Origin of the sequence: Anaerostipes sp. (assembly GCF_018381315.1) — a bacterium.
Lineage (GTDB): Bacteria > Bacillota > Clostridia > Lachnospirales > Lachnospiraceae > Anaerostipes.
Genome location: NZ_JAGZSD010000010.1, coordinates 1 through 57,671 on the forward strand (window position 1 = coordinate 1; position 57,671 = coordinate 57,671).

The following is a 57,671-nucleotide window of genomic DNA, read 5'->3' on the forward strand; positions in this document are numbered from 1 at the left end:
GCACACCGCCTGCGAGTCTTTGCTGAAAGAAGAAAAACTAACATCCCTTCGAATGCAAGGCCTCCGAACTGGTCAAAATGGACGTAATGTCTGCTGGAGAAGGATACCCCTAAAACAATAGGTACCTTCTCTTTTATGGCTGCCTTTCTCCAGCAGAGCGACTCCTCTATAGTCTCTGAGAGTGGGTTTTTGAGGCATAAAACTTTCTTCCTGCATCTTACTGGAAGTATATTATAAATATTTCAGGCAAAAATTTAGAAATTTAATGAAAATTGGGGTTGACAAGCCGTGACGGATGAGGTAAAATTGCTATTGTTGTCGGGTAAGACAGCTTCAATATGTGGGCGTAGCTCAGCTGGATAGAGCGTCTGGCTACGGACCAGAAGGCCGGGAGTTCGAATCTTCTCGCCCACGTAAAATGAATCCCTGCAGATTTTTAATCTGCAGGGATTTTTTCATTTCATAGAAAAGTGCATCCTATGAAATAAAAAACGCTCCGCAAGGATCGTATTGTGGTGATAAGGAAATTCTTTTAGTGGTGAAAAGAAAAAATGACGGAAATCTGCATATTTTGTAAGGTGAAAGGTTTACTTTACAGAATTGTTGTGGTATAATTCATAACTGTGAATGAAATGTAACAATACCGTAATAATCATAAAATTAATATAAAATATTGAAGTAGGAAGGTAACATCTTTATGAAGTCAATAATAAAAAAGACAGTGGTATGTCTGCTGATTTTTTCTATGATAGTAACATCGGGATTGGCAATTCCAAAGAAAGAAGTAAACGCGGCGCAGAATACATACAGCGGCCGGATCTGGAAATCATGGGTGAAACTTAGAAAGTCTAAATCCAAAAAGTCCAAGATTATCCGCAAAATCTCTAAAGGAGAACCTGTGCAGGTACATTACACAAGCGGGAAGTGGAGAAAGGTTACATACAAAGGCAAGACAGGATTTGTCCTAAAGAAATATGTTTATATTAATACAAACGCTCCTGAATTAAGCGGGAGTGAAGAGCAAAAAGGCCAGACAGTGGCAGCTTTTGCACAGCGTTTTGTCGGAAACCCATATGTATGGGGAGGAACAAACTTAAACAGCGGGGCTGACTGTTCCGGTTTTGTCGGCGGAGTCTACCGCTCATTTGGATATAAGCTTCCGAGAACATCTTCTGATCTCAGGAGAGCAGGAAGAAAGGTTGCGTACAAAGACAAGCAGCCGGGCGATTTAATCTGTTACAGCGGTCATGTAGCCATGTACATAGGGAACGGCAAAATTGTCCATGCCAGCACAAGAAAAACAGGAATCAAGATTTCTCCAAGAGCCAATTACAGAAAAGTAGTTGCTGTACGGAGAATCGTAACAGAATAGATGATCAAAAATGTGCAAGAGAGATCCTGCACATTTTTTTGTTACATGGGAAAGTTCTCTGAACCTCCCTGTGTAATAAAAAAGCCCCGGGCCAGGATGCGCACAAAGCATATGAGATGCAAACACAGTCTTGTTGTATCTAAACATATAGGAGGAGAGTATGAAATCATTATTATTTATCAACGGATGTATCAGGGAAGAGGAATCCAGGACTTTGGTGCTGGCAAGAAAGTTCCTCGACTGTCTGAAAGAAAAATATGAAATATCAGAGGTGAGCGGTCTTAGCCTTCCTTTGGACCTGGCAGCCTTAAAAAAGAGAGACCGGCTGGCAGCTTCTGCTGAATGGGAGGATCCGGTTTTTGATCAGGCAAGGGAATTTAAAAAGGCAGACATCATCGTTCTGGCAGCCCCGTTTTGGGAAGGGACCTTTCCGGCGGCTGTACACGCTTACCTGGAACAGATATGTGTTACAGGATTTACCTTTGGCTACAGAGCGGACGGGAGAGCAGAAGGATACTGTAAAGCCGACAGAGCCGTGTTTTTTTCAACAAGGGGCGGCATTTATTCTGAGGGAGAAAACAAAAAAGATGATCATGCCGAAAAGTTCCTTACATCGGTCTTTCGCATGTTGGGAATACCAAAGACAGATACATTGACAGCAGAAGGGCTTGATATTATAGGAAATGATGTGGACTCTATCATGAAACAGGCGGCAACGCAGGCACAGATTCTGGCGGCAGACTTTTAGAAAAAATATCTGAATCTTTTCCAAAACATGGACAAATTAGCTTGAAAAAGGGCTCGAAATGCGGTTATATAAATATATAAAATTCAAAAGACAAGAAGAGAGGCGGCAGTCATGTTAAACGTAGAACATTTATCTTATCATATCACAGAAAATGGCGCGGATACCCAGATACTTAAAGATGTCAATTTCTCCGTCAACGATGGGGAGATGCTGGTCATTACCGGGCCCAACGGCGGAGGGAAGTCCACAATAGCCAAAATTCTCATGGGAATTGAAAAGGCCAGTTCCGGAAGTATCTCTTTGGACGGGGAAGATATTACAGAGTATTCTATAGATCAGAGGGCTGATGCGGGAATAGGATTTGCATTCCAGCAGCCGCCCAGATTCAAGGGGCTGACTGCGTCCAGGCTGCTTTCCCTTGCTGCCGGAGAGACACTGCCGGATGAGCGGTGCTGTGAACTGCTGAGCAGTGTGGGACTGTGCGGAATGGAATACAAAGACAGGGAAGTGGATGCCACATTGTCAGGCGGTGAAATGAAAAGGATTGAGATTGCCACAGTATTTGCAAAAGACCATAAGATCTGTATTTTTGACGAGCCTGAGGCAGGGATTGACCTGTGGAGTTTTGCCATGCTGATCAAGGAATTTGAAAAGATTCACAAAGAAAATAAAGCCAGCCTGATATTGATCTCACATCAGGAGAGGATTATCCGTATGGCAGACCGTATCATGATTATCCGTGACGGTCAGGTACAGGAGATCGGGCCAAAGGAAGAAGTATATCCGCATCTTATGGCGGAAGAGTCAGAAGAGCAGTGTGCCTGCATGCATGAATAGGGAGGAACGGACATGGAATTAGATCAGATAACAGCAGGAGTGCTTGAGGCGATTGACGGTCAGGGATTCGTACAGAAGGGAGCCTATAACTTAAGGCAGAACGGGCAGGCTGTGTGTCATGGAGACAGTGAGAACATACGGATCGTAAGAAAAGAAGACAAGCCGGGAATTGATATTTTTATCAGCGGGCAGACAAAGGGGGAGTCTGTGCATATTCCGGTGGTTGTGTCCGCTTCCGGCATTACAGATGTGGTATACAATGATTTTTATATTGAAGACGGGGCAGATGTGGTGATTGTCGCTGGATGCGGTATTCACAATGACGGAGACCTGGAGAGCAGGCATGACGGAATTCATGCATTTCATGTGGGAAGCCATGCGAATGTACGTTATGAAGAACGGCATTATGGAGAAGGAAATGGAACCGGAGGCAGGGTGCTCAATCCCGTGACTAAGATTTATGTGGAGGAAGACTCTGTTTTTACTCTGGATACTACCCAGATCAAGGGAGTTGATTCTACCATACGGGAGACTCATGTGGAGATGGGGGCAGGCTCTAAGCTCTATGTGCTTGAAAAGCTTATGACCCACGGGAATCAGCAGGCAGTTTCCAATATGGATATTCTGTTAAACGGCACGGAGAGTTCCGCACAGATCATATCCAGATCTGTTGCTAAAGGAAGTTCCACTCAGATTTTCCATCCGAAAGCGATCGGAAATGCATTGTGCCATGCCCATGTACAGTGTGATTCTATTATAATGGATGAGGCAAAGATCAGTTCCATACCAGAGATCAATGCCAACCACCTGGATGCCCAGATTGTTCATGAGGCAGCCATTGGACGGATCAACAGCGACCAGCTTGTAAAGCTGCGTACCTTTGGAATGACAGAGGAAGAGGCGGAAGCAGTGATTATTGAAGACTTTTTAAAATAAGAGGAGTAACAGTTAAGGGGGAGTATCAGGATGCTGGAATCAAGAGAAAATTATCTCGAAGCAATTTTGATGTTAAAGCAAGAAATAGGGCAGGTGCGTTCCATTGATATTGCCAGAAAGTTAAATTACAGCAAGGCCAGTGTAAGCCGTGCTGTAGGAATTTTAAAGCAGGGGGGATATATCACTGTGGATGGAAAGGGATATATCTCTCTTACATCCGAAGGTTTGGAAAAGGCAGAGGCCATTTATGAGAGGCACAAGACTCTGACATCATTTTTTATGCACACGGCAGGGGTGCCGGAGCATGTGGCGGAGGAGGACGCCTGCCGGTGTGAACATGTATTGAGCAAACAGACCTTTCACGGCATTAAAATGTTCCTAAGTGAAAATAGCCGATGCTGAAAAAAAGGTGTATAATGAATATAGATAAACATATCAGTTATACAGGGAGGTTTTGACATGGAATTGACAGCAGGAATCAAAGGCAGTCAGGAAATGACTGCAGAGACAGAACATTCTGCACAGAATGTGGGAGACGGTATGCTGGACGTATTTTCAACTCCGTCCATGATCGCGCTGATGGAGAAGACTGCATGGGCCAGCATAGAACCTTATTTGGATGAGGGATTTGGTACTGTCGGCACACAGATGAATGTAAAACATCAGGCAGCCACCCCTATCGGCAGGAAGATCCGTTGTGAGAGTGAACTCATACAGGCAGACGGAAGAAGGCTTGTATTTACAATAAAAGCATTTGATGAGGCAGGACAGATCGGAGAGGGGGAGCATGAGCGCTTCATCGTGCAGAAGGACAAGTTTCAGGAGAAGGCACTGCGCAGATAAGGAGGAGCATTATGGGCAGACTGGAAGGGAAAGTAGCAATCATCACCGGAGGGAATTCCGGAGTCGGCGAACAGACAGCTAAACGGTTCGCAAAAGAAGGAGCTAAGGTCATTATTACTGCCAGAAGAAAGGAAAAGCTTGAGGCTGTAGCAGCAGATATTAAGGCAGACGGCGGTACAGTTCTGGCCCTGCAGGGAGACATATCCGATCCCGAGGACGGTAAAAAGGTGACGGATGCAGCCATAGAGCATTTCGGAACTTTGGATATTCTTGTGAATAATGCCGGAGTGCTGGATGAAGGCCTGCTTCCTATTGACAGAGTGGCAGACAGTGAAATTGACAGGATTGTAGATATCAATACAAAAGGAACCATGTATTTTATCCGTGCAGCTCTTGAAGTTATGCTGAAAAACAAGAGCGGATCCATTGTGAATGTGGCAAGTATCGCAGGAGTAAATGGAGGCGGAGGGGCTGCCTATGTGGCGTCAAAAGCGGCTGTTCTGGGGATTACAAAGCATACGGCTATGCGCTGTGCAAAGGACGGCATCCGGTGCAACGCTCTTTGCCCCGGAATGATTAAAACTCCAATGACAGCAGGACAGACCATGGAGACCATGGACCCGGATATGATGGGAGCCATGGCGGCCCACTCAGATCTGCGGAGTCCGGCATGTTCTGCAGAGGATATAGCAAATTCCGTTCTGTTTTTGGCCAGTGATGAGGCTGCACCAATTACAGGCCAGTGTATTGTAATGGATTACGGCGCAAACCTTTAATAAAAAGCTTTCGGGACCTTCTTTTTTAGAAGATCCCGAAAGCTTTTTTTATATAGGAATGTTCTTTGAACCTCCTTATGTACGCCCATGTTCTTCTATACCGGGTAACTCTGAACAATAACAGATGTGGTTCTTTCCTTTCCTTTTTGCAAAATAAAGTGCCCTGTCGGCATTGGACCAGAGGGAATGAAAATCATTTCCGTGTTCCGGATAAAAGCCGATGCCAACAGATACGTAGATGTGATTTTGGAGCTTAAATTTTTTTTGATATTCAGTCCAATTTTGAAAAAACTGCTCCAGAGACTCTGACAGTTTATTTTTATGTATGGATGAACAGGGGATATATGTGACAAATTCATCCCCGCCGATCCTTCCATTGATCTCCTTCGGAAAGGTTTTCAGGAGGCTTTTGGCAATGGAGATCAGAATCTGGTCGCCGAAGGGATGACCGTATTTGTCGTTATAGGTTTTAAAATTATCAATGTCCATAGTGATCAAGATGCCTGCGGCCTTCTGCAGCATCAGCCGGCTGATGTTTTCTTCCATGCAGCGCCGGCTCATAAGGTCTGTCAAATAATCAAACTGAGAATAGTAGATATTTTTTTTGTCCTTTTGACGGAAATCCGGTACGGACTGGTGAAGATGAAGAAGTTTCCATGAGCCTTCTCTAAGTTCCGTAATCATACTGAAGCGCAGATGGCGGGCGGGGAGACTTGTACTGATGGAACGAAGGCTCAGTTTGATCTCACCTGAAACAAGAAAAAGATTCTCTCCCAGAACAGACATCTCATACCATTCTTTCTCAATTACATACCCGGATTCAGAAGGATACTCCGGACAGCTGAGAAATTCTTCTGAGTTTTGGCAGTACTGTCCCAGTCCTGTGCCAATTTCTGTCATGCAGCTGTCCAAAAATTCGTCCATTCCTTCTTTATTGTTTTTTATAAGATAATTGTGCCAGAGAAAACGGCAAAACGCCTCTGCAGATTTGAAGTTTTTCATCCATCCCGACCTTCCATACATTACCAAGCTAGAAATGGGCAGAAATGTAGACTTTTTTCGTCGTTAATGATAGTATTTTATATAAAGAAGCTGAAATAGTAAATTCAGCAGAATCACGGGATTTCCCAAAATGTGTTTTTAGTGGAAGTGTCTATATGCCATAAAAAACTAGTGGGTAAAAAAGTCTACTTTTTTTACCACATTTTCTTAGATCACAGGCGGCCTTCTTCTGCCAGACGGACCCATTTAAAAAATGTATTGTGGGTGGTTCCGAGCTGTTTGGCAGATTCACGGCCGCTTATTTTTTCTTCTTTCCAAAGAGCATAGATATGCTCGAACTCTTTTGGGATTTTCTTCGGAGGACGTCCGAAATTCACCCCTCTTGCTTTGGCCACGGCAATTCCTTCTGCCTGCCTCTTCTTGATATGTTCCCTCTCTGTCTGTGCCACATAAGAAAGAATCTGCAGTACCAGATCAGAGATGAAGACACCGGTCAGGTCCATGGAATGTTTTCCTCTGGTATCCAGCAGCGGAAGATCGGTGACAACAATATCTGCTTTTTTCTGTTTTGTAATGGTGCGCCACTGCTCAATGATCTCTTCATAATTTCTGCCCAGACGGTCAATGGACGTCACAAAAAGAGTGTCCTCCGGCTTGAGCTTTCTGAGCAGTTTCTTATACTGGGGACGGTTAAAATCTTTTCCCGACTGCCGGTCCACATAAATGCATTCTTTGGGGATTTTCAGCTTTTTCATCTCTGCAAGCTGCCGTCCCACATTTTGGTCTTTAGATGATACTCTGACATATCCATAATCCATTTCTCTCCCTCCTTCTACAAAATGTGACTGAAATATTATCCCATAAGAACCAGATAAAATCGAAAGGAAAATAATGGAATGGCTGTTTTTCGTGCTGTAACATTTCCAGGCTGTATGATAAGATGAGGATATATATAATCAGAGAAGGGAGAATGGGAGATGATTGAATTACCGGAAGCTTTGGCGAGGGCAGATGAATTGGGGAAGATACTTTCAGGGAAGAAAGCGTTGAAGGTGTATCCGCCGTCATCGCCCCATAAGTTCTGCTGGTTTAACGGGGATGCGGCACTATATAATAAGATGCTGAAGGGAAAAGCAGTCATGGGCACTGAAGGTTTTGGAATCTTTGCGGAGATTAAATTTGACGGAGGGATAAGGCTCTGTATAAATGACGGAGTAAACCCCAGAATCTTTCGTACAGATGATCAAGTGCCGGAAAAGTACCAGCTGAGGATTGATTTTACAGACGGATATGTCTTGATATTTACAGTGGCTATGTACGGCGCAATTTCCTGCTTTGACGGGAATTATGACAATGAATATTATGAAATCAGCAGAAAAGGGATATCACCTCTTTCAACTGAATTTAATTATCCGTTCTTTCGAGAACTTTTTGACTCTGTAAAACCTAATTCCAGTGTCAAAGCTCTTCTTGCCACAAAACAGAGAATCCCGGGTCTTGGAAATGGTGTGCTGCAGGATATATTATTTGAGGCAGGGATACATCCAAAAAGAAAGATCGGAACGCTGCCGGAACGTGAGAAAGAGAGAATCTTTGCAAGTATAAAGGAAGTACTTTCTGAGATGGTGCGTCTGGGAGGCAGGGATACAGAAAAAGATATATGGGGAAATTCCGGGGGTTATAAGACGAAGTTATCTAAAAATACATACAAAAAAGGCTGCCCAAAGTGCGGAGGGGAAATTATAAAAGCGACCTACCTTGGAGGAACCGTTTATTTCTGTCCGGTATGCCAGCCTCTTGATGTTTGATGAAAGAAATCCTTATGAATAAAATAAAACTTGAATTATACTTGAATGGTGATTTGGACATGTTTTCTGCAAGTTACAAAAATCCCTGAGTCTCCAGCTGAATCCGGAGTCTCAGGGAAGAAAGGTTACACAGTGCGTTCATCGCCTTCAAAGAACAGAGCAACAGTGCCAGGTCCGGTGTGTGCACCGATGACAGTTCCCACACTGTTGATTACCACTTTGCCGTTTAATTTCGGAAAGGAAGCTTCTATTAAATCTGCCACTTGCCGGGCATCTTCATAGCAGGCAGAATTGGAAAGAAAGCACTTTCCGCTGTATTCTTTGCCGCCTTTTGCATGCTCCTCCATTTTTTTGACGATTTCTTTGATGGCTCTCTTTTTGGTCCGGATCTTGGCCCGCGGAATCAAATGGCCTTCATTATCCATGTTCAGCAGAGGACAGATGCCAAGCATCGTGCCGATAAAGCCGGATGTCTTGGAGATTCTTCCGCCGCGGATGTATGATGTCAGATCTGTGGAAAAGAACCAGTGATGGATGTTCAGCCGGTTTGAAACTGTCCACTGATAGACATCATCAATAGTTTTTCCCTGGTCCCTCAGATCTGCGGCCAGATCTACAAGAAGCCCGTAACCGGATGAAGCACCGAGAGAATCCACGAGGAGGATTTTGCGGTCAGGGTATTTCTCCATCAGTTCGTCTTTTGCAATGTTGGCGGAATTAAAGGTTCCGGAAATGCCGGAAGACAAGCTGATATGCAGGATATCCATCCCTTCTTTTAAAAACGGTTCAAAAAATTCTATGTATTCTTCCACGTTTACCTGGGCGGTGTTTGCTAAAGCACCGTCCTGTATTTTTTTGTAGAAATCTTCAAATGGAATGCTCTGGCCCAGATCATCCATATATTCCTTTCCGTCCAGTGTTACATGGAAACATACGTAAGGAATGTTCCGGCGTTCAAAATACTCTTTTTTCATATCTGCTGTTGAACAGCAGCTCAATACAAATTGTCCCATAGTAATCCTTTTCTCTTTCTGAAAGTCTATTATCTGTTATTTCCTATTATATAAGAAATTCCAGGAATTATCAAATAAGCGTTCGGTATAGGGGGCTGTACAAGCTTGTTAATAAAATGTGAATAAATATTACGAAAATATTACAAAAGTCTTTACAATATTATTACGTCATGCTATAATTCATAAATGTAAACGAAATGTAATAATTGTGTAATAAATCGCAGGAGATTCAGTGAGGGAATAATGAAAGCAATCGCAAAAAAGACAGCAATTTTTGCAGTTGCATGTTTAATAACAGCAGGTACGGCAGCAGGATCGCTTCCGGAAAAAGAAGTGAAGGCGGCCTCGGGATATACTGGATATATTAAAGGTGCAACTACAAGCTTAAAACGAAGTAAATCAAACAGATCAAAGACATTAGCCAGAATCAAGAAGGGAAAGAAGGTTACCGTATACTATACAAGCGGCAGCTGGAGAAAGATTTCCTATAAAGGAAAGACCGGATTTGTCCCTAAGAAGCGTGTCAAGATCAGTACAAAGGCACCCAAACTCAGAGGCAGTAAAAAGTCAAAAGGAAAGACAGTAGCAAGTTTTGCCCAGAGGTTCGTAGGAAATCCATACCGCTGGGGAGGAACAAATTTAAATACAGGAGCAGACTGTTCAGGATTTACAAGAGCAGTTTACCGTTCTTTCGGATACAGCATTCCAAGAACTTCCTCATCTCAGAGAAGGGCGGGGAAAAAGGTATCCTATAAAAACAAACAGCCAGGAGATCTGATCTGTTACAGCGGGCACGTAGCCATCTATATCGGAGGCGGAAAAATCGTACACGCAAGTTCCAGAAAGACAGGAATCAAGATCTCACCAAAAGCGAATTACAGGAAAGTCGTATCCGTACGACGGATTGTAAGATAAATACCGGCAGATTTTTATCATACCGGCTATAGAAAAAAAGCCCATGGAATCATTACCCCCTATCCTAAACCTATGATTCCAGGGCTTTTTTTCCATGTTCAGAAAGGCCTTCACATAGTAAAATAGAGAATCAAGACAATTAATTTTAAAATTTATACTAATTGTACTGATCTAAGTGCAAAAACTGATTTTATGAGATATATACAAAACCGGTGAAGAAGATTATGATTAATACATAAGCAAGATGCTTGCTTAACTTCATCGGTTTTTATTCATTGAAGGAGGCCTACAAGATGAATAATCTACAGGAAAAAGTAATACGTAGAATGATTGATACGTATGGTTTTTTCACCACTGATGAACTTTCCGAAATGACAGGAATTTCTGTCAGCAGCATCAAACACTCTTTAAGCGACATCAGCAGGGAGATAGAAAAGTATGAAGCAAAGCTATTGACCGCACCGCGCAAAGGACTGTGTTTGGTTGCCACGGAAGAACAAAGGGAGATGATCCTGGATGACCTTAACGAATATGCCAACAAAGATCCGGAATCGTTTTACTACCGAAAGAATTACATATTAGATACATTGTTTTTTTACCCGGCAAAATACACAATCCAGCTTTTCTCAGAGGAGTTGTGTGTGAGCAGGAACATTATCCAAAAAGATCTGAAGAACATAGAGGACTACTTAAGCGAGTTTAATTTAAAGCTGACGAAGGTGAGAAATCAGGGGATTCAGATTAAAGGTGATGAGTTTGATTTAAGGCAGGCAATTGTAGATTCCGTAAATAAGAAATACTGGAAGCATGCTTATATTGAAAAGCTGCCTCAAAGTCTGGACTACCGCATCAGCAAACGGGCCTACACCTTTTTTACCGACCATTATCCGGAAGAACATATTATGAAGGTGCAGGACAGTCTCCAGAAGGCGGAAGAGTTTTTAAATTTGATTTTTGTAGATATCTCTTTCTGCCGGCTGACGGAATATTTATTATTGACAATCAACCGCATCGGGGAAGGGAAAATCCTCCAAAACGCGGGCAGCCGAAAGATGACCAAGTTAGATACTTCATTTCTCGATGCGGCACGATTGATATTAGATGAAATTGTTCCTCAGGACGGAGATATGGCGTTTGAATATCAGTTTCTGGCGGCCAAGCTGATGGTTGCCAAGACCTGCGGACATGGAAAAAGACCAGGGGATAAAAAGTTTGAAGACATTACCATGGATTACCTGTCCATTGTGCTGGCTGTGATGAAGAAGGAAAATGTATTAAAAGATGAGATTCTAATCAGTGACATCAGTTCATTTTTGGAAAAGATCACGATAAAACGGGATTACAAGTTGGTGGAATGGGATGACCTGCACAGAGATGTGCAGCATCAGCTGCAGGATGTATATGCAGCGTGTATGACTTATATTTTTGACATTGAAGGAAAACTTTCTGTGATACTGACCCAGGACGAGATTGCATGGATCGCACTGCTGATCCACAATGCTATGATGGACAGCAGAGAGGGACATCAGGCGGTGCTGCTCACTGCCACAGACGCCCACACTGCAAGGTATCAGAAGGTTAAGATTGAAAATGCAGTTGAGGGGCTGGAGATTACAGACAGTATTCATATACGGGACTTTCACCCGGAAACAATGAAAGATCAGTTAGTGATTTCTACGGTTCCCCTAAAGGAGCCGAGAGAAAATACAATCGAAGTTACAAAGCATATCGATCAGGCAGACACTAATAAAATTGCCGTAAGTCTTGATGAATTGGATCATGACCAGAAAATGACGCATGCATTGGAAACGACAAAGAAGACATTTAGGGAATCTTTGATCCTTACGGATGTAAACGTTATGGAAAAGCAGGAAGTGATTCAGCTTGCAAGCGATCTTTTATATGAACAGGGATTCATAGAAAAAGGATTCAGCCAGGAGGTGTGGAAACGGGAATTAAAGAGGCCGTCCACCGTAGGGAGGGGCATCGTAATGCCGCATATTTACAAAGACTATGTAAAAACAAGCGGGGTTGCGGTGATCAGGCTTAAGTATCCGATTTCATGGACACCCAATGAAAAAGTACGGCTGCTGTTTTTGATCGCCATTGACTTTGAAACTTCGGAAGAGATTCTAAGGTTTTTCCAGTATTTTTACGGGATGATCGGTAATAAGGAGTTAATCGGACATCTTCTGGATGCGGAAGGGCCCAAAGAATTCTATGAGATTTTAATGAGTGAAGCAGGGTAACAATGGCCGTAAGGCCGCTAATTTAAAGGAGGAAGTACTATGTTAGTAAACATGAAAGAAATTTTAGAGATCGCAGAGAAGGAGCAGTATGCAATTCCATGTATCAACACTCCGAACGTGGAAACCATCCGTGCAGTCATCGGTGCGGCAGAAGAATTAAACACACCGATCATTATCGACCACGCTCAGGTACATGATCCAGTGATCCCGATCGAGAGAATCGGACCTGAAATGTTAAAATACGCAAAAGAAGCTTCTGTTCCGGTTTGTGTGCACTTAGACCACGGCAGTGACTATGATTTCGTATTAAGAGCATTAAAAGTCGGATTCCCGTCTATCATGTATGACTGCAGTGCTCTTCCTTACGAAGAAAACTTAAAGAGAGTAAAAGAATTCGTAAAGATTGCTCATCCGGCAGGAATTACTGTAGAGGCTGAGCTGGGAGTTATGGCTTCTACAGCAGAAGATACTCATGGAGAAGAGGATGCAGAAAGCCGTGTGCTGACAAATGAAGATATCAAAGAATTCTTTACAGAGCCGGAAGAAGCAAAAGCGTTTGCTGAGGAAACAGGCTGTGACGCATTGGCTGTATGCTTCGGAACAATGCACGGAATTTATGCAGAGCCGCCGGTACTGGATATTGACAGAGTAAAAGAACTCCGCGCAGCAATCCCTGACACATGCCGCGTTGTAATGCACGGAGCTTCAGGAGTAGAATTCTCTCAGGTTCAGGAAGCGATTACTGCAGGATGCTCTAAAGTAAATTATTATTCTTACATGGCAAAAGCAGCAACAAAGTTTGTAGCTGACCGTGTTGCAGAGACAGACGGAAAGATTGCATACCATGAATTACAGGAAGAAGCTTATGAATTCATGAAAGGATATGCAAAAGACGTAATCAAAGCGTTTAAGAACGGAAAATAGGATTCCGCAAAAGGGAGGGAATACATTTCATGAACAGTGTGGATTTATCCGAAGTGCTGCTCGATGAAATGGTAATCCTTGACCGGGAACCGTTTAAGGACAAAGATGACATGTTTAATGTAATGACCAGGCAGTTTGAAACGGCAGGGCTCGTTTCAGACGCCGGGGCATTCAAAAAGGCTCTGGAATTTCGGGAGACCTTGGGACCAACTTATATGGGCAATCTGATTGCTATCCCTCACGGGAAATGTAAGGAAGTTTTAAAGCCCGGAATCGGATTCTGCAGATGCAGGGAGCCGTTCATTTACGAGTCTGGCGGAGAGTCAGGCGAGGTAAGATACATCTTTGTGCTGGCGATTTCTGAAAATCAAGAGAATGATTACCATTTGAGAGTGCTGGCAACTTTGGCAGGATTTCTGGCTCACGACGAGTTTTTGGCATTATTAGAAAAGGCTGAAAGTTATGATGACTTGATCAAAGGGATCAAGGAGCTCTAGAAAAGGAGGAATGTATCATGAAAGTTGTTGCAGTGACATCCTGTGCGACGGGAATCGCACACACCTACATGGCAGCAGAGGCGATTCAGAAAATCTGCAAGCAGAAAGGTTACAAGTGCAAGGTTGAAAAACAGGGAGCGCTTGGAATCGAAGACAAGCTGAGAGACAGGGACATCAAGGAGGCTGACTTGATCGTATTTGCCAACGATGTAGGAATTACAAAGGCAGAACGTTTTACACCTTACAAAGACAAGATTTTTCAGACAAAACCACATGCAGTGATCAAAGACCCAAGTATTATTTTTAGTGAAGCAGAAGAGTAGAAGAGAGAATTAAAATATGAAGGGATGGATGAAAAATGAGAGACGTAGTAGATGATATTAAGGAAGCGTTTTTAACCGGTGTTTCATATATGCTGCCATTTGTAGTGGCAGGAGGTATTTTAGTAGCTTTAGGGTTCCTGCTGGGAGGATATGATATCCCCAATACAGTAGAGCCGGGAAGAAATTTTGCCTCAACCATTTTCTGGATTGGTAAAATTGGTCTGGGAACATTCATGGTGCCGATTTTAGGTGCATATGTAGCATTCTCAATTGCTGACAAACCAGGAATCTGTGTTGGTATGTTCGGTGGCTGGCTGGCAACTGACCCTTGGGGAATGGGATATTCTTCAGGATTTATCGGAGCACTGATCGCAGGTATTATCGCAGGGTATCTTGTAAACTGGTTAAAAAAGATCCCGCTTCCTAACGCTGTAAGATCGCTGCTTCCAACTTTGATTATCCCGGTTATCGGATGTGCGGGTATTTGTTTACTGATGCACTATGTGATCGGAGGACCTTTAGGAGCATTAACATCAGCACTGACAACAATGTTAAACAACCTTGGAACAGGAAACCTGGTACTTTTAGGAATTGTACAGGGATGCATGCTGGCATTTGACATGGGAGGTCCATGTAACAAAGTTGCTTACGCATTTGCCCTGGCATGTATGGAAACAGGAAACTATGCACCGATGGCAGCAAACTTTGTAGCTTGCTGTGCACCGCCTCTTGCAATGGCATTTGCTATGTTAGTTGCACCTAAGAAATTCACAAAGGAAGACAGAACAGGAATCGCAGGATGTTTTGCAGGGGCATTATGTATGATTACAGAGTTTGCAATCCCATATGCCGCAAAGAACTTAAAATACATCCCATGCTTTATGGTTGGTTCAGCAGTTGGTTCTGTAATGTCTTACTTATGGGGAATTACAATCCGTGCACCTCACGGCGGAGTTTTCGTAGTATTTGCAATGAATAAGGTGATTCCATTCTTTATCTGCTTAATTGTGGCAGGAGCTGTCTCAGCTGCACTGATCGTACTCGTTTCTAAAACGAAAACCGAAGAAGAATTAGCAGCAGAGTAAATAAAATTAAAACAAAACAGGAGAAATAAAATGGCAAAGTTATTTGATATCATGGGTAAATTCCCATTTGAACCAGACAAAAAGAAACCGATGTTAATCCGCAAACAGGATTATTCAACAGCTTTATATCCGCCGGATAATGCGTTTACATCAGACAACACTTTTACAATGATTACAACAGATACCTTCATGTTAGGTATTTATGAATTAGGACCTGGAGGAGTTTTCGCACCGCTTGATATCCATCCTGGAGATGAGTCTTACTACATCTTAAACGGACCGGTTGTTCAGAGAAGCGGAAACGGACAGTTTGCTTATCTGGAGACAGGAGAGGGACTGTTTATGCCGGAAGGTGCTTGGCACTGCTGCCATAACTTCTCTGACCAGAAAGCAAGGATCCTTTACTTCATCACTCCGAAAGCATGGAGCGAGTCCATTCCTCCGGCTGTTATTCCGACAGAGGAAGAGACAAAATTCTACAAAGGACCGAACAACGATAATCTTCCGGATATGAGAGATAAGATCCAGGATATCTCCCGTCAGGGATGCACCGATGATATCGGATGCTGGCCGGTAGATCCTACAGAAGCAAGAAAGACAGGAGCTGTATACGCAGTACGTGACTTTGAAAAGTTAAACAACGTACACGGAACAACTCATCCGATGCTGATGAGATTTATCACAAGCAACGATTACGGACACTTCGGCGAAATGATCCTTCCGGCAGGAGGATACGGACCAAGATGTTCAGATCCTGATACCCATGCAGGAGACGGAGCACTCTACTGTGTTGACGGACCTGTAACTGTAAACCTGGTAGATGCACAGGAAAGTTTCGTTATGGAACCGGAAGATACCTTCTTCCTTCCTGCTGGAACCAAGTATCAGCTGGTTAACTTTGAAGCAAAACCAGTGAAGGTTGTATTCGCAGTAACAGAATTATAATAAAAATATCACCAGTTCTGCGATAGTTTTTCTCTAATATCAAAAGGCTGGCTGAATTCCCCGGCTGATTGTTGTATAATGAAAAGAACAACACATGGTGATCTGCCTTAAAAAGATTCTTTGCGGCATGCCGTGAAGAATCTTTTTGGCAAGAAAGGGGATAAACGATGAGACGATACAAAGGCATTATATTTGACTTGGACGGAACACTGCTTGATACGATTGAAGATCTGACAGACAGCGTCAATGAGGTGATGGAGAGTCTGGGATATCCGCCGCACAGTCCGGAGGACTATAAGCGGAAAGTGGGAAACGGATTTCGAAAGCTGGTGGAGAGAAGTCTTCCGGAGGAGGTCAGGGATGAAAAGACCGTCGACAGTGCGGTTGCTGCCTTTGCAGACGTTTATAACCGCAGGTATATGGATAAAACCGTTCCCTATGAGGGGATTTTAGAACTGCTGGCAAAGCTTTGTGAAAAGGGCATTGCCGTAGGAGTAAATTCCAACAAGAGATCGGATTATACCAGTGCACTGATTCAAAAATTCTTTGCACATATCCCGTTTGTGGATGTGTATGGGGAGAGAGAGGGAATTCCCAAGAAGCCGGATCCAGCAGGAGCACTTGAGCTGTTAAAGCTCATGGGGCTTTCAAAGGATGAAGTGCTGTATATCGGGGATTCCGACACAGATATGCTGACAGGAAAGAACGCAGGCCTTGATACGGTCGGCGTTTCCTGGGGGTTCAGGGGAAGAGAAGAACTGGAAGCATATGGGGGAACTTATGTGGTGGACAGACCGGATGAGATACTCGGACTGTTAGAAAGGAGCGAGCAATGAAAATTTCTTTAGGATGTGACGAAGCAGCATACGACTTGAAAGAGGCTATCAAAAAGCGGCTGCAGGAGACGGGACATGAAGTGGTTGACAATGGTGTGGGACCTGGTGAGGTAGAACTGTACCCGGATGTAGCAGTGCGTACATGTGAAAAGGTGACAAGCAAAGAGTGTGACAGGGGAATCCTTGTATGCGGAACAGGAATCGGCATGGCTATGACAGCCAATAAGGTGCCTGGGATCCGTGCGGCAGTCTGCCATGATCCGTTCTCAACAGAGCGCTCTATTCTGAGCAATGACGGAAATGTTATGTGCATGGGAGCAAGAGTCATCGCACCTCAGCTGGCATTATATCTGCTGGATATCTGGATGGGACTGACCTTTAAAGACGGACCGTCTACAGAGAAAGTAGAAAGGATCACATATTACGAAAAGCAGTTCAGCAAATAAAACCAAGTACATATAAGGAGGGTTTTCTATGTATTTTAAATTTGGAGTAGATACATTTATCTGGGCAGAAGCTTATGGGGAAGAACATCTTTGGATTATCCCGAAGGCAAAAGAACTGGGATTTGAGGTTATTGACTTTGCAATCTCCAACCCGTTTACCTTTCCGGTGGAAAAAGTAAAAGCAGAACTTGCAAGAGTTGGGATCGACTGTGTCTGCACGACGACACTGACACCAGAGACCAATCCGATCTCTCCGGATCCGGAGATCCGGGCAGCAGGCGTAAAGGCTATGAAAAAATGCGTGGACATCTGCAACGAATTGGGAGCACCGATCTTAGGCGGAGTTAACTATGCAGGATGGGGGTATCTCACGAAAAAGCCAAGGACCGAAGCAGAGTGGGACTGGGGAGTTGAGTGTATGAGGGAAGTAGCCGAGTACGCGAAGGAAACCGGAGATGTTACTATCTGTGTGGAATGTGTCAACAGATTTGAAACTCACTTCTTAAACATTGCGGAAGATGCAGTTGCTTTCTGCAAGGATGTGGGAACAGGAAATGTAAAAGTTCATCTTGACTGCTTCCATATGATCCGGGAAGAAAAGAGCTTTTCCGGCGCAGTAAAGACCTGCGGAAAAGAATACCTCGGATATATCCATGTCAATGAAAATGACAGAGGCATCCCGGGAACAGGACTTGTTCCGTTCAAGGAATTCTTTACCGCACTGAAAGAAATCGGATATGACGGACCTTTGGTTATCGAATCTTTTGACCCAAGCTTTGAGGAACTGTCCGGAAACTGTGCGATCTGGAGAAAATTTGCTGATACTGGAGAAGAACTTGCCATTGAAGGGCTGAAAAATCTGAAAGCCATTGCGGCCGAGATATAGGAGGGAAAACAGATGAATCGAATTGTAAACAATCCTGATTATGCTGTTGAGGATATGCTGAAAGGATTTGTGAAGACCCACAAAGATATTGTGGCGCCGACAGAAGATCCGCGTGTCCTGAAATATAAAGATGCACCGGTAGAAGGAAAAGTAGGAATTGTCACCGGAGGAGGCTCCGGACATAAGCCTGCCTTTATCGGATATATCGGAAAGAATATGTGTGATGCGGTAGCTGTTGGGGAGATTTTTTCATCACCTACTGCAAAGGCATTTCTGGATGCCATGAAAGAGGCTGATTCAGGAAAAGGTGTTGCCTGCCTTTACGGAAACTATGCCGGAGACAACATGAATGTCAAAATGGCAATGAGAAAAGCAAAGAAGCTTGGTATTGAAGTAAAAACCGTAGTTGCCAACGACGACTGTGCTTCCGCTCCGAAGGATGAACTGGAAAAACGCCGCGGTGTTGCCGGTGAAGTGCTTATGTGGAAGATCGGAGGCGCAAAGGCTTCCATGGGTGCTGATTTGGACGGTGTTATAGCAGCTGCCCAGAAAGCCATTGACAATACCAGATCCGTAGGTATCGGAACTGCACCTTGCACCATTCCTGCTGTGGGACATCCGAACTTTGAGATCAAAGACGGAACGATGGAAGTTGGAATCGGACATCACGGGGAACCGGGAATCAATGTACAGCCTTTAAAAACTGCAAGTGAGATTGCTGATGAGATGCTGGATATTATCATTCCGGACCTTCCGTTTGCCGAGGGAGACGAGGTTGTTGTACTCCTCTCAGGCTTAGGTGCTACACCGGTGATGGAACAATACATCGTATATGACCGTGTAGAGGAAGTTCTCACAGAAAAGGGAATCAGCGTTCATAAAGCATATGTGGGAAATTATTTCACTTCCCTGGAAATGATGGGTGTGACACTCACTGTCATGAAGCTGGATGATGAACTGAAAGAATGCATCGACATGCCTTGCGACTCTGTTGGCTTGAAACAGTTGTAAGTCCGGTGTATTCCAAGAAAATGGAGCATCGCTGGACCCAAAACAAATTGAAAAGTATTATTCCTGTGTTACAATAAATAACAGTAGGAAGCAGTCTGAGTTTAAAGTGAGGAGAAAATTATGTCAAGTTTTAAAAATGCGGAAGCAGGAGTCATTGTAGATAAGCTCATTAAGACAATTCAGGAACAGAGAGATTACCTGAGTGAGATCGACGGGAAGATTGGTGACGGCGACCACGGCATTAATATGAACAAAGGCTTTACGATGTGCGAGGAAAAGCTGAAAGGCCAGACCTATAATATGAGTGAAGGTCTGTGTACTCTTGGAGAGACCCTGCTGGAGGATATCGGAGGATCTATGGGCCCGTTGTACGGACTTTTATTCGATGAACTTTCTGCAGCAAGTGAAGATCATGAGGATATTGATGCTGATGTATTTGCAGAGATGATTACCGGAGCTGTGGAAGGGATCCAGGAGATCAGCCCGGCGAAGGTTGGGGATAAGACTCTCTTAGATACATTAATTCCGGCAAAGGAAGCATTTGTGGAAGCTAAGGAAGCAGGCAAGGACTTTGCTGATTGTCTGGATGCCATGAACGAAGCAGCGAAAAAGGGATGGGAATCTACCAAAGACCTGGTAGCTAAGATCGGACGTGCAAGCCGTCTCGGAGAACGTTCCAGAGGAGTTCTGGATGCGGGAGCTACAAGCTGTTACTTTATTGTGACAACGCTTGGAACGGCAGCAAAAGAACTGCTCAGCTAAATAAGAAATAATGATATAATACCTCTTAAGTAGATAAGGTAAATAACCAAAATCTGCTTGGGAGGTATTTTTATATAAAGAAAGCTGCTTTATTCTTGATGAGTGTGTTGCTGCTCACTAGGCAGCAGAGGATTTCGCCGTATTCGCTAAGAAAAAAGAGAAATGGAAGTTTCGATATATTTTTAAATGAGGTAAAAACCAATAAAAAGCTATTTGACTTATGACTTTTCTCATGGTATGGTAAATAAATGATAGCAATTATCAAAAAGGAGGCGGCTTATGAGTCTGACAGACGGAGTTATTCTGATTTTAGCAGCGGGAATTGTTCTTTTTGTATTATGGAGATTTATTTCACGTATCCGCCGTGGAGAGACAGGATGCGGCTGCGGATGTGAAGGCTGTTCTAAGGCCTGTCCAGCCAAACAAAAGAAGGAAACAAAGTGAGCAAAAGCTGTAGGAAGTTTATCACGGAGTTTTGTAATAAATAAGTTGACATGTAAAAATATGTATGTTATATTATAGCCATAGAAAGCACAGATACAGTGCCTCTTTTCTGAACCTCAATCAGTAAGATCTATTTTATATTTCCTTTGGCATTCGCCAATCATACCCCAGTAATAGACCTTTAGAACCAACAGTCAGTTAAGAAAGCAACGATTCCTTATTTATTTTTCATTAAGAGAAGAGGAATACTGTACCGGGTGCTTTCTTTTTGTGGTATAATATTTATATCTGAGTAAAAATTTATTTAAACATTATTAGTTTTTTGCAAACCGCATTTGGCGCACAAAGATGCCAGGCTGCTCAAGGTGTAGGAGCAGGAGATAAAGTGGGCTTGCCCGCTTTGTTTAGATATGGTATTATAACATTTTGTAATTATTAGAACTTAGGAGGAAAAATCATGCCAGTAAAATACGTATTTGTCACCGGCGGTGTTGTTTCAGGCCTTGGAAAAGGAATTACGGCAGCATCTCTGGGACGATTACTGAAAGCGAGAGGTTATCACGTAACCAGCCAGAAGTTTGATCCATATATCAATATTGACCCGGGAACCATGAATCCGATTCAGCACGGAGAAGTTTTTGTGACAGACGACGGAGCGGAGACTGATCTTGACCTGGGGCATTATGAGCGATTTATAGATGAAGGCCTGAATAAAAAATCAAACGTGACAACAGGAAAGGTTTACTGGAATATTTTACAGAAAGAACGGCGCGGAGACTACGGCGGAAATACAGTGCAGGTTATTCCTCACGTGACCAATGAGATCAAAAGCCGTTTTTATAGAAATGAAGAAGCGACAGAGCAGGAAGTAGCGATTATAGAGATCGGCGGTACAGTGGGAGACATTGAGAGCCAGCCGTTTTTAGAGGCGCTCAGGCAGTTTCAGCATGAAGTGGGACATGAAAACTGTATTCTGATTCATGTAACGCTGATTCCGTATTTAAAGAGCTCAGGGGAGTTAAAGACAAAACCGACCCAGGCCAGTGTCAAGGATCTTCAGGGAATGGGTATCCAGCCGGATATCCTCGTGTGCAGATCAGACTATCCGCTGGATGACGGTATCAAGAGGAAGATTGCCCAGTTCTGCAACGTGGAAAAAGAGCGTGTTATCCAGAACCTGGATGCAGAAGTGTTATATGAAGTACCTCTGATGATGGAAAATGAGCATTTGGCTCATGAAGCATGTGCATGCCTGCACCTTTCCTGTCCGGAACCGGATCTTTCCGAGTGGCGTAAAATGATCGACAACTGGAAGCATCCAAAGCACAAAGTGGAAGTGGCTCTGGTTGGAAAGTATGTTTCTCTCCACGATGCATATATCAGCGTAGTGGAATCACTGGAACATGCAGGTGTTGCTAACTCTGCCGATGTGAGCATCCGCTGGGTGGATTCTGAGCGGGTAAGCTCCTACAATGTGGACGAGATGCTGGGCGGTGTCCAGGGAATTATCGTTCCGGGAGGGTTCGGAGACCGCGGTATAGAAGGTATGATCTGTTCTATACAGTATGCACGGGAACACCAGATTCCGTATCTCGGACTTTGCCTGGGTATGCAGCTTACGATTGTTGAGTTTGCGCGGAACGTTCTTGGTTATGCAGATGCGCACAGCAAAGAATTTAATGAAAATACAGAACATCCGATGATCCATATTATGGCGGATCAGGACGGGGTGGTGAATATCGGAGGTACACTGAGGCTTGGTTCCTATCCGTGTGTACTTGCTGACGGCTCCAAGGCAGAAGAGCTTTACGGAACGAAGGAGATTTCTGAACGCCACCGCCACCGTTATGAGGTCAACAACAAGTACCGGGATGTACTGCAGGAGAACGGAATGATGCTCTCAGGCTGTTCGCCGGACGGCCGTATTGTGGAGATGATCGAGATTCCGTCCCATCCATTTTTCCTGGCAACACAGGCGCATCCGGAGTTTAAATCAAGACCGAACAAGGCACATCCTCTGTTTAAAGGGTTTATCGAAGCATCACTGAAAAACGGAGGCATGATTTAAAAGGAGGTAAGCGGTATGAAGCACGAAATTTTGGGTACTACGGTTCCGGCAGTGGAAGTGGAGCTTGACCGCGGAGAAGCTATGTTCACCCAGTCAGGGGCAATGGCATGGATGGATCCTGCGGTCAAAGGAGAGTCTAAGATGGAGGGCGGTTTCCTGAAAGGCATCGGCAGAAAGTTTGCCGGAGAATCCCTTTTCATGGTTACTTATACTTCGGAAAAAGACGGAGCTAAGATTGCATTTGCATCTACGGTACCGGGAGCTATTCTCCCGCTTCAGTTCCAGGGGACCGGAGGAATGATCTGCCAGAAAAAAGCATTTTTGTGTGCACAGCGCAGTATAAATCTGGAGACAATTTTTACAAAGAAGCTTTCCGCAGGAGCCTTTGGAGGTGAGGGCTTCATACTGCAGAGACTTTCGGGAAACGGCATGGCATTTCTGGAGGTGGATGGAGACGCAGTGACCAAGGTGCTTGCACCTGGAGAGACGATCCTTGTGGATACTGGGAATGTGGTGGCCTTTGAGGATGGCGTAAGCTATGAGATCGAACGGATTAAAGGTGTTAAAAATATCTTTTTTGGAGGTGAGGGGCTGTTCCTGACCAAACTCACGGGACCGGGAAAGATTATATTACAGACTCAGAACTTCAATGATTTTGCAGGAAGGATTGCATCACTCATACCTTCCGGAAGCTGATGATACAGAGAACAAAAGATAAAAGAACTGTCCGAATACAAAAGGACAGTTCTTTTTGTCGTTAAAAGGAGTATTAGCCGGGAGATGGAAAAAATTTAAAAATTATTAAAAGTGTATTGCTAAATGAAAATAAAAGTGGTATGATATTTTCATAATAAAAATAAATGAAAACACATGAAAATTCCAAGGAGGGCATTATGCAGGTAAAAGGTGTAAGATTGTACGGAGTGGATGACATCAGGTTAGAAGAATTTGAACTGCCGGAGATCAAAGATGATGAAATCTTAGTGAAGGTTATCAGTGACAGTATTTGTATGTCAACATGGAAGACAGTAAAGCAGGGAGCAAACCACAAAAGAGTGCCGAATGACGTTGCTGACCATCCGGTATTGGTAGGGCATGAGTTTGCAGGCGATATCGTTAAGGTAGGAAAGAAGTGGCAGGATCAGTTCAAACCGGGACAGAAGTTTGCCCAGCAGCCGGCAATTCCGGGGCAGATGGAATCTCCGGGATATTCTTACCAGTACTGCGGCGGTGCTGCAACCTACTGCATTTTCCCGAATGACATTATTGAAAAAGGCTGTGTGTGGACATTTGAGGGAGACAGCTACTTTGATGCTTCTGTAGCAGAGCCTATGTGCTGTGTCATCAGCGGATATCACACAAACTATCATACAGTTCCTGGAAACTATGAGCATGTAATGGGAACAAAGGAAGGCGGAAATATCCTGATTTTAGGCGGATGCGGGCCTATGGGATTAGGTGCTGTAAGCTACGCTCTGGCATTTGAAAATAAACCGAAACGTGTTGTTGTGACAGACATCAGCGATGACCGCGTGGAACGTGCAAAACAGGTGATCTCAATTGAAGATGCCAAGGCTGCAGGCGTAGAGCTTCACTATGTAAATACTGCGGCTATGGAAGATCAGGAAAAGGAACTGATGGATATTACAGAAGGGCATGGATATGATGATGTCTTTGTATATGTACCGATTACAGGCGTGGCAGAACTGGGAAATAAGCTTTTAGCATATGACGGATGCATGAACCTGTTTGCAGGGCCGACTGATCCGAAGTTTTCAGCTAATATGAACCTGTATGACTGCCATTACTCCAGAACAAAGATTTTAGGAAGCACCGGCGGAACTATTGAGGATATGAAGGAAGCTATTAACAAGGCTGCTTCCAAAGAGATTAAACCGGCGGTTATGATTACGCATATCGGAGGAATCGATGCAGTTGCCGAGACAACAAAGAATCTTCCGGACATTCCGGGAGGAAAGAAACTGACTTATATGCAGTTCGATATGCCTCTGACTGCCATTGCCGATTTCAGAAAATTAGGAGAAACAGATCCGCTGTATGCAAAATTGGCAGATGCGTGTGACAAACATAACGGATTATGGAATGTAGAAGCAGAGAAGATCTTATTTGAGCACTTTGGGGCATAATACAAGATAGTGAGGTGCCGATGTTTGCAGAGGAAAGAAGAGAACAAATTCTAATATATTTAAAAAAGCACAAGAGGGCGGAAGTGAAGGAGCTCATTGAAGAGTTCCAGGTCACAGGGGCAACCCTGAGAGCAGACCTGCGGGCAATGGAGGAAGAGGGATCAATTGTCCGTACACACGGAGGCGCACTGCTGAAAGAAGATGTTCTGCAGAAAGAAGACTTCTTATCACTCAGAAGAGGGCACGAAGAAGAAAAGAAAGCCATTGCCAGAATCGCCAGAGCTTATGTGCAGGAGGGAGACGCGGTTATCTTGGACAGCGGAAGCACCACATTGGAGCTTGCACTGCTGTTAAAAGACGCAAAAAACATCAAAGTTATCACCAACGATCTTCAGATTGCGTTGGAACTTCAGGAAAATCCGTGGATTGAACTTTATATCGTCGGAGGAAAGGTAAGAAATAACTTCCGTCTGACCCAGGGAGCTATCGGCACTGACTTTATAAAAAGCATTGCAGTGAATAAAGTATTTCTGTCTCCCAATGCCCTGTCTATTTTCGGCGGGGCGACTACGAGCAACGAAGAGATGAAAGAGATTAAGCAGGCTATGATGGAAGCGGCCGGTGAGGTCTATATGCTCTGCGACAGCTCAAAGATAGGGCAGAGAGCTTTCTGTAAGTTTGCCAGGCTGAGCGAGTTTAAACTCATGCTCACGGATTCCGGAATTTCCAAATTAGACAAAAAAGCGATCGAAGAACAGGGACTAGAAGTTAAAATATGCAAATGAGGGGGAACATTTGCATGGAAATGAAGGAGATGTATATATGAAAAACGCAGTACAAAGATTTGGAAAATTTTTGAGTGCAATGGTCATGCCGAATATCGGCGCGTTTATTGCATGGGGACTTATCACAGCCCTGTTTATTGAAAAGGGATGGTTCCCGAACGCAAAACTTGCAACTATGGTTGATCCGATGCTGAAATACATCCTGCCGGTCTTGATCGGTTACCAGGGAGGTAAATTAGTAGCCGGAGAACGGGGCGGAGTCATTGCGGTCATTGCCATTCTCGGTGTGATCTGCGGAAGCAATGAAGTCATGTTCATGGGAGCAATGGCCATGGGACCGTTCGCCGGATGGGTCATCAAAAAGTTTGACAAAGCAGTAGACGGACATATCCCGGCAGGATTTGAAATGCTGGTCAACAACTTCTCTGTCGGTATTATCGGAATGATCCTGGCGATCATCGGATATTACCTGATCGGACCTGTCATGACGGCGATCCTCACCGTTCTGACAGCAGGAGTTGATTTCCTCATCGGGCACAGCCTGCTGCCGCTGGTATCCGTCTTTGTGGAACCGGCAAAAGTACTGTTCCTGAACAATGCCATCAACCATGGTATTTTCACTCCGATCGGAGGAGAGCAGGTACAGGCAGCAGGGAAATCCATTATGTACATGATCGAAGCAAACCCGGGCGCAGGCCTTGGAGTGCTGTCCGCTTACTGGGCATTTTCTAAGGATAAAAGAACAAAGGATTCCGCACCTGGTGCTATTATTATCCACTTTTTCGGAGGAATCCATGAGATCTATTTCCCTTATGTGCTGATGAATCCTGTTGTAATCATCGCATCCATTGCAGGTTCTGCCTGTGCAGTATTCTATTACTCCTTATTCAACATCGGGCTGACCGGACCGGCATCTCCGGGATCTATCATTGCCTTTCTTACAATGGCGCCGAAGGGATCAACACTGGCCGTACTGCTTGGAGTGGTAATCGCTGCAGTTGTTTCCTTCCTTGTAGCAGCTCCGATTATTAAGATGTCCAACGGAAAGAGCCTGGAGGAAGCCTCAGACAGTGTTCAGAATATGAAGGCTGCCAGCAAGGGTGTTTCAAAGTCAGCAGGAGAGATCAAAAAGATCGTATTTGCCTGTGACGCCGGAATGGGTTCCAGTGCTATGGGTGCAACAAAATTCAGAAACAGGATCAAATCTTTAGGACTTGGCATCACAGTGATCAATTCATCTGTTGATACGGTTCCTGCCGATACAGATGTAGTTGTCTGCCAGGAAGTTTTGGCAGACCGTGCAGCTAAGAGCGCACCGAATGCACAGCTGGTAACAATTAAGAACTTCCTCCAGGATGAGGCTATTGACGGTTTGTATTATAAACTGGCCCAGAGTAAGGAAGAAGGGGTTTCTGTAACAGAGAATGCATCAGAAGCAGAACAGACACCTTCAGTGGCAGAAGCAAAACCGATGGTCATGGTGAAGGAAGGAATCAGGCTTGGACAGAAGAGTGTTTCCAAGGAAGAAGCCATCGAGGCAGCAGGAAATTTACTCTATGAGCTTGGTTATGTAGAAAAAGAATATATTGAAGCCATGCAGGAGAGAGAACGCACGGTTACCACCTATCTTGGAATGGGAGTTGCGATTCCTCACGGAACCGGTGATGCCAAGAATAAGGTAAAGAAAACAGGTATCGTATTTGTTCAGTATCCGGACGGTGTAGATTTCGGAGATGAAAAAGCTTACTTAGTATTCGGAATTGCAGGAATCGGAAATGAGCATCTGGAGCTCCTTGGAAAGATCACTCAGGTAATTGAAAGCCAGGATAATCTTGATAAATTAAAAACAGCAGAAAATGTTCAGGAAATCCTGGATATGCTGAAATAAAATAAAAAAGAGAGCTTTAGCTGGACAGTCGTGAAATGGGCTGCCTGGCAGAAGCTCTCTTTTTTATTGCACAGAGAATTCCTTCAGAGTCCCCTGTGCAACAAAAAGCACTCCGTGCAGGATGCGCACAAAGTGAACAAGCCTCTCAAAGAGTGAGGGGCCAAAGAGATGAGGCAGCTTGTTCATTTTGTTCTTATATAGGAAACGTATCTTTGCAGGCACTGACCCTCAGCCTTCTGAACGGCTGGAAACATGTACCGTCGGGCTGAAGTGCTGTTCGCAGAGAAGCCTCTATGACCTTATTTCTGTAATCCTCTTTAAGACCTTCAGGAATCCTTTCAATAAAAGGAACAATGCTTGGCTGATCGATCCAGCGTATCATTTCTTCGGTATTCATAAAGTAACGGTCCGCATTTTCTTCTGTGATCTCTGTACAGATAAATTCAGTCTGATTCATTAGGCCTTCATATTCCGTTTTGGAGGGCATATACCACGGCCATTCAAATGAAGAAAAGTACGGTTTGAACTGTTGGGTTTCTGAGATCCTGCGGATGGCTTCAAAAAAATCAGAACAGTTTCCGGAGCCGGCAAAGTTCCATATGATCTTTCCGCCCGGCTTTAAAGCGGCATAAGAGCATTTTAAAAGATGCCTGTGGTCCTTAACCCAGTGCAGTGCAGCGTTGGAAAAGATAATGTCAAACTCTTCTTCAAACGACATATCAGCTATATTCATATGGATAAACTGCAGATTTTCTTTCTGAAGCTTTCTGGCTGTGTTTATCATGCCTGCGGAGGCATCAATTCCCACTGCTCTGCCGTCAGGAACCAGCAGAGACAGCTGTTCTGTCAGGATCCCGTCTCCGCAGCCTAAGTCAAGGACTGCTTCATTTCCATCAAGATTCAGGCTGGAAATCAGCCGGGTGCCCCATTCTTTTTGGTGCCTTGAGGCTTTTTTATATTTTTCACCGTTGAATTCATATGTGTCCATAATTTTACCCTCCCTGCAGATCAAATTGTTCTGTCTATCATATCACGCTGCGTGCGGGAAGATCAATGAAATTACCTGTTGCCAAAGAAAAGAATGCGTGGTATGATATTTGTGAAATGAAAAAAATAATAAATTTTTAAAAAAAATTAAAAATTTTTGCAAAGCCAGGAGGGACATTATGAAGGCAAAAGGTGTGAGAATGTATGGGGCAAAGGATATCCGGCTGGAGGAGTTTGAACTGCCGGAGATAAAAGAGGATGAAGTGCTTTTGAAGGTCATGAGCGACAGCATCTGTATGTCTACATGGAAAGAAGTTAAACTGGGAAGCGGACATATCCGTGTACCTGATGATATTGCAGAGCGTCCGGTCATCATCGGACATGAGTTTTCCGGAGTGATTGAGCAGGTCGGCTCCAAGTGGGCAGATGAATATAAAGAAGGAGAACGTTTTGTAGTACTTCCTGGTATTCCGGATCAGATGGGCGCACCGGGTTATTCATATGAGCACTTTGGAGGCGCAGTTACTTACTGCATCGTTCCGAATGACGTTATTGAAAAAGGATGTCTGCTTCACTATGACGGTGATGCCTTCTATGAGGTTTCTGTTTCAGAACCGATGTACTGCATTATCGGCGGGTATATGGCAAACTATCATACGAAGCCGGAAACCCATGAACATTTCATCGGGGCAAAAGAAGGCGGAAACATTGCAATTCTCGGCGGATGCGGACCGATGGGACTGGGTGCTATCAGTTACGCGCTGGCTATGGAAAATAAACCTAAAATGGTAGTAGTTACAGAAATTAACGATGACCGCATAAACAGAGCAAGAGAGGTTATATCAGAAGAAGATGCCAGGGCAAGGGGTGTTGAACTTCATTATGTTAATACAGCGAAGATGAATGATGAAGTAAAAGAGCTGATGGATCTCACCGGAGGAGAAGGGTACCACGATGTGTTTGTATACGCTCCGGTAAAGGCCATTGCCGAGACAGGAAATAAGATCCTTGCATTTGACGGATGCATGAACCTTTTTGCAGGGCCTTCTGACAGTGCATTTTCAGCAGATATGAACCTGTATGACTGCCATTACAGAAACACAAAGCTTTTGGGATCTTCAGGAGGAATTAAGGCAGACCTGCTGGAAGCACTTGACCTGATTGCAAAGAAAGAAGTTAATCCGGCTGTCATGATTACTCATGTAGGAGGAATTGACGCCATTGTTGATACAACACTTCGGCTGCCGGAGATTCCGGGAGGCAAGAAGCTTACTTATACTCAGTTTGAGATGCCGCTGACAGCAATTGATGATTTCAGAGAACTGGGCAAGAGTGACCCGCTTTTTGAAAAGCTTGCAGATGCGTGCGACAAAAATCAGGGATTATGGAATAAAGAAGCAGAAGAGATTTTACTAGACCATTTCGGAGTATAAAATATGTTTGCAAGAGAGCGTAAAGAAGAACTGCTTGCCTATATGAGGGTACATAAAAAGGCAGGCATCCATGAATTATCGGAAGAATTCCATGTGACCGGCGCCACCATAAGGTCCGACTTGAGTGAATTAGAGAAAGAGGGACACTTGATTCGGACCCATGGCGGGGCATTGTTAAAGGAAGAGGAAGTCACCAAGGAGGCATTTCTTGCCTCCCGGTGGAATTTAAACCCTGATAAAAAAAGGATCATTGCCCAGGGGGCTAAGGAATTTGTCAGAGAGGGTGATATTATCTTGATTGACAGCGGTTCCACTATGCTGGAGTTTGCGAAGGTTCTGACAGACTTCAATGATTTAAAGGTAGTTACAAATGATCTGAATATCGCTCTTGAACTGCAGAAAAAGCCATCGATTCAGGTGATACTGATCGGAGGGACTGTAAGGAACCAGTTTGAATGTACCTTTGGTTCTCTGGGGATTGAATTCCTTGAGAGGATTTCTGTGGATAAATTGTTTTTGTCACCAAATGCTTTATCAGTGTCCAAAGGGCTGACCACGCCAAATGAGGAGACGGCAGCAATGAAGCGTGCGATGATGAGAACCGCTACGGAAGCATATATGCTGTGCGACAGTACGAAGATTGGACGGAAAACCTTTTGCCGGTTTGCAAGGCTTTGTGATTTTCAGCAGCTGATCACAGACGATGGGATTCAGAGTGCTGACAAAAAGGAACTTGAAAAACAGGGAATGAAGGTAAAGGTGTGCAGGATGAAGGCCGGAGACTGATTCGGTCTTTGTCTTACCACTGGTAATGGTGTAAAAAATTTTTAAACAAAAAAGGGGAGAAAAATGATGAGAATTTTTCTCCTCTTTTTTATTTGGTAAGAAGAGTAAAACCACCGTTTTATGCGGTTTGACAAAGGTTTTAAAGGGAAAAAATGTAAGAAAACTTTGTCAAAAATTCTTCTGCAAAATTTACCACTGGCAATAGTGGACGTATGGAAATACAATCAATATAATGGAATTATAGATAAACGTTTATCAAGTAAATACCATTAACCGCAGCAACAAATTATACCAAAAAGAGGAGAAATAAAGGAGGATTATTATGGCAAATGGTTTCAAAGCTAAAATCCAGAAAATGGGCGGCTTCCTGTCAGGAATGGTTATGCCGAACATTGGAGCACTGATTGCCTGGGGTATTTTCACATCATTGTTCCTGGAAACTGGATATTTTCCAAATGCAAAACTGGCCGAGGTAATTGGGCCGACACTTAAGTTCTTAATTCCATTGTTATTTGCTTACACTGGAGGGCATACTGTTTACGGAAGACGTGGTGCTGTAGCAGGTACTGTAGCAACAATCGGTGTTATCGTTGGTTCTGACGTAACGATGATGATCGGTGGTATGGTAATGGGACCTCTCGGTGCATGGATCATCAAACAGGTTGATAAAATCTTTGACGGTCACGTAAAACCAGGTCTGGAAATGTTAGTAGATAACTTTTCACTTGGTATCGTGGGAGCAATCATGATGATTCTTGGCTACATGATCGTAACACCGATCTTCTCAGGAATCACAAGTGTCTTAACAGTTGCAGTTGATTTCCTTGTAAGCCACAGCTTAATCCCATTGACAGAAATCTTTGTAGTTCCTGGACAGGTACTGTTCCTGAACAATGCGATCAACCATGGTATCTTTACACCATTGGCAATCGAGCAGGCAGCTGAAACAGGAAAATCTATTTTGTACTTAATCGAAGCAAACGGTGGTATGTGGGCAGGTCTTGTATTAGCATTCTGTGTATTCGGTAAAGGAATGGCTAAAAAATCTGCACCAGGTGCAGCAATCATCCAGATTATCGGTGGTATCGGAGAAGTTTCTTTCCCATATGCATTGATTAAGCCTATCACAATCTTAGGACCTATGCTCGGTGGTGTTGCCGCAGTATTCTGGTTCCAGATCATGGATGGTGGTGCTGTAGCAGCTGTATCCCCTGGTTCTTTGATCATGTTGATTGTCATGTCACCGAAGGGCAAACTGTTTGTCAACGTTATGGGTTACTTGATTGCGACAGTGGTGTCATTCGCGGTTACCGCCTTCTTCCTGATGAGGGACAAAACACCTGAAGAGGACCAGGAGGTTGCCGGAATTGACATGAGCCAGTTTGTAGAAAGCCACAGTGCTCCTGGAGAAGAGAAAAAGGCAGCGCCAGCAGATACAACTCTTCCGAAAAAAGAAGTTAAAAAAGTAGCATTTGCTTGTGACGCAGGAATGGGATCCAGTGCAATGGGTGCTTCTATGCTGAAGACTCAGCTGAACAAGATTGGAATGTTCATTGATGTCAATCATGTATCCATTCATCAAATTCCAGAAGATATTGATGTTATCGTAACGAATGAAAACTTATATGAAGCTGCAAAGAATTCAGCTCCTGCAGGAGTTCCGGTCATAGCGATCGAAAACTTCCTGGATGCGGCAGAACAGGCAGCAATCGCACAGAAGATTAAAGACATGTCTGAATAGTCAGGCTGCGGCGCCATAATTGAATAATTATGGCGCCTTATAAGTAAAGGAGCTGCAAAGATATGCTGATGTCTAATCGTGTAAAAGATATAATACAGATAGTCTTAAGCAGCCGTGGATTCGTGACGATGAAAGATATTGCCAACAAGATGAACGTATCTGAGAGGACAGTTTACCGGGAGATTCCCGAAGTGACAGAAGTCCTCAGGCAGTATCAGATTACGCTGGAAACGGTGAGCAAAAGAGGGATCCGCGCTATCGGTATGCCTGAAAACATCAAAAAGGTTCAGGATGAGCTGGGAGAACAGACTAAGTATCAGGCAGTGGACCCCAAGGAACGCATGTATTTCGTACTTTTAGAACTGCTTCATCAAGAGGACTTTATAAAGACAGAAGCATTGGCAATTGATATGGGCACCTCCCTGCCGACAATCCGGAACGATCTGAAGAAGATTGAGAAACTGCTTCCGGAGTACAACATTAAATTAATCTCCAAAAAAGGAGACGGAATATGCCTGAGCGGAGAACAGGTTGCCAGGGATCATTTGATGGTAAGCATCGTGATGAAAAATACCGATGTGGATGTGACGATTCATTGGCTTGCAGGAAATGTCAGACAGTTTCATCCGTTTATGCAGAAGTTAGCTGAATATGGCTATATGGAATTATTCCAGACTTGTGAGGGAATCTTAAGAGAGATCAGCCATAAATTGATCCAGAAAAATTATCAGATTCTGGACCAGAATTATGCGGAGCTTGTTATGCTCGTTGCACTGCTGATCCGCAGGCATAAGCTTGGCAATCGGAAATACAGTACAGACTTCTCTGTAGGAGATGTTGACAAGAATCAGAAAAAAATAGCTGTCTCACTGATTCGCATGCTGGAGAAAAAATATTCTATTTCACTGGATGAAGCAGAAAAAGAATATATAGCATGGGTATTAAAGATCAGTGTGGGCAAACGCAAGAATGAAAATGTTTTCGTCAAAAATTTTGTGCTGAAGCCCAAAATCGAAGAGTTTGTAGAACTGGTGGAAGGACGCATGGGCATTTCACTCAGTCAGGACACAAAACTTATGGACGGACTTCTGGCACATATCGACAAAGCTTTGATACGGACCAGAAGCGGGATGAGTATATCAAATCCCATTATCCGTGACATTGAGAAGGATTATGCACAGCTGTTCTCAATTATTAAAGATACGATCAGGAAGGTTTTTCCGGAAGACTATTTTCCGGATGATGAGATCGGGTATCTGGTTTTATATTTTGCGGTATCATTGGACAACATTACAAAGAAGACCTTTCGGGTGCTGGTGGTATGCTCCAGCGGAATGGGATCCTCAAAAATGCTGGCCAGCCGCCTGGAGAGGGAGATACCTGAGATCTATGTAAGAAAGATCGTGTCACTGGTCGGACTGGGAGAAGAAGACCTGAACGACTATGATTTGATACTGTCAACGATTCCTCTGTATTTAAAAGAAAGAGAATATCTGAAGGTATCGCCGCTCTTAAATGACAACGAGCTGGAGGTTGTCAAAGAGAAGATAAGAAGACACAAGCATCAGACTTTAAGGAAGATTGAGGAAGAGGAAAGAAAGGCGGCAGAGCTAGAGAGTGAAAACAGTATTGTATCTTTAAAACAATTAAAACTATTAACAACGTGGGCTGTAGACTTATTAACTGAATTTCATGTGTATGAGATCAATAATCTGAAGGATGAAAACCATCTATTTTCCCAGTTGGAGCATACGATCTGGGAAGCAGGAATTTTTATCGGGGAACAGGAAATTAAAAACTATGTGATCCGTCATGGAAATGAATGCAGGTTTACGATACCGACAACAGAGATCAGTTATTTTGAATGTTATTTAAAGAAAATTAAAAAACCGCTTCTTTTCGTTTACCATTTGAAAGAAAAACGAATGGTTGATCCTCAGGAAGGAGATGCAATCAGCAACATTATATTTTTCTTCTATCCGGCAGAGATGGATGAAGTGCAGAGGCTGTTTCTGCGGTATATTACTGAATTGATCATCGAAGACCGGGATATCATGAAGTTAATAGAAAAGGGTGACGAAGAAGAAATCAGGCAATGCTTTGGGCATAGGTTCAGACATTATATAGGAGAATCAATTTAGGAGGTTTCAGTTATGGGAGATAAGAAAAGTATTTTTAACGCAGACAATATCAGATTAAATGCAGCCTTTGCATCAAAGGAAGAGGCAATCCGGGCAGCAGGACAGATCCTGGTAGACAATGGTTATGTAAAGAAAGAATATATTGATGATATGCTGAAGAGGGAAGAAGTGGTCTCTACCTACATCGGCAATCACATTGCGATTCCGCACGGCATCGTAAAATCCGAAGAAAGGATTATGGCTTCAGGAATTTCCTTTATCCAAGTTCCTGAGGGTGTAGACTATGAAGGAAAAACTGCCAATGTTATCATCGGTATCGCAGGAAAAAACAATGAGCACATTGAGATTTTAGGAGATATCGCAGTGGCATGCTCAGACCTTGACAACGTGGAAAAACTCAGAAATGCAAAGACCAAAGAAGAAATACTCAGCGTATTTGCAGACGTGGTCCGCTAGAAGAAGACGGAGGGAATGAAATGAAAGCAGTACACTTTGGGGCTGGAAAGATCGGCCGCGGATTCATTGCAGATTTACTGCATGATACAGGATATGAAATCGTATTCGTGGACGTTAATGAGAAAGTCAACGAGGAACTGAACAAATACCATAATTACTACTTATATGTGATCGAAGAAGATTACAGGAGAAAAGAAATCGATAAGGTTTCTGCACTGTCTCCTATTACAGAAGAAGACAAAGTTATAGAGGCTATCGTGGAAGCTGACGTGGTTACCACAGCAGTACTGGCAGATAATTTTCCAAAAATCGCAGGGACTCTTGCGAAAGGATTAAAAGCCAGGCTTGAGGCGGGCAAAGCAAGGATCAATGTGATCCCGTGCGAAAATGCATTGTTTAACGGTGATCTTTTGTTGAAGGAACTGGTGAATACAGGTCTTGCATCTGAAGAGGAATTTTTAAAGGCTGCTGCATTCCCGAACACTGCTGTGGACCGTATGGTATTCGGAACTGACAAAGACGGCAGGGACGGTATTGATATTGGTAAGGATCATGAGCTGGCTGTAGAAGTCAATAAGCTGGTGGACCCTGAAAAGCTTCCGATTGACGGAGCAGAATACACAGATAACCTTCAGAAGTTCCTTGAGAGAAAACTTTATACGATCAACTGCGGCCATGCATGGTCAGGATATATCGGCAAACTCATGGGTTATGAGATTATCCAGGATTACTTTGCAGTACCGGAAAACATTGAGATGACCAGGGACGTCATGAGAGAAGTGGCAGGCCTTATGGTGGCAAAGCATGGATTTACGGAAAAGGACATGGAAGATTATATTACTTTTGCCCTTAACCGTTTCTGTACTCCTGGAATCAAAGATACGATTACACGTATTTCAAGAGCACCGATCAGAAAGCTTGCGCCGAATGACAGGCTGGTAGGACCGACTGTCCAGTGTGAGGAAAGAGGGCTTAAGAATACTCTTCTCCTGCGTGGAATTGCTGCCGCATTCCTGTTTGATGTGAAGGAAGATGAGCAGTCTGTAGAATTGATGAAATATGTAGAGGATCACGGCATAGAAGATGCGGTAACTCATTTTACCGGCATTGAACCGGGAACCAGAATGTTTGATGAGATCATCAGGGATTATAATGACTTAAAGGAAGGAAAGTAAAAGATGAAATTACAGTTAGCTTTAGATGAAATGAATCTTGTGGATGCACTGCGTTTTGCCGACAAGGTAGCAGAGCATGTTGACATCATTGAAGTGGGAACGCCGTTCGTCATGGATGAAGGAATGCGCGGAGTACGTGAGTTCCATCGTTTCTTCCCGGATAAAGAGATCCTTGCAGATCTTAAAATCATGGACGGGGGATACCTGGAAGCCAGCTATGCTTATGAGGCAGGAGCTGCATATGCAACCATCCTTGGTGTTTCTGACAATCTGACGATTGAGGGTGCATTGAAGGCAGCCAGAGACTACGACAGGAAACTTGTAGTAGACATGATCTGTGTGGAAAATCTTCCGGAAAGAATCGCAAAGATGGAAGAGATCGGAGTAGATATCCTGGCAGTCCACACCGGAGCTGACCAGCAGGCAGCCGGAAGGGAGCCGATCCAGGATCTTCAGGTTATGACAGAGCATGCAAAAAAGGCTCAGATCGCTGTAGCCGGAGGCATCAACAGCAAGACCATTGATAAGTACGTGGCTCTGAAACCAGAGATCATTATTGTTGGATCTGCTATCGGACATGCGGATGATCCGGTGGCTGAAGCTAAAGCAATCAAAGATGCAATGCTTTAAAGTTTAGGTACAGACTGGAGGAAAAGATTATGACAGAATGTAAGAATATGATGGCAATTCTCGGTGAGTTAACCGAAAATGCGAACGAAGTAGACAACGAACAGATCAAAGAAGTAGAGAAACTGATTACAGAGGCAAAAAGAATTTTTGTAGGCGGTGCCGGACGTTCAGGATTTGCTGCAAGAGGATTCTCTAACCGCCTGATGCATCTTGGATATACCGTATACTTTGTCGGGGAGCCGACGACTCCTTCCATTCAGGCCGGAGACCTTCTGATCGTAGGTTCAGGTTCAGGCAATACAGCAAGCCTTGTTTCCAATGCCAAAAAGGCTAAGAGCCAGGGGGCAAAAGTAGCAACAATTACAATGTTCCCGGAAAATACTATCGGATCTATGGCAGATGCTGTGATTACTCTTCCTGGTGTTACAAAAAAATGTGACAATCATGAAGGCGCAGGCACTGTACAGGCTGCTGGTTCCGGATTTGAGCAGTTAAGCTGGATTACATACGACTGTATGGTTATGGATCTGATGAAGATCACAAACCAGACAGATGACGACTTGTTTGCAAGACATGCAAATATGGAATAACAGGAATATATGACAGAAAAGGGGCTCTCTTGGAGCCCCTTTTATAGAGCGTAATGATAAAAAGCAAGACAGCAGGGAGGAATTTTAAGATTATGAAACAGGTAATGATTGTTGGGGCAGGAAGGCTTGGAAAAGGATTTTTCGGAGAAACATTTGATAATACCGGATGGAACATAGTTTTTTTGGACAAGGATCCAAAGGTAATTGATGAGTTAAAGAAAACGGGGAGTTATCATGTGGAAGTCCATAGGGTTGACTCTATAGAGGAAAGAACCGTTTCCGGATATGAAGCTTACGTTTGTGACAAAGAATATTCCTGTATGGATGCTTTTTTAAATACGGATGTCATCATGCTGCCGCTGTATCCGAAAGATTTTAAGGAGGCTGGACATTATCTGTCAAAATGTTTTATTGAATTTTATAATAAACAGCCTGAGAAAAAACTGACAGCGATCTGTGTTACAAATAAAAATTATCTGATTCCCGGAATTGTAGAAAGCTTTAAGGAAAAACTGCCGGACGACGTGAAAGCTTGGTTTGATACTAATGTTGCCGTCAGAGATTCTATTATACGCAGGGGTACAGATGCATCATCCCATTATTCTACAGAGATTGTAACTATGGCAGTTGCTTCGCTGCTGATTCAGACACCGGTTTATAATGATTTCAGTGATGTTGAGTGGCTGGAATTAAATGATAGGATCGAGCTTCTGAAGGATTTAAAAGTGTTTGCGATCAACGGTCCGCATGCTTCTACTGCTTTCTGGGGCTATCTAAAGGGATATAAGACGATCCCGGAATCTGAAAAGGACGAAGAGATTGCAGGAATTATTGATCAGGTACACCAGGAGATCCTTGATATGATAGGACAGGAGTATGACATTACAAAAGAGGAATTGGATAATCTTGAAAATCTTCCGACACCGATGGGAGAGATTCCTGACTCTATTTACAGGGTGGCATTTGATCCAATCCGTAAACTGTCAAAAGGGGACCGTCTGGCGGGTGCTGCAGAATTATGCCGGAAGCATGGAATGTCCTATGAAGCTATTGCCAAAGGAATGGCAGCCGGGTTTGCCTATTCGGAGCCCAAGGATGAAAATGCGGTGATACTTCAGGAAGATATCAAGGAACTTGGAATCGGGGAAGCTGTCCACAAATATACGGAGCTTGACAAAGACAGCCCGATTCTGCAAAAAGTAGTGGAAGAATATGAAGCGCTGAAAGCCAGAGGATTAGTCAAATAATAATTCATATATGAAGGAAAAGCTGTGTCCCAATTAATTCGGGATACAGCTTTTCTATTGCACAGAGAAATTATTTGCCTATGGCAAATCGCATTTGGCGCGCAAAGTGAACAAGCCTTTCAAAGAATAAGGGATTGAGGGAGATGAGGTAGGCATGTCCACTTTGTTCTTATTCCTTTGCACAGGAAATTCCTACTTCCGGCTATTTATGTTACAATAAATCTGTATTTAAGTATTGCAAACCGTGGAAAAAACGCTGGAAAGGGTGTGTATATTGTGGATAACAATTTTGATGTCATTATCATAGGGGCAGGACCTTCGGGTATTTTTTGTGCCTATGAACTTTCACAGAAGAAACCGGATTTAAAAATACTGATGATAGAGAAGGGAAGAAGGATTGAGGACCGGTTTTGTCCAAAAAGAAAAACAAAAGTCTGCGTGGGGTGCAGGCCATGTTCTATTACTACGGGATTTGCAGGTGCAGGCGCGTTTTCTGACGGAAAACTTTCACTGTCTCCTGATGTGGGAGGAAATCTGCCGCAGATTTTGGGTTACGAAGAGACAGAACAGCTTTTAAAGGAGTCTGATCAGATTTATTTAAAGTTTGGGGCAGATACAAAAGTCTATGGTCTGAATGAAGAAAAAGAAATTGCAGGAATCAGGAAAAAGGCTATTAAAGCAAATCTGAAATTAATTGAGTGCCCGATCCGGCATCTGGGAACAGAAGAGGGGTACAAAATATATCAAAGGCTTCAGGAGCATCTGTTGAAATCAGGTGTTCAAATGGAATTCAACACTATGGTCGAAAATATACTCATCAGAGACGGACAGACCGAAGGAGTTGTGACAGATAAAGGGGAGACTTATTATGCCAAAGAAGTAGTGGCTGCTGTGGGAAGAGAAGGGTCCGAGTGGCTGAGCAATCTGTGCAGAGAGCATCACATTGAGACGGAAGTAGGGACAGTCGATGTGGGAGTGCGGATAGAAGTACGGGATGAAATCATGGAGGAACTGAACAATAGCCTGTATGAAGCGAAATTAGTATACTATACTCCTACATTTGACGATAAGGTCCGTGTATTCTGCACAAATCCTTCCGGGGAAGTGGCCACAGAATATTATGAGGACGGTCTGGCAGTAGTAAATGGGCACGCATACAAAGCGGAGAAGTATAAAACGAAAAATACAAATTTTGCGATTCTTGTATCTAAGAATTTTACAAAACCGTTTAAGGAACCAATTCAGTACGGCAAGCATATAGCGCAGCTGAGCAATATGCTCTGTGACGGAAAGATTTTAGTGCAGCGGTTCGGAGACTTTGTCAGGGGACGCCGGACCACAGAGGAACGTCTGCTCCGAAACAATATTACTCCGACTTTAAAAGATGCGGTTCCCGGTGACCTGTCTCTTGTGTTTCCCTATAGGATCATGAAAGCGATTGAGGAAATGATTTATGCTCTGGATCAGGTTACACCGGGGATGGCCAGTGATGAAACCTTACTCTATGGTGTAGAAGTAAAATTTTATTCGAATAAGGTTGTTACAGATCAGTCTTTTGAAACAAACATAAAAGGTCTCAGGGCCGTTGGAGACGGAGCATCCGTTACAAGAGGGCTTCAGCAGGCATCAGCAAATGGACTGAGCGTAGCAAGGAGTATTTTGAATGCGATAGTCGTGTAAAATGACGAATTATTGATTGAAAGGGTTTCTTTCTTTGTTCCATTATACGAAAATGAAAAAAAGACTTACGAAAGAGGTTTTTATCCTGATATACTGAAAATGGAAATTAAATAAAAGACAGAAATGCAAATGGTAGCGAGATTATAAGACTCTAATCGCAGCGAAAGTTACGGTCTTATGCTCACGCTGCCTTTTTTTCTGCAAAAATATCTGTTTGGAGGGAATTATGGAAAGAAATCATTTTATGGAAAACGAGAATATAGGGAAACTGCTGCTGAAGTTTTCTGTTCCCTGTATCATGTCACTGCTGGTATCATCCTTATATAATATTGTAGATCAAATTTTTATAGGACAGGGAATCGGCTATTTAGGAAATGGAGCTACAAATGTAGTTTTTCCGGTTACGATTATAGCCCTTGCTATGGCTCTCATGATCGGTGACGGATGTGCTGCCTCTCTGAGCCTCTGTCAGGGAGGAAGGGATTCAGAGAGAGCTCATAAAAGCGTCGGAAATGCAGTGGTGATCCTCACAGCGGCCGGTATTATTTTTACGGTTTTTCTTGCGGTTTTTAAGGATCAATTTTTATATGCGTTTGGTGCTACGGAAAACAATTTTGCATATGCACAGGAATACTTTATTTTTATTATTATAGGAATACCGTTTTTTATGTTTTCTAATGGCATGAATTCTGTTATAAGGGCAGACGGAAGTCCGCAGTTTGCAATGATATCCACCCTGATTGGTGCTCTCATCAATGTAATTCTTGACCCTGTTACAATCTTCATATTTCACTGGGGAATGATGGGTGCCGCTTTGGCAACTATTACGGGTCAGATTGTATCTGCACTGCTGGCAGTCTATTATCTGCGTCATATGAAGTCTGTAGATCTGAAAAAGGAAAGCTTCAGGCTTAAGACAGCAATTTCTAAAAAAGTATTGTCTCTTGGAATCAGCAGCTTTCTTACGCAGATTTCCATTGTGGCAATCATGGCAGCTATGAATAATATGCTTGTAATCTATGGGGCCAGATCCAGATTCGGAGCAGACATACCTCTTACTGTGGTAGGGATTGTCATGAAAGTGTTCCAGATCGTCATAGCCTTCTCTGTGGGTATTGCAGCAGGATCTCAGCCTGTTATTGGATTTAACTACGGTGCAGGGCTGAACCAACGGGTTAAAAAGATTTTTAAGCTGATGATTGGGGCAGAAGCCTGTGTTGGGCTTATAGCCATGATATTGTTTGAATGCTTTCCTATGGAGATTATCCGGCTGTTCGGCAATGAAAATGCACTGTACAATGAATTTGCAGTTATGGCTTTCAGAACCTATCTGTGCACCATTATTTTGTGCTGTGTCCAGAAATCCATCAGTATTTTTCTTCAGGCTTTGGGTAAACCGTTTCTTTCCATGGGACTTTCCCTGCTGCGCGACTTTGTGTTAAGTGTTCCCCTGGTTTTGTTTCTGCCGCGGCTGTTCGGAATTAAAGGTACTCTCTACTCAGCTCCCGCAGCTGATATTATATCCTTTATTGCCGTGATTGGTGCAGCTGCTTATGTACTCAGGCATTTAGACAACAGCAGAGAGGAAAAAAGGGAGACGGTAATACCGGCAAAGGAAGAAAACATAAATCTGGCGGCAGACTAAGGTTTGCCCGGGAGATTTAAAAAAGCAGGTCCTTTTGTACTGAAAAGGACCTGCTTTTTTATTGCTCATCTATGCTTTCCGGCGTTTTTTCCTCTTCATGACGGCTGGATTCAAGATAGGACCGGTTTGCATTTTTTCCTGCGGCTATCAGCCGTTCCAATCCTTCCTCCGGGCATAAAAAGGAACCGATGGGATAAGGGGTTTTTGTGTAGAGACCGTGAAAATCTGTGCCGCCGGTCATAAACAAGTCATGTTCTCTGGCGAGAGATTCTATATGCTCTTTTGTGTGTTTGTCATTTCTGGGATGATTTAATTCCAAACCGTCGATCAGATTCTCTTCGATGAGCATCTCCATGAGCATAGGGTTTTTGTATTCTCCGGGATGTGCCAGGACCACTACGCCGCCGCAGGAACGGATCAGATCCACGGCTTCGCGGGTTGTCATGTCCTTTTGCGGCAGTTTGTATTTAGAGCCGGAGGAAAAGAGTTCTCCGTGAAGCTCTCCGATAGGGGTGCCGGTGTAGCCAAGAGAGGCCAGTACCTGCATCATATGGACTTCATATAACGTTGTACTCTCACTGGCAGCCTCAAAAAGCTGTTCTTTTGTTATGGGATAATCCTCCATAAGCTTTTCATACATAGCAAGCTTTGTCTCCCGCTGATATTCCAGATACCGGTCCAGTTTTTTCTGAAGCTTTTTAATATCTGCAGGGCAGTAGCACAGAAGATGGGGTTTTGTATCCGAAGCCTCATGGACCGAGTTGATCTCAACACCGGGGATCACATTGATCTCAAGTTCTTCTCCCAGAGCGCGTGCAGCAGGGATCGAATGAGTGGAATTATGGTCGGTGACTGCAATATAATCCAGGCCTGTACGCTTTGCCTGGGAGATCAGCTGGTCGACGTTTAAAGCTCCGTCAGACAGCACAGTATGTGAGTGAAGATCTGCTTTCATTTTTAAATTCCTCCTAGTAATTTGGCTGAATATATTATATCATGAAGGTAAAGGAAAATAACATAAATACTTAAGAAATATAAGTTTGAAGTGCAGCGGCGGCAAGAGCTGAAAGGGGCGGTAAATATGAATTTAGAACAATTTTATACAGGAAGAGATGAAGACTATCTGGTGATTCTGGGAAGGTTTATGGGGAATGAAAAACTGCTTGGAAAGTTTGTCAAGAACTTCCCTGATGATCCTACCTACAAACGGCTCTGCAGTGCAATGGAAGCAAGGGACTGGGAACAGGCTGAGATGTCTGCTCATACGCTGAAAGGTGTTGCTGCCAACTTAAGCTTTACAAAGCTGTATCAGGCATCGGCAGATTTGGTTTTTGCCATAAGAGGCAAGGAGCTGGATAAGGGCGAGGAACTGTTCCAAAAAGTAGATAAAGCATATAAAGAGGTAGTTCAGGATATTTCCGGGCTGGATTAAGGTTAGGGAAGTGCTATGAAAGAAGAAAAGCGGACGCTTTTGATTGTTGACGATGTGGAATTAAACAGGGCAATCCTGAATGAGATATTCTGTAAAAGCTATCGTATCATAGAGGCTGTCAATGGAAAAGAAGCTCTGGATATTATTTTAGATAAGGGAAATAAAGTAGATTTAGTTCTGCTGGATTTGGTTATGCCTGTCCTGGATGGCTTCGGATTAATGGAGATACTGAAAGAAAAAGAGATTTTGGAACGTCTGCCGGTTGTGGTTATAACGGTGGACAGTTCTGAGCAGATCTTGAACAAAGCCTATTCCATGGGGGCTGAAGAGATCATCATCAAACCGTTTAATCCTGATATTATCAGAAGAAAAGTAAAAAATATCCTGTCTATGTATATAAGAATGGAAATGATCAGCGGTATCGGAAAGCTTCAGCACCTCACAGAGGAAGACTCAAAGGAATACTCTTTTGCGGACACCAATACCAGAGCAGAGATAGAGGCACTTTCAAGCAGGACATTATATCTGCTGGAGCTTGAGAGAGAAAAGAACAGGGTGCTGGCAAACCTTTCCGGAGATATTATGTTTGACTATGATGTGAAGTCAGATACATTGACTTTTTCTGAAAAGTATTATGAAGTATTTGGACGGGATACCATGATTGAGGCGGTCAGCCAGAAGATCAGCGGCACAGACATTGTCTATGAGGATGACAAACAAGTGCTTATGCAGAATCTTGAAGGGCTGAGCACGAACAATTCAACCATGAGAGCTCAGATCCGGCTTATGACCAAGGAGAGCGGGTATCTCTGGTATGAGTGTTTTATTAAATCTATCTGGGATATGGATGATGAGACATGTCTTTCGCTGATCGGAAAGTTTGTCAATATTGACAAGCACCGCAAAGAGATCTCCCGGTGGAAGAAGGCTGCTGACAATGATGCCCTGACAGGGATCAACAACAGAAAAGGCCTGGAAGAAAAGATATTAAACATTATGAACAGCAGCTGGGACTCTTCCGGTGTGCTGCTGTTTCTGGATCTGGATGATTTTAAACAGATCAATGACAGCAAAGGCCATGCATTCGGCGACAAAATATTAAAAACCGTGGCAGATAAGATCAAGAGCTGCGTCCGTTCAACTGATGTAGTGGGCAGGATCGGCGGGGATGAATTTATTGTTTTCCTCAACGGGATCGGAGGGAGAACTGCCGCTCTTAAAAAGGCGGAGGAAATTGACCAAAAGATCCAGGAAGGCTGCGTCGGGTATCCTGTGACTGTCAGTATCGGGATCGCACAGTTCCCTGAGGATGGATCAGAGTATGATGTATTGATAAAAAGGGCGGATCAGGCGCTTTATTATTCAAAAAACAAAGGCAAGAACCGGTATACATTTTACGATAAGAAGACAGAAGATATGCCGTTTCAGTCTCTGCTGTCCAAAAAGGACAGCGATGAAGAAAGATAAAGAATTATTTGAGGTCATCGGAAATCAACGGCGCAGGCCGTTTGATTTCCTTTGGTCTCATTTTTTTATTGCATAGAGAAATTATTAGCCTTTGGCAAATCACATTTGGCACGCAAAGTGAACAAGCCCCTCAGGTAATGAGGGGTTGGGAGAGATGAGACAGACATGCCCACTTTGTTTTATCTCAGATTTTTCTCTGATACATTTTCTTTATGAATCCGGTCAGAGCGTACAGAAGCATAGCGATGATGCACAGAATCACGATAGACATTAATACCCAATCCATTTTAAAGAGAACGGAGCGCGGAATGAGAAAAGTGAACAGCTGAGTTCATGTTACCCTGCTTCCTTTCATATAATGAACTAATCATGACCTGCGGAGTATGTGAATGGAGCATCAGGAGAGGCTGACGGAAGAGAAAACGGAACAGAGAATAAACAAGATTTTATTGTATGCCGCAGAGCTGCTGTATCGGGAAGGCCTGATTACCGTTGATGAAAGAATTCATATGACGGAGGAACTTTGCGATGAAACATGACAGAGATTTACAGCGGGCGGTTCTTTACGCCCGCTGTTCTACGGAGGAAGAGAGCCAGAAGGATGCCCTTCAGAAACAGGTGGCAGAGGGCAGGAACTGCATCGAAAAGAATGGCTGGCTGTTGGCTGATGTCTATGTTGAGGCTGTCAGCGGAACAGTGGCAGGCAGGAGAAACGAGTATCAGAGGCTTCTGCGTGATATGAAGGCGGACAGATATGATATTATTGTCATCAAATGTCTGGACCGCCTGATGAGAGAGACAAAAGAGTGGTTCTATTTCTGCGATAAGCTGAACAAAGAGGGAAAGCGGCTGTATTTATACCTGGACGGCCGTTTTTTTGAACCGGAGGAAGATCAGGCCAATCTGCTGTCCGGTATCGAAGCTATCATGGCGGAGCAGTACAGCAGAAATTTAAGCCGCAAGATCAACAACGCCCACAGGAACCGGCAGAGATCCGGCGAGTCCGTGGTCCTGACCTCCCGGACATACGGCTACCGGAAAGAGAATAAAAAGGTTCTGATTGACAGGCAGCAGGCGGAGGCGGTTAAAAAAATGTTTTCTTACTGCAGGGAAGGTTTTGGGGGCCGTTTGATCTCCAAGATGCTGGAGCAGCAGGGATACCGGAATTTAAACGGGAAGCCCATCGGAGAAGCAACGATCCGCCGTATTATAAGAAACCCCCTGTATAAAGGGGTAGCTGTTATGAACAAAGTCCACTATGATTTCAACAGGAAATGTGTGATAAAGAACCCGCCGAAAGAATGGATTTATCATGAAGGAGCAGTGCCGGCTATTGTGGAGAAGCGGCTGTGGGAGGAGGCTAACCAGGCTATGGATCTTCGGACAGCACAGACAGGGCACGGTCAGCCGCGTTCAGAGGGAAAGGTTCAGATGAGCTCTCCCTTTTCAGGAAAACTTGTCTGCGGATTATGCAAAAGTCCATATTATAAGAGTACAAAAAAATGCAGTAAGACAGGCAGGCGGACGATTGAATGGAAGTGCAGCCGATATCTTTCCAGAGGAAGAAAAGGCCCTCAGGGAGGCTGTGATAACGTGCATGTCAGTGAAGATGCGCTTATAAAAGCGTTGGGAGAAGCAGGAGAGCAGTATCTTATGGGAGAGGGGCCAGGCAAAGATACAGTCATAGAGACGGCTGTCTCTTTTCTTAAGGATGCTTTGTGCAGGGAACAGGAACTGTCCGGAAAGAAAAAAATCATCGCCCGGGATATGCAGCAATTAAAGCAGAAACAGGGACAGCTGCTTGATCTGCTTTTGAGAGGCATCGTGGACGAGGATCTCTATATAGAGAAGAATGACAAACTAAAGGAGCGTGTAAAACAGAGAGCGTCAGATCTGTGCAGGCTGGAAGAACAGGAATCCATAAAAATGCAGGGAGAAAAACGTCTTGAGATCATCCGGCAGCGTTTAGAAGAGGAAATCGCAGAAACAGCAAAAGTTTATGAGATGGCGGATCATATCGGCTTTATTGAAATCTATCCCAAATACTTAAAAGTAAAGTTTTGTACCAGCCGGGCGGTGAATGGTACAGAATCCTCATACGTGATGATTCCCTGTGCACTGGCCTCATCAGCAGAGACAGACCGGGAGAAGGAAAAGAAAGAGATTTTGAATATAATAAAAAATAATCCTGACATTACGGCAAAAGAGATAGCAGAAAAGATGGATAAAAACCTTTCCTTAGTCAGAAGAAGAATTGACCGGCTGAAAAAAGAAAATAAAATTCAGTTTATAGGCAAAGGCGGACACGGGTACTGGAAGACAGAAAATTAAATGAATCAGCAGACATTACATCCGTTTTATCTGTACAAAACAGGATGTAATGTCTGCCGCAGAGAAAACTGTCAGCCGGAAAGACTTATCGCTTTCCTTTTTCGTGGCGTTTCTTTAAGAGTACTGCACAGAAAAGACTGATCAGCGCAACGATGGTTGAATAGATTCCAACGTAGATAGTGTCTCCCTTTCCATAATTGATCAGGAGTGTACAGATCGTAGGAACTAAGCCGGCAACTAAAAAGCTGGGTACATGGTATACAAAGGAAATACCGGAGTAACGAACCTCTGTCTCAAAGTAGGAGGACCAAAGAGAGCTGAGAACTGCCCAGATCAGGTTATAGGCAATACTCCATCCAAGCACAACGCCTGTAATTGTAATAAATAAGTTTCCGTGGCTTAATTCGATGACTTTTAATGTCGGTATGCTTAAAACTGCGGATGCCAGACATCCGATGACAAAAGTTTTTGTAGTACCGAACTTTTGTGCACACCATCCTCCGAACAGCGTAAATGGAATCTTAAAGATACAGGCGACAATGGTGATGATATATGTCTGGATCAGCGGCATTCCGAGCCATCCTGTACAATAGGACAGGATCCAGACGATAAAGATGTTATAAAATGTTCCGTCAACCCAGCGGGTGCCGCATCCTAAGAGCAGGGTTTTCCAGTAGTCTTTTACCATCGGTATAAAACCGACTTTATGTTTGATTCCTTCCGCTTCTTCAGCTTCAAGCTTTGCCTGGGCTTTTTTATAGTCATCCGTTTCCATCATTTTGCCTTTTTGGCGGATCACAATGACAGTTAAGATAATGGCAGCCAGAAACGGGACTCTCCATCCCCATGAAAAGAATATTTCCTCAGGGAGAAGCAGTGTAGGCACAGCAATTAAAATAGAAGACAGTCCAAATCCAATGGGCAGTCCGATCTGCGGGATAGCAGAATAGAACGCACGCTTGTTTTCAGGTACATTTTCGTAGGCCATCAGTATGCTTCCGCCCCATGTGCCGCCGCGGCCAAAGCACTGTGCCAGACGCATAAGCTGCAGAATGATTACGACCCCGACTCCGGCTGATGCAGCAGAAGGAAGGATGCCGATGATAGAAGTGGAAATTCCCATCATCAGCAGAGAGGCATACATTGTTACCTTCCGCCCCTTCTGGTCTCCGATATGCCCGAAAAAGATTGCACCGAACGGGCCGGCGATGTAGCCGATTGCAAATGACATATAAGATAAGATCAGAGCGGTGGTGCCGTCCCCGGTTGCAGAAAAGAATACTTTATTAAATACCGTGCCGGCTGCTGTACCGTACAGCAGGAAACAATACCATTGAACCGCACTTTCAAATAACGTAATAGCAGCGATTTTTCTAAAATCATTTTTCTTTTTTTCCATATCAATTTTCCCTTTCCTATTAATACGTTCAATGACTAGTGTCCTTCTCCGTCATAGTACTTAAAGGGCCACGGACCGGAATAATCAGCCTCAGCCGGAATGATCACATAGTGTGTATTGACCGTATCTCCCTGCAGGTCATGAATGAGATAAGCAGGGTTTCCAAGAAAGAAGCGGTCTCCGCCGCCTTTGAAATTTTCTTTTTCTTCTTCAGGAGCCACATCCGGGCTGTCTTTTTTTCTGAAGTCTACTTCCATCTGCATGGACACAGACGGACATGTCATGCATGGGATCCCGTTCCACATTGTAAAAATACTGGTATGCATATGACCGCAGCAAAGCCGGACATTTTTATGTTTTCTGAGGATCTGTGCAAGCCGGTCGGCCTGGTCAAATCCCTCGTCCATAGCTGGAAGGCCTGTTGTAAAAGGCGGATGATGAGTAAAGACCAGTGTCGGTTTTTCAGGGTATTCTGTAATTTTTCTGTCAAGCCATTCAGCTGCTTTATCGCTCAGCCCTCCGGAATGGCAGCCGGGTTTGCTTGTGTCCAGAACAATAACCCGTACAGGATCATCATCAATGGTATAACAAATATAAGGCTTAATATCTTCTTCTACAGGTGTTTCAGCGGGAAACATTTCGAGGAAGAAATCGCGCTTATCATGGTTGCCCGGCACGATATAGCAGGGACGCGGAAGCTGGTGTATCTTTTCACGGATGATCTCGTAACCCTCCCGGGTACCTCCGTCTGCAAGATCCCCTGTGACAACAAAGTATTCCGGCAGCTCATAGTCTTTAAGACTGCAGAAATAGTCTATGGTTTTGTTTAATGCGGCAATCGTATCAGCCTTTTGAAAGGACAGTTTACCGTCACCTCTTAGATGAAAGTCTGAGATCTGGATGATTTTCATATAAATATACCTCCTGCTTGACAATAGATTTGTGGTGCTCCGGAGTAAAAAAGAAAAAATGATTCATTAAAATTTTAATGAGAAAACATATCGATTGTTTTTAATATAGTGCAATTTTAACTTAATATTTGAAATAGAGCAATTGTTTTTATTTGTTTTAATAAAAAAACAGGATATTTAATAAAAACCATATAAATAGGTTGAACAAATCTCACAAAATCCAATACAGGTAATTAAAAATTTAATAAAACTTTCAGCACATTTTAGAAATAGCTTAATCTTTTCAAAGGAACATGATCTTTAGTGAAGCAGTATGCGGTTTCCTCTTTTGCGCTCTCAGCTAAATACCTGGCTTCCATAGATAATCAGATATCCAAGTCCGGAACGGGCCGCCAAAAATTCTCCGATGATGACGCCCACCAGGGAAAGGCCGATGTTGACATTCATAATGCTCAGAAGCAGCGGGATACAGCTGGGGATCACTGCCATGGTCAGGCAGTCCTTTTTCGTTCCGCCAAGTGTTCTGATAAGTGTCAGACGTTCTCTGTCCACGTGCAGAAAACCGCTGTATAAATTCAAAATACTGCCGAATACCGCGATAGATATGGCAGTGATGATGATGGTTTTCATGTTGTTTCCAAGCCAGACAATCAGGATTGGTGCCAGTGCTGATTTTGGAAGACTGTTAAGCACAACCAGATAAGGGTCGATAATTTTGGCAGCCGTAGGAAACCACCATAAAATAGTAGCAATTAATATAGAAAATATGGTGATCAGCACAAAGCTTACAAGAGTTTCAGCCAGAGTGACTCCTATGTGAAGAAATATCGAATGATCTAATGCCATGGCATAAAAGCACCGGATGATTCTGCTCGGGCTGCTGAAAATAAAACCGTTCAGTATATTTTTAGAAACGGCAGTTTCCCAGGAAAATAATAAGAGAAGCAGAAGAAGGACCTGGGCAACGCGAATCCAATATTTCTTTCGTTGAATTTTATTTAAATATTCGGACTGTTCTTTAGAAATTGGATCAGTCATTGATTTCCCTCCATAATTGATTAAAATAATCCTTAAATTCTACTGCATTTCTTGCAGCCTGCGGCGTTTTTTTCTCACAGGTAAGGTGGATCGGCACGATGGCCTTAACAGTTCCCGGGCGCTTAGACAGCACAATCACCCGGTCGGCCATGCTGATGGCTTCAGACAGGTCGTGAGTTACAAGAAGAGCAGTCTTTTTTTCGTCCTTGATGATACAGCCGATGTCATCAGACACCTGAAGCCTTGTCTGGTAGTCAAGTGCAGAGAATGGCTCATCAAGGAGAAGGATATTCGGAGAGAGTGCCAGGGTGCGGATCAGAGCTGCCCTCTGGCGCATACCTCCGGAAAGCTGGCTTGGATAAGAGTTTTTGAAATCTTTGAGGCCGTAAAGTTCCAGCAGACGGTCAACCTTCTCAAATGCCCCGGGGTCTTTGATGTTCTGAATCTTCAGACCAAGGGTTACATTCTCGTAAATGGTGCGCCATGGAAGGAGCTGGTCCTTCTGGAGCATATATCCGATATGGTCGGTGGATTCTTCGATTGGTACGCCGTTGATCCTGATTGTTCCGCCGGACAGGGGAAGTAATTTAGCGATCAAATGCAGCATAGTAGATTTCCCGCATCCGCTGGGACCGACGACTGCGACAAATTCACCGCTTAAGACATCAAAAGTAATAGAAGAAAGAGCTGTGGTTTCTTGCTTTAGAGTATGGTATGAGTAAGATACCTGCTCTAAGGAAAGGGCAGTGGTCATTCTCATATCTCCTTTCTTGGAGGTTTATAGTATAGATTATGCTGGAGAGAAAAAAGGTGATATTATTCCTTGACATATGAGGCGTCACAAGCCTATAATTAAGGTGTAGACAAAAGTGGATTGTCTCGTATAATTTCATATTCATGGGTAAAACTGTCGAAAGGCAGTGACACAAAGCCAAGGGTCTAAAGTCCGGTACAGGACTATGACAGCCGGTTGCCACATTATTCATTTAATGTGTATGGATATAGGTATCTAACTTATATTAAATCTGTAAGCGCAGCCGTTTGTGAAGGAAACTTCACAGGCGGTTTTTCTTTTTTAAAGAAACGCTTTGATTTTCAAAAGCTGGATGATTGTATTCATCACATGGTATTCACATCCAAAGCGATGAAGAAACAATTACATATTCAGTAAAGCTGTCGAAAGGCAGCGGCACAAAGCCAAGGGTCTAAGGTCTGGCAGCAGATTATGACAGCCGGTTGCCGCATGATGGGGATCATGTGCAGGAAGAACAGAGTAGGGAACTGTTTTTTTCACCGGTTATTTACCGGGTTTGTGCCTTGAGATCAGAGGAGGCGCAGCAGCCATGAAAAAAGCAGTCACAAAGATTTGTGCATTGGCATTAGCAGTTATTATCATAACCGCAGGTGTTGGGATGGGGGTCCCGGCTCCGAAACGTGTCGAAGCATCAAGCAAGGTTTCAGTTAAAGTCAGCACAACCAGAAAAGTCAAAACAAAAAAATATAAGTTAAGAAAAAAGGTACGCAGAAAAAAGACAACCACAGTCAAAAAAATCAAGACCACAAAGAAACTGACCAAAAGTGTTTCTAAAAAGGTTGAAAAGGTCATCCGTAAGAATACGGTAGTTAAAACTACTCTGAAAGCAAAACGCAAGACGGTTAAAACTACAGTGACCACAAAGACTACAACAAAGACGACAAATCTGGCCAGATCAGGAAGTGCTGATATTAACCAACTGAAGGGGATCATTGATACAAGGGTAATTAATTCTTTTAAGAAGACCGGAATGAAGATCGAAACAAATTCACGTTCCTCCGCCTTAAAGGGAGCAGACGGAGTGTTCAGTCCATCCAGGAAACGGATTTATTTAAAAGCCAATGTAGACCGTGTTCTTGTCCATGAAGTGGGACATTTTGTGGCCTATCGGCAGGGAAGAGCTGATTCAACGAAAGAGTTCCTGTCTATCTACAAAGCAGAGAAGAATAAGTTCAAAGGAGACAATAAAAAGTACGCTGTTTCCTCCAACAAGGAGTTTTTTGCAGAGTGCTTCAAAGAGTATTCCATGAACAAATCTTCCTTAAAAAAGAATTGCCCGCGCTCTTATAAGTACATACAGTCTGTGATCAGCAGAATGTAATTCATGTAGGAGTTTAAAAGGATGTCTCAAAACTGTAAGTGTAAACTATGGTTTTGAGACATCCTTTTTTTATTTCATAGGAAAGTGCCTCCTATGAAATAAAAAACGCTCCGCAAGGATCACACTGCGGCAAGTCACTTTGTTTCTTGACATACGGGGTTTATGAAGTTATCATAAGGGGGCGAAAAGGAGAGACAGCATGCATTATGATCATATAATTTCAGGTACTTTTTTAAAGCGTCCCAATCGGTTTATAGCGATTGTCCTCATTGGAGGACAGGAGGAAGAGGTACATGTGAAAAATACGGGGCGCTGCAAAGAACTGCTTATACCGGGAGTCAGAGTTTTTCTGCAGCAGCATGATGACCCTAAGAGAAAAACAAAGTATTCTTTGATTGGAGTCAGAAAAGGGAATCTGCTGATCAACATGGATTCACAGGCCCCTAATAAAGCGGTGGGAGAATGGCTGAGGCAGGGAGGAATTTATCCTTATATAGAAGAAATCAAGGCTGAGAAAACATATGGAAGTTCCAGATTCGATTTTTTTATCAGGGGCGGAAACTTAATGGAAGACACCAAAGATGCTTTTGTGGAAGTCAAGGGGGTAACTCTGGAGGAAGACGGGACAGCATGGTTTCCGGATGCACCCACTGAGCGTGGAGTCAAGCATATGGAAGAATTGATCCGATGTACAAAAGAAGGCTATGAGGCATATATTATTTTTGTAATACAGATGAAGGGAGTCCACTGTTTCAGACCTAATGACCGGACACACAGAGCTTTTGGCGATACGCTGAGGAAGGCAGCCGATGCAGGAGTGCATGTACTTGCAGCAGACTGTCTGATAACGGAGGATACAATGGAGATCGACGAAGAAGTTCCGGTGATTTTGTATTGATCCCTCCGGTGATCTTTCGGAGATTACATAGAAATCAGATAACTATAAATAAGAAAAGGAAGCAGCTCATAGTTACAGCTGCTTCCTTTTGTTCTATTCTGCGGCCGGTGCCGCTTTAGGAATCGTTTGGAATATCTTTCTGGATTCCCAGGAGATCAGACAGCAGATCAAACAGGCCCCATAGATCATAAGGTAAGGCTGGTTTTCTAAGATGTCAAACAAAAATCCGTAAACAGCCTGCCCCAGAGGCTGAGAACACATGGAGAGAGCCATGATGCAGGAAATCACTTTGCCAATCAGGTGTCCTGGTGTCTGAGTCTGTACAAAAGAAAGCATTTGTACAGTAAATATGGTGGAACATGCCATCATAAAAAAGCTGCAGATGGTAATCACTGTGTAAGCAGCTATCGGAGCTAAGTCAAGATTCAGCACAATTCCAATAGGAAGAAGAGCGGCTGCGCTGGACAAAAGAAGAAGGTGAACATTTTGTATATTCAGCCGCTTTGCAAATATACCTGTGAGGATGCCGCCCAAAAGGCCTCCCAGGGCCAGAGCTCCCTGTGCATATCCGTACAGCTGGCTGGATAAATGAAGAATCTGTGTAATGATAACAGGCAGACCTACAATCAGGAGAGCACTTAAAAACAGATTAAAAGCGCAGACGATCAAAATACCTTTTCCTATGACAGGCTGTTCTGTGCGTATAAAATGAAAGCTTTCCTGAAGATCCTGTTTTACGATGGAAAATACACTGTTTCCCTTTTGAGGCTTTTTAAATGGTATATGGATAAAGAGTTCCATTGTGGCAGAAAATAAAAAACATCCTATACTCACATATAAAATTGGGCGGATACCGTAAAAACCATATAAAGCTCCGCCGGCTACCGGACCGATCAGGTTAGCGAGGGCGTTGACCTGATTGATCACTGCATTGCCGGACAGCAGCCGTTCAGGAGTGAGCAGAGCCGGAAGGCTGGCCTGCACTGCAGGCTGATAGGCGCCCTGAATGCCATAGAGAGCCATCAGGGTTACAATCAAGAGCAGTACTAAAGACACATGGCCGAGAACTGCCGTAAAAAGCAGAATTAATGCGCTGGTAGCATAGTCAAGGATGACCATGATATTTCTCTTATTGACACGGTCAGCCACAATACCTCCTGCCGGTGAGAGCAGGATCATGGGAATAAAGGAACAGGCTGTGACAATTCCGAACAGAGATGCGGAGCCTGTTTCTTTCAGCAGATACAGGGGAAGTGCAAATCGCAGGATGGAATTGCCGAACAGAGAAATGATCTGTCCAATGACCACAAGGGAAAAATCCCGGTTAAATAGTTTATCGTTCATAAAAACTCCTTTCATACATTCGGTTGGTATGTAAAATGAACAAAAAAATAAGAAAAGTTTTACTGCAGTCCCCAGAGTCAGACTGTAATAGACTATTCTGAGGACTGGCGGGTGTGTCATTCTTTTTCTTCCAGCTGTTTTCGGTAAGACTCAAGAACGTACAGGACTTCATCATCCAGCAAAGGCATTCCCAGCCGGTCCAGCAGGTCTTTCATAAACTGAGTTTTGCGGACCAGTTCCTCTGCAGTATTTTGGACAACAAATGGGTTCATCCAAAAATTGCATAAGATGATCAGGGACTCTGAAAGCTCTTTAGGATATTCTGTTGTTATGGAACCATCATTAATGCCTTGTTCCACCAACGGAAGTATCAGTTGGGGTGCTGTTTCTTCCAGGCTGTCAAAAAGTTGTTTCATAAGAAAACGCGGATTCTTCATGATATTGGGGGCTGCTTTGATCATCATCTGGTTGCCCGGGTTTTTAATTGATACGATCAGCAGCCTTTTTAATTTTTCAAGTCCTGTTCCGGGTCCATTGATAATGTCCTCCCAGTCCTTTGCCTGCCCGCCGTAGAGCTGATCCATGACAGCTTCAATAATATCACTTTTAGATTTAAAGTGATGATATATGGCACCTTTGGTCAGGTCACCCAGTTCGTCGATGATATCCTGTATCGTTGTGTGTTCATAGCCTTTTTCTAAAAATAATTTCAGCGACGCATCTAAGATCCTTTGTTCCGTGATTTCAGGATATTTATTTCTTGCCATGGAAAATCATCCTTTCTCATATACATACTATTAGTATGTATTGAATGTATCAGATAAAAATGATAGTGTCAAGAAAAATAAAAATAATACTTGCTTTTTATATTCTAGATGTTATACTAGATATAGAACAATCAAGATTGGAGGAGTGAAGATGAATATTAATAAGTTTACTCAGAAGTCGATAGAAGCAGTGAATCAGTGTGAAAAAATTGCTTATGACGGACAAAACCAGGAAATTGACCAGGAACATTTATTATATAGCCTGCTGACTATAGAGGACAGTTTGATTTTAAGCCTTTTGGAGAAGATGAATGTAAATAAGGATTCCTTCTTATCCCAGGTGCAGGAACTGCTTCAGAAGAAACCAAAGGTTTCCGGCGGCCAGGTATATATGAGCCAGGCACTGAACCAGGTACTGCTGGCAGGTGAGGACGAGATGAAAGCCATGGGAGATGAGTATGTCTCTGTGGAACATCTGTTTCTGGCTATGATTAAAAAGCCAAACAGCTCTGTAAAAGAACTGTTCCGCGGATACGGCATCACCAGAGACCGTTTTTTGGAGGTTTTATCACAGGTAAGAGGAGATAAAAAGGTAACCAGCGATAATCCGGAAGCTACCTATGACACTTTGGAGAAATACGGATATGATCTGGTAAAGCGCGCCAGAGAGCAGAAGCTTGACCCGGTAATCGGAAGGGACAGCGAGATCAGAAATGTTGTCCGCATTCTTTCCAGGAAGAGCAAGAACAATCCGGTGCTTATCGGAGAGCCGGGAGTTGGTAAGACTGCAGTAGTCGAAGGACTTGCCCAGAGGATTGTCCGCGGGGATGTGCCGGAACAGCTGAAGGACAAGACCATTTTCTCTCTGGATATGGGATCCCTTGTGGCAGGAGCCAAATACAGAGGAGAGTTTGAGGAGAGGCTGAAAGCAGTTCTTGAGGAAGTTAAGCAGAGTGAAGGCCAGATTATCCTCTTTATTGACGAACTGCATACAATCGTAGGGGCAGGAAAAACAGAGGGATCCATGGATGCAGGAAATATGCTGAAGCCGATGCTTGCCAGAGGTGAGCTGCACTGCATTGGAGCGACCACTCTGGATGAGTACCGCCAGTATATTGAAAAAGATGCGGCTCTGGAGCGCAGGTTCCAGCCGGTTATGGTAGATGAGCCCACAGTGGAAGACACCATTTCCATTCTGAGGGGGATAAAGGAACGCTACGAAGTTTTCCATGGAGTGAAGATCACAGACGGTTCCCTGGTGGCTGCCGCAACTCTTTCCAACCGTTATATCACAGACCGTTTTCTCCCGGATAAGGCAATTGACCTGGTAGATGAGGCCTGTGCCATGATCAAGACAGAGATGAATTCTCTGCCGGCAGAACTGGATGAAGTCCAGAGAAAGATCATGCAGATGGAGATTGAAGAAGCTGCCCTGAAAAAAGAAGATGATAATCTGAGCAGAGAACGTCTCCTGGAACTGCAGAGGGAACTGGCAGAGATGAGGGAAGACTTTAATGCTAAAAAAGCCACATGGGAAAATGAAAAATCCTCTGTGGAGCGGGTTTCAAAGCTGAGAGAAGAAATTGAATCAGTCAATAATGAAATACAGATCGCCCAGAGAAACTATGATCTGAACAAGGCTGCAGAACTGCAGTACGGACGCCTTCCCGAGCTGAAAAAACAGCTGGAAGAGGAAGAAGAAAAAGTGAGAAAAGAAGACAGATCTATGGTCAGGGAAAGTGTCACCGACGAAGAGATTGCCAAGATCATTTCCCGCTGGACCGGAATCCCTGTGGCGAAGTTGACAGAAAGCGAGAGAAACAAAACACTTCATTTGGATGAGATCCTGCACAAAAGAGTTGTGGGACAGGACAATGCTGTGCAGCTTGTGA

General features: G+C 43.7%; 55 protein-coding genes, 1 tRNA gene and 2 riboswitches (1 of these 58 running past the window's edge). Of the genes, 45 read left to right on the top strand and 11 right to left on the bottom strand.

All coding sequences use genetic code 11. The features are described from left to right. The first annotated feature begins 340 nt into the window (after positions 1-340). From KH180_RS09220 to KH180_RS09255, 8 genes are all read left to right on the top strand, one after another. A tRNA-Arg gene (locus tag KH180_RS09220) sits at positions 341-414 on the top strand. 283 nt (positions 415-697) lie between these two features. Continuing rightward, positions 698-1,372, top strand: coding sequence for a C40 family peptidase (locus KH180_RS09225; RefSeq protein WP_290759545.1), 675 nt, complete (start codon positions 698-700; stop codon positions 1,370-1,372). A gap of 160 nt (positions 1,373-1,532) precedes the next feature. Beyond that, the gene (locus KH180_RS09230; protein WP_290759547.1) at positions 1,533-2,120 is read left to right on the top strand and encodes an NAD(P)H-dependent oxidoreductase; all 588 of its coding nucleotides are present in this window, start codon (positions 1,533-1,535) and stop codon (positions 2,118-2,120) included. 111 nt (positions 2,121-2,231) lie between these two features. Continuing rightward, entirely contained in the window at positions 2,232-2,957 is a 726-nt protein-coding gene (locus KH180_RS09235) for an ABC transporter ATP-binding protein (protein WP_290759549.1), read from the top strand. Positions 2,958-2,969: 12 nt separating this feature from the next. Beyond that, the gene (locus tag KH180_RS09240) at positions 2,970-3,893 is read left to right on the top strand and encodes a SufB/SufD family protein (protein WP_290759551.1); all 924 of its coding nucleotides are present in this window, start codon (positions 2,970-2,972) and stop codon (positions 3,891-3,893) included. Positions 3,894-3,923: 30 nt separating this feature from the next. Then, a complete protein-coding gene (locus KH180_RS09245) occupies positions 3,924-4,295 on the top strand; it encodes a metal-dependent transcriptional regulator (protein ID WP_290759553.1) in 372 nt (123 codons plus the stop codon). Between the two features lie 57 nt (positions 4,296-4,352). Beyond that, positions 4,353-4,736: a thioesterase family protein gene (locus KH180_RS09250; protein WP_290759555.1), complete on the top strand. Its 384-nt coding sequence runs from the start codon at positions 4,353-4,355 to the stop codon at positions 4,734-4,736. 11 nt (positions 4,737-4,747) lie between these two features. Continuing rightward, a complete protein-coding gene (locus KH180_RS09255) occupies positions 4,748-5,512 on the top strand; it encodes an SDR family NAD(P)-dependent oxidoreductase (protein WP_290759557.1) in 765 nt (254 codons plus the stop codon). 75 nt (positions 5,513-5,587) lie between these two features. On the opposite strand, the gene KH180_RS09260 is transcribed toward KH180_RS09255, so the two are convergent. Together KH180_RS09260 and KH180_RS09265 are read right to left on the bottom strand one after the other, a co-directional pair. After that, on the bottom strand, positions 5,588-6,514 hold the full coding sequence (locus tag KH180_RS09260; RefSeq protein ID WP_290759559.1) for a GGDEF domain-containing protein: 927 nt from the start codon (positions 6,512-6,514) through the stop codon (positions 5,588-5,590). 212 nt (positions 6,515-6,726) lie between these two features. Next, positions 6,727-7,332: a recombinase family protein gene (locus KH180_RS09265; RefSeq protein WP_290759561.1), complete on the bottom strand. Its 606-nt coding sequence runs from the start codon at positions 7,330-7,332 to the stop codon at positions 6,727-6,729. Between the two features lie 159 nt (positions 7,333-7,491). Between KH180_RS09265 and KH180_RS09270 the strand changes: the two genes are divergently transcribed. Next, complete coding sequence (locus KH180_RS09270; protein WP_290759563.1) at positions 7,492-8,322, top strand: endonuclease VIII; 831 nt, start codon at positions 7,492-7,494, stop codon at positions 8,320-8,322. A 125-nt stretch (positions 8,323-8,447) separates the two neighbouring features. On the opposite strand, the gene KH180_RS09275 is transcribed toward KH180_RS09270, so the two are convergent. Then, the gene (locus tag KH180_RS09275; RefSeq protein WP_290759565.1) at positions 8,448-9,335 is read right to left on the bottom strand and encodes a DegV family protein; all 888 of its coding nucleotides are present in this window, start codon (positions 9,333-9,335) and stop codon (positions 8,448-8,450) included. Between the two features lie 243 nt (positions 9,336-9,578). Here KH180_RS09275 and KH180_RS09280 point away from each other — a divergent pair, with 243 nt between their 5' ends. The 18 genes from KH180_RS09280 to KH180_RS09365 all read left to right on the top strand — a co-directional run bounded on the left by KH180_RS09280 (position 9,579) and on the right by KH180_RS09365 (position 27,546). After that, positions 9,579-10,250: a C40 family peptidase gene (locus tag KH180_RS09280; RefSeq protein WP_290759567.1), complete on the top strand. Its 672-nt coding sequence runs from the start codon at positions 9,579-9,581 to the stop codon at positions 10,248-10,250. A gap of 293 nt (positions 10,251-10,543) precedes the next feature. Then, positions 10,544-12,499 (top strand): BglG family transcription antiterminator, encoded by a 1,956-nt coding sequence (locus KH180_RS09285; protein ID WP_290759569.1) that lies wholly within the window; start codon positions 10,544-10,546, stop codon positions 12,497-12,499. A 39-nt stretch (positions 12,500-12,538) separates the two neighbouring features. After that, a complete protein-coding gene (locus KH180_RS09290) occupies positions 12,539-13,423 on the top strand; it encodes a class II fructose-bisphosphate aldolase (protein WP_290759571.1) in 885 nt (294 codons plus the stop codon). A 29-nt stretch (positions 13,424-13,452) separates the two neighbouring features. Then, positions 13,453-13,920 (top strand): PTS sugar transporter subunit IIA, encoded by a 468-nt coding sequence (locus KH180_RS09295; RefSeq protein ID WP_290759573.1) that lies wholly within the window; start codon positions 13,453-13,455, stop codon positions 13,918-13,920. Between the two features lie 17 nt (positions 13,921-13,937). After that, the gene (locus KH180_RS09300) at positions 13,938-14,243 is read left to right on the top strand and encodes a PTS fructose transporter subunit IIB (protein WP_290759575.1); all 306 of its coding nucleotides are present in this window, start codon (positions 13,938-13,940) and stop codon (positions 14,241-14,243) included. Positions 14,244-14,278: 35 nt separating this feature from the next. Then, positions 14,279-15,328, top strand: a complete 1,050-nt coding sequence (locus KH180_RS09305; protein WP_290759577.1) for a PTS fructose transporter subunit IIC — start codon at positions 14,279-14,281, stop codon at positions 15,326-15,328. Positions 15,329-15,358: 30 nt separating this feature from the next. Next, positions 15,359-16,273: a cupin domain-containing protein gene (locus KH180_RS09310; RefSeq protein WP_290759579.1), complete on the top strand. Its 915-nt coding sequence runs from the start codon at positions 15,359-15,361 to the stop codon at positions 16,271-16,273. A gap of 167 nt (positions 16,274-16,440) precedes the next feature. Beyond that, entirely contained in the window at positions 16,441-17,109 is a 669-nt protein-coding gene (locus KH180_RS09315; protein WP_290759581.1) for an HAD family hydrolase, read from the top strand. After that, a complete protein-coding gene (rpiB, locus tag KH180_RS09320; RefSeq protein WP_290759583.1) occupies positions 17,106-17,555 on the top strand; it encodes a ribose 5-phosphate isomerase B in 450 nt (149 codons plus the stop codon). Before KH180_RS09315 ends, rpiB begins: the two co-directional genes overlap by 4 nt. Before the next feature lie 28 nt (positions 17,556-17,583). Next, complete coding sequence (locus tag KH180_RS09325) at positions 17,584-18,441, top strand: sugar phosphate isomerase/epimerase family protein (protein WP_290759585.1); 858 nt, start codon at positions 17,584-17,586, stop codon at positions 18,439-18,441. 12 nt (positions 18,442-18,453) lie between these two features. Further along, complete coding sequence (locus KH180_RS09330; protein ID WP_290759587.1) at positions 18,454-19,452, top strand: dihydroxyacetone kinase subunit DhaK; 999 nt, start codon at positions 18,454-18,456, stop codon at positions 19,450-19,452. A 120-nt stretch (positions 19,453-19,572) separates the two neighbouring features. After that, a complete protein-coding gene (gene dhaL, locus KH180_RS09335) occupies positions 19,573-20,214 on the top strand; it encodes a dihydroxyacetone kinase subunit DhaL (protein WP_290759589.1) in 642 nt (213 codons plus the stop codon). 279 nt (positions 20,215-20,493) lie between these two features. Then, entirely contained in the window at positions 20,494-20,658 is a 165-nt protein-coding gene (locus KH180_RS09340; protein WP_290759591.1) for a FeoB-associated Cys-rich membrane protein, read from the top strand. 457 nt (positions 20,659-21,115) lie between these two features. Continuing rightward, a complete protein-coding gene (locus KH180_RS09345; RefSeq protein ID WP_290759593.1) occupies positions 21,116-22,726 on the top strand; it encodes a CTP synthase in 1,611 nt (536 codons plus the stop codon). Positions 22,727-22,741: 15 nt separating this feature from the next. After that, positions 22,742-23,422, top strand: coding sequence for a TIGR00266 family protein (locus tag KH180_RS09350; protein WP_290759595.1), 681 nt, complete (start codon positions 22,742-22,744; stop codon positions 23,420-23,422). A 197-nt stretch (positions 23,423-23,619) separates the two neighbouring features. Continuing rightward, the gene (locus tag KH180_RS09355; protein ID WP_290759596.1) at positions 23,620-24,873 is read left to right on the top strand and encodes a zinc-binding dehydrogenase; all 1,254 of its coding nucleotides are present in this window, start codon (positions 23,620-23,622) and stop codon (positions 24,871-24,873) included. Positions 24,874-24,893: 20 nt separating this feature from the next. After that, the gene (locus KH180_RS09360) at positions 24,894-25,658 is read left to right on the top strand and encodes a DeoR/GlpR family DNA-binding transcription regulator (RefSeq protein WP_290759598.1); all 765 of its coding nucleotides are present in this window, start codon (positions 24,894-24,896) and stop codon (positions 25,656-25,658) included. Positions 25,659-25,695: 37 nt separating this feature from the next. Then, positions 25,696-27,546 (top strand): PTS mannitol transporter subunit IICBA, encoded by a 1,851-nt coding sequence (locus KH180_RS09365; RefSeq protein ID WP_290759600.1) that lies wholly within the window; start codon positions 25,696-25,698, stop codon positions 27,544-27,546. Between the two features lie 193 nt (positions 27,547-27,739). Here KH180_RS09365 and KH180_RS09370 read toward each other — a convergent pair whose 3' ends face one another. After that, entirely contained in the window at positions 27,740-28,558 is an 819-nt protein-coding gene (locus KH180_RS09370; protein WP_290759602.1) for a class I SAM-dependent methyltransferase, read from the bottom strand. A 154-nt stretch (positions 28,559-28,712) separates the two neighbouring features. Between KH180_RS09370 and KH180_RS09375 the strand changes: the two genes are divergently transcribed. The 11 genes from KH180_RS09375 (at position 28,713) to KH180_RS09425 (ending at position 42,057) form a co-directional block, all read left to right on the top strand. Beyond that, the gene (locus KH180_RS09375) at positions 28,713-29,966 is read left to right on the top strand and encodes a zinc-binding dehydrogenase (RefSeq protein ID WP_290759604.1); all 1,254 of its coding nucleotides are present in this window, start codon (positions 28,713-28,715) and stop codon (positions 29,964-29,966) included. 3 nt (positions 29,967-29,969) lie between these two features. Beyond that, a complete protein-coding gene (locus KH180_RS09380) occupies positions 29,970-30,752 on the top strand; it encodes a DeoR/GlpR family DNA-binding transcription regulator (RefSeq protein ID WP_290759606.1) in 783 nt (260 codons plus the stop codon). 322 nt (positions 30,753-31,074) lie between these two features. Next, positions 31,075-32,493 carry a PTS mannitol transporter subunit IICB gene (locus tag KH180_RS09385; RefSeq protein WP_290759608.1) on the top strand — a complete coding sequence of 473 codons (1,419 nt, stop codon included), beginning with the start codon at positions 31,075-31,077 and terminating at the stop codon, positions 32,491-32,493. A 62-nt stretch (positions 32,494-32,555) separates the two neighbouring features. After that, on the top strand, positions 32,556-34,634 hold the full coding sequence (locus tag KH180_RS09390) for a BglG family transcription antiterminator (protein WP_290759610.1): 2,079 nt from the start codon (positions 32,556-32,558) through the stop codon (positions 34,632-34,634). Positions 34,635-34,646: 12 nt separating this feature from the next. Further along, positions 34,647-35,090: a PTS sugar transporter subunit IIA gene (locus tag KH180_RS09395; RefSeq protein ID WP_290759612.1), complete on the top strand. Its 444-nt coding sequence runs from the start codon at positions 34,647-34,649 to the stop codon at positions 35,088-35,090. 20 nt (positions 35,091-35,110) lie between these two features. Further along, positions 35,111-36,265, top strand: a complete 1,155-nt coding sequence (locus KH180_RS09400) for a mannitol-1-phosphate 5-dehydrogenase (RefSeq protein ID WP_290759615.1) — start codon at positions 35,111-35,113, stop codon at positions 36,263-36,265. Positions 36,266-36,268: 3 nt separating this feature from the next. Continuing rightward, complete coding sequence (gene hxlA, locus KH180_RS09405) at positions 36,269-36,895, top strand: 3-hexulose-6-phosphate synthase (protein ID WP_290759617.1); 627 nt, start codon at positions 36,269-36,271, stop codon at positions 36,893-36,895. 29 nt (positions 36,896-36,924) lie between these two features. Further along, positions 36,925-37,485, top strand: coding sequence for a 6-phospho-3-hexuloisomerase (gene hxlB / locus KH180_RS09410; protein ID WP_290759619.1), 561 nt, complete (start codon positions 36,925-36,927; stop codon positions 37,483-37,485). A gap of 92 nt (positions 37,486-37,577) precedes the next feature. Continuing rightward, complete coding sequence (locus KH180_RS09415) at positions 37,578-38,732, top strand: mannitol dehydrogenase (RefSeq protein WP_290759621.1); 1,155 nt, start codon at positions 37,578-37,580, stop codon at positions 38,730-38,732. Positions 38,733-38,999: 267 nt separating this feature from the next. After that, on the top strand, positions 39,000-40,412 hold the full coding sequence (locus KH180_RS09420) for an NAD(P)/FAD-dependent oxidoreductase (protein ID WP_290759624.1): 1,413 nt from the start codon (positions 39,000-39,002) through the stop codon (positions 40,410-40,412). Between the two features lie 226 nt (positions 40,413-40,638). Then, entirely contained in the window at positions 40,639-42,057 is a 1,419-nt protein-coding gene (locus tag KH180_RS09425) for an MATE family efflux transporter (protein ID WP_290759626.1), read from the top strand. Positions 42,058-42,115: 58 nt separating this feature from the next. On the opposite strand, the gene KH180_RS09430 is transcribed toward KH180_RS09425, so the two are convergent. Further along, complete coding sequence (locus KH180_RS09430) at positions 42,116-43,012, bottom strand: PHP domain-containing protein (protein WP_290759628.1); 897 nt, start codon at positions 43,010-43,012, stop codon at positions 42,116-42,118. A 126-nt stretch (positions 43,013-43,138) separates the two neighbouring features. Between KH180_RS09430 and KH180_RS09435 the strand changes: the two genes are divergently transcribed. The 4 genes from KH180_RS09435 to KH180_RS09450 all read left to right on the top strand — a co-directional run bounded on the left by KH180_RS09435 (position 43,139) and on the right by KH180_RS09450 (position 47,287). Then, on the top strand, positions 43,139-43,489 hold the full coding sequence (locus KH180_RS09435) for an Hpt domain-containing protein (RefSeq protein WP_290759630.1): 351 nt from the start codon (positions 43,139-43,141) through the stop codon (positions 43,487-43,489). 15 nt (positions 43,490-43,504) lie between these two features. After that, the gene (locus KH180_RS09440) at positions 43,505-44,956 is read left to right on the top strand and encodes a GGDEF domain-containing response regulator (protein WP_290759632.1); all 1,452 of its coding nucleotides are present in this window, start codon (positions 43,505-43,507) and stop codon (positions 44,954-44,956) included. Between the two features lie 389 nt (positions 44,957-45,345). Further along, positions 45,346-45,495 (top strand): hypothetical protein, encoded by a 150-nt coding sequence (locus tag KH180_RS09445; protein WP_290759634.1) that lies wholly within the window; start codon positions 45,346-45,348, stop codon positions 45,493-45,495. Beyond that, on the top strand, positions 45,485-47,287 hold the full coding sequence (locus KH180_RS09450; protein WP_290759636.1) for a recombinase family protein: 1,803 nt from the start codon (positions 45,485-45,487) through the stop codon (positions 47,285-47,287). Before KH180_RS09445 ends, KH180_RS09450 begins: the two co-directional genes overlap by 11 nt. A gap of 85 nt (positions 47,288-47,372) precedes the next feature. Here the strand turns inward: KH180_RS09450 and KH180_RS09455 are convergent, their stop codons facing one another. The 4 genes from KH180_RS09455 to KH180_RS09470 form a co-directional block, all read right to left on the bottom strand. Then, the gene (locus tag KH180_RS09455; protein WP_290759638.1) at positions 47,373-48,686 is read right to left on the bottom strand and encodes an MFS transporter; all 1,314 of its coding nucleotides are present in this window, start codon (positions 48,684-48,686) and stop codon (positions 47,373-47,375) included. Positions 48,687-48,721: 35 nt separating this feature from the next. Then, a complete protein-coding gene (locus tag KH180_RS09460; RefSeq protein WP_290759640.1) occupies positions 48,722-49,597 on the bottom strand; it encodes a phosphodiesterase in 876 nt (291 codons plus the stop codon). A 336-nt stretch (positions 49,598-49,933) separates the two neighbouring features. Continuing rightward, on the bottom strand, positions 49,934-50,635 hold the full coding sequence (locus KH180_RS09465) for an ABC transporter permease (RefSeq protein ID WP_290759642.1): 702 nt from the start codon (positions 50,633-50,635) through the stop codon (positions 49,934-49,936). Beyond that, positions 50,628-51,395 (bottom strand): ABC transporter ATP-binding protein, encoded by a 768-nt coding sequence (locus tag KH180_RS09470; protein ID WP_330624505.1) that lies wholly within the window; start codon positions 51,393-51,395, stop codon positions 50,628-50,630. The genes KH180_RS09465 and KH180_RS09470 overlap by 8 nt, the downstream gene beginning before the upstream one ends. Positions 51,396-51,525: 130 nt before the next feature. Continuing rightward, positions 51,526-51,613, top strand: a riboswitch (cyclic di-GMP riboswitch). 178 nt (positions 51,614-51,791) lie between these two features. Further along, a riboswitch (cyclic di-GMP riboswitch) is annotated at positions 51,792-51,879 on the top strand. A gap of 99 nt (positions 51,880-51,978) precedes the next feature. On the opposite strand from KH180_RS09470, the gene KH180_RS09475 reads away from it, so the two are divergent. Both KH180_RS09475 and sfsA read left to right on the top strand, forming a co-directional pair. After that, positions 51,979-52,770 carry an anthrax toxin lethal factor-related metalloendopeptidase gene (locus KH180_RS09475; protein ID WP_290759644.1) on the top strand — a complete coding sequence of 264 codons (792 nt, stop codon included), beginning with the start codon at positions 51,979-51,981 and terminating at the stop codon, positions 52,768-52,770. A 199-nt stretch (positions 52,771-52,969) separates the two neighbouring features. Beyond that, positions 52,970-53,668, top strand: coding sequence for a DNA/RNA nuclease SfsA (gene sfsA / locus KH180_RS09480; RefSeq protein WP_290759646.1), 699 nt, complete (start codon positions 52,970-52,972; stop codon positions 53,666-53,668). Between the two features lie 93 nt (positions 53,669-53,761). On the opposite strand, the gene KH180_RS09485 is transcribed toward sfsA, so the two are convergent. Next, positions 53,762-55,012 carry an MFS transporter gene (locus tag KH180_RS09485; RefSeq protein WP_290759648.1) on the bottom strand — a complete coding sequence of 417 codons (1,251 nt, stop codon included), beginning with the start codon at positions 55,010-55,012 and terminating at the stop codon, positions 53,762-53,764. A 116-nt stretch (positions 55,013-55,128) separates the two neighbouring features. Beyond that, positions 55,129-55,779 carry a TetR/AcrR family transcriptional regulator gene (locus KH180_RS09490; RefSeq protein WP_290759649.1) on the bottom strand — a complete coding sequence of 217 codons (651 nt, stop codon included), beginning with the start codon at positions 55,777-55,779 and terminating at the stop codon, positions 55,129-55,131. Between the two features lie 151 nt (positions 55,780-55,930). Between KH180_RS09490 and clpB the strand changes: the two genes are divergently transcribed. Then, positions 55,931-57,671, top strand: the 5' portion of a protein-coding gene (clpB, locus tag KH180_RS09495) for an ATP-dependent chaperone ClpB (RefSeq protein WP_290759651.1). Its footprint extends 842 nt past the window's final position; 1,741 of the gene's 2,583 nt are visible here — the first part of the coding sequence; it begins with the start codon at positions 55,931-55,933; the stop codon falls past the right edge of the window.

Excerpts from the sequence above, each read along its gene's own strand:
- KH180_RS09290 (WP_290759571.1), top strand. The coding sequence starts at position 12,539 with ATGTTAGTAAACATGAAAGAAATTTTAGAGATCGCAGAGAAGGAGCAG.
- KH180_RS09235 (WP_290759549.1), top strand. The coding sequence starts at position 2,232 with ATGTTAAACGTAGAACATTTATCTTATCATATCACAGAAAATGGCGCG.
- KH180_RS09460 (WP_290759640.1), bottom strand. The coding sequence starts at position 49,597 with ATGAAAATCATCCAGATCTCAGACTTTCATCTAAGAGGTGACGGTAAA.
- KH180_RS09435 (WP_290759630.1), top strand. The coding sequence starts at position 43,139 with ATGAATTTAGAACAATTTTATACAGGAAGAGATGAAGACTATCTGGTG.
- KH180_RS09375 (WP_290759604.1), top strand. The coding sequence starts at position 28,713 with ATGAAGGCAAAAGGTGTGAGAATGTATGGGGCAAAGGATATCCGGCTG.
- KH180_RS09280 (WP_290759567.1), top strand. The coding sequence starts at position 9,579 with ATGAAAGCAATCGCAAAAAAGACAGCAATTTTTGCAGTTGCATGTTTA.
- KH180_RS09245 (WP_290759553.1), top strand. The coding sequence starts at position 3,924 with ATGCTGGAATCAAGAGAAAATTATCTCGAAGCAATTTTGATGTTAAAG.
- KH180_RS09380 (WP_290759606.1), top strand. The coding sequence starts at position 29,970 with ATGTTTGCAAGAGAGCGTAAAGAAGAACTGCTTGCCTATATGAGGGTA.
- KH180_RS09450 (WP_290759636.1), top strand. The coding sequence starts at position 45,485 with ATGAAACATGACAGAGATTTACAGCGGGCGGTTCTTTACGCCCGCTGT.
- KH180_RS09310 (WP_290759579.1), top strand. The coding sequence starts at position 15,359 with ATGGCAAAGTTATTTGATATCATGGGTAAATTCCCATTTGAACCAGAC.
- KH180_RS09275 (WP_290759565.1), bottom strand. The coding sequence starts at position 9,335 with ATGGGACAATTTGTATTGAGCTGCTGTTCAACAGCAGATATGAAAAAA.
- KH180_RS09225 (WP_290759545.1), top strand. The coding sequence starts at position 698 with ATGAAGTCAATAATAAAAAAGACAGTGGTATGTCTGCTGATTTTTTCT.
- KH180_RS09395 (WP_290759612.1), top strand. The coding sequence starts at position 34,647 with ATGGGAGATAAGAAAAGTATTTTTAACGCAGACAATATCAGATTAAAT.
- KH180_RS09465 (WP_290759642.1), bottom strand. The coding sequence starts at position 50,635 with ATGACTGATCCAATTTCTAAAGAACAGTCCGAATATTTAAATAAAATT.
- KH180_RS09305 (WP_290759577.1), top strand. The coding sequence starts at position 14,279 with ATGAGAGACGTAGTAGATGATATTAAGGAAGCGTTTTTAACCGGTGTT.
- KH180_RS09485 (WP_290759648.1), bottom strand. The coding sequence starts at position 55,012 with ATGAACGATAAACTATTTAACCGGGATTTTTCCCTTGTGGTCATTGGA.
- KH180_RS09445 (WP_290759634.1), top strand. The coding sequence starts at position 45,346 with ATGGAGCATCAGGAGAGGCTGACGGAAGAGAAAACGGAACAGAGAATA.
- dhaL (WP_290759589.1), top strand. The coding sequence starts at position 19,573 with ATGTCAAGTTTTAAAAATGCGGAAGCAGGAGTCATTGTAGATAAGCTC.
- KH180_RS09330 (WP_290759587.1), top strand. The coding sequence starts at position 18,454 with ATGAATCGAATTGTAAACAATCCTGATTATGCTGTTGAGGATATGCTG.
- KH180_RS09400 (WP_290759615.1), top strand. The coding sequence starts at position 35,111 with ATGAAAGCAGTACACTTTGGGGCTGGAAAGATCGGCCGCGGATTCATT.
- KH180_RS09490 (WP_290759649.1), bottom strand. The coding sequence starts at position 55,779 with ATGGCAAGAAATAAATATCCTGAAATCACGGAACAAAGGATCTTAGAT.
- KH180_RS09350 (WP_290759595.1), top strand. The coding sequence starts at position 22,742 with ATGAAGCACGAAATTTTGGGTACTACGGTTCCGGCAGTGGAAGTGGAG.
- KH180_RS09295 (WP_290759573.1), top strand. The coding sequence starts at position 13,453 with ATGAACAGTGTGGATTTATCCGAAGTGCTGCTCGATGAAATGGTAATC.
- KH180_RS09325 (WP_290759585.1), top strand. The coding sequence starts at position 17,584 with ATGTATTTTAAATTTGGAGTAGATACATTTATCTGGGCAGAAGCTTAT.
- hxlA (WP_290759617.1), top strand. The coding sequence starts at position 36,269 with ATGAAATTACAGTTAGCTTTAGATGAAATGAATCTTGTGGATGCACTG.
- KH180_RS09230 (WP_290759547.1), top strand. The coding sequence starts at position 1,533 with ATGAAATCATTATTATTTATCAACGGATGTATCAGGGAAGAGGAATCC.
- KH180_RS09255 (WP_290759557.1), top strand. The coding sequence starts at position 4,748 with ATGGGCAGACTGGAAGGGAAAGTAGCAATCATCACCGGAGGGAATTCC.
- KH180_RS09415 (WP_290759621.1), top strand. The coding sequence starts at position 37,578 with ATGAAACAGGTAATGATTGTTGGGGCAGGAAGGCTTGGAAAAGGATTT.
- KH180_RS09475 (WP_290759644.1), top strand. The coding sequence starts at position 51,979 with ATGAAAAAAGCAGTCACAAAGATTTGTGCATTGGCATTAGCAGTTATT.
- KH180_RS09265 (WP_290759561.1), bottom strand. The coding sequence starts at position 7,332 with ATGGATTATGGATATGTCAGAGTATCATCTAAAGACCAAAATGTGGGA.
- KH180_RS09300 (WP_290759575.1), top strand. The coding sequence starts at position 13,938 with ATGAAAGTTGTTGCAGTGACATCCTGTGCGACGGGAATCGCACACACC.
- KH180_RS09355 (WP_290759596.1), top strand. The coding sequence starts at position 23,620 with ATGCAGGTAAAAGGTGTAAGATTGTACGGAGTGGATGACATCAGGTTA.
- KH180_RS09390 (WP_290759610.1), top strand. The coding sequence starts at position 32,556 with ATGCTGATGTCTAATCGTGTAAAAGATATAATACAGATAGTCTTAAGC.
- hxlB (WP_290759619.1), top strand. The coding sequence starts at position 36,925 with ATGACAGAATGTAAGAATATGATGGCAATTCTCGGTGAGTTAACCGAA.
- KH180_RS09470 (WP_330624505.1), bottom strand. The coding sequence starts at position 51,395 with ATGAGAATGACCACTGCCCTTTCCTTAGAGCAGGTATCTTACTCATAC.
- KH180_RS09365 (WP_290759600.1), top strand. The coding sequence starts at position 25,696 with ATGAAAAACGCAGTACAAAGATTTGGAAAATTTTTGAGTGCAATGGTC.
- KH180_RS09345 (WP_290759593.1), top strand. The coding sequence starts at position 21,116 with ATGCCAGTAAAATACGTATTTGTCACCGGCGGTGTTGTTTCAGGCCTT.
- KH180_RS09440 (WP_290759632.1), top strand. The coding sequence starts at position 43,505 with ATGAAAGAAGAAAAGCGGACGCTTTTGATTGTTGACGATGTGGAATTA.
- KH180_RS09250 (WP_290759555.1), top strand. The coding sequence starts at position 4,353 with ATGGAATTGACAGCAGGAATCAAAGGCAGTCAGGAAATGACTGCAGAG.
- KH180_RS09270 (WP_290759563.1), top strand. The coding sequence starts at position 7,492 with ATGATTGAATTACCGGAAGCTTTGGCGAGGGCAGATGAATTGGGGAAG.
- KH180_RS09455 (WP_290759638.1), bottom strand. The coding sequence starts at position 48,686 with ATGGAAAAAAAGAAAAATGATTTTAGAAAAATCGCTGCTATTACGTTA.
- rpiB (WP_290759583.1), top strand. The coding sequence starts at position 17,106 with ATGAAAATTTCTTTAGGATGTGACGAAGCAGCATACGACTTGAAAGAG.
- sfsA (WP_290759646.1), top strand. The coding sequence starts at position 52,970 with ATGCATTATGATCATATAATTTCAGGTACTTTTTTAAAGCGTCCCAAT.
- KH180_RS09360 (WP_290759598.1), top strand. The coding sequence starts at position 24,894 with ATGTTTGCAGAGGAAAGAAGAGAACAAATTCTAATATATTTAAAAAAG.
- KH180_RS09285 (WP_290759569.1), top strand. The coding sequence starts at position 10,544 with ATGAATAATCTACAGGAAAAAGTAATACGTAGAATGATTGATACGTAT.
- KH180_RS09340 (WP_290759591.1), top strand. The coding sequence starts at position 20,494 with ATGAGTCTGACAGACGGAGTTATTCTGATTTTAGCAGCGGGAATTGTT.
- KH180_RS09315 (WP_290759581.1), top strand. The coding sequence starts at position 16,441 with ATGAGACGATACAAAGGCATTATATTTGACTTGGACGGAACACTGCTT.
- KH180_RS09385 (WP_290759608.1), top strand. The coding sequence starts at position 31,075 with ATGGCAAATGGTTTCAAAGCTAAAATCCAGAAAATGGGCGGCTTCCTG.
- KH180_RS09260 (WP_290759559.1), bottom strand. The coding sequence starts at position 6,514 with ATGAAAAACTTCAAATCTGCAGAGGCGTTTTGCCGTTTTCTCTGGCAC.
- KH180_RS09425 (WP_290759626.1), top strand. The coding sequence starts at position 40,639 with ATGGAAAGAAATCATTTTATGGAAAACGAGAATATAGGGAAACTGCTG.
- KH180_RS09430 (WP_290759628.1), bottom strand. The coding sequence starts at position 43,012 with ATGAAAGCAGATCTTCACTCACATACTGTGCTGTCTGACGGAGCTTTA.
- KH180_RS09240 (WP_290759551.1), top strand. The coding sequence starts at position 2,970 with ATGGAATTAGATCAGATAACAGCAGGAGTGCTTGAGGCGATTGACGGT.